Below are 57,671 nucleotides of genomic sequence, written 5' to 3'. Positions count from 1 at the left end.
AGTTTATTTTCTAAATAAGCCTTTTTTAATTGTTCTATTAAATCTTGGCACTTTATAAAATAAGTACTTACTCTTTTCTTTGCTGCAGCAATTCCAATGGAGGTCGCAAGGTGGGTTTTACCCACGCCGCTATTTCCTATCAAAATAATACTGCTATTATTTTCTAAAAATCGTAAACTTTCAAAATCTAAAAATTGTTGCTTATTTATTTTAGGTTGGAACTCAAAGTCAAAATCTTTTAACTCTTTCAGGTGCGGAAAGCCAGCTACTTTAACCATGGCATGAGCAGCATTAAAATTTTTAAAGGTTAATCCCACCATTGCTAAATGGTGATTTTCTTGATAATTTATTTTTTTATTAGAAATTGTATGTAAAGCTATTAATTTTGGGCCATAATAAACATATAAGTTATTATCAATAACTTTAACAACAATATTTTTACCAATAAAATCAATAGGGACTGAATATAAATTTCCCTTATAGCGAAATAGTGAATTGGAATTGACTTTCGCATTTATTGTTATGTTTTTGTAGTAAGAACATATTTTATCATTAGGTAGTGGTAAAAGATGTTCTTTCTCTTTTTTAAACACTAAAATAGGTGGTATTCCTGTAGCCTGACATATCCGTTCCTGAAAGAAAACTTTAAATCTTCTTTCCAATCAAACTGTGCTTGCTTTCCAAATGGAGTTTCTGATTTTACAGCATTTCTTTTTTCTTTGGCTTAAAGTATTCTGCAAAATTTTCATGTTTTAAAATATAATAATTGAAATCGCTCCTAGAGCAATTTAACCCCTTTTCTCTAACCAAATATCTATAAAGATGAGATTTATAATAAAATATTTGCTTAGTTTCTGCTGAAAGCAGTGTCGAAATGGTATCATAGAAATCATCTATTTTTGATTTCTTAGGTTTCCTATCTTTCTTAATATTTCCATCATAATAATTTTTTACTGTTCTTCTATCTACTCCTAACTCTCTTGCTATTGCACTAAAATTAGGTTTATCCAAATTATTAACCTCAATTAAAATTTTAAGTTTATATAAATCTTGAACTGATTTTAAAATTATTTCAGTACTAATGTTTGTTGTATAAATCATATTCATCACCATTAATACTGTGTTAAATTTTACCTAGTATTATACATAAAAATATTAGTCATTCTGTATATTATTATCTTAGCATTTATACTTCATAAAATTTTCCCTGTCTTCTTCGCTGATTTTGGATAAAGCATCCCAACCAAGTTCATTGAAACAGCCTCCAAACCCTAAAATCTCTTGTTTTGATGCATCATGAATGATAAGTTTATCTTCTGATGCCTGTCCAAATAATTCTGGCACCTTGCTCTTCCAGTAACTATTTTCTCTACTTTCTACTTGTGATAAAATTTTCATTAATATTACCTTCCTTTCATATAGAATTTTATCGCAACGTTTACAGCTTTTTAAGGTGCTTTCTTAACGAAAAAATAGGTCAATTTTAACTTTTCATTTCCCCTCTTAACTTTGTTATTTTAAATTCCATATCTTCTTATATGAATTTCATTGCTTTTTATGACTAGACTTAACATAAATATCTTTATTTTTTATCCCTATAATAATTAAAAATTTCTTCCATTAACAGCTTAGTTCCTATCCCTCTTACATTCAATAATATATATAAATAATTCACCATAACTTTATCTTAATTTTTTTATACTTAGTTATTAATTTTCAGCAATGCGAATACTCATTTTAATCATCCCATCCACTTATCATCTTCCTATAACTTTCTATTAAAACAGTATTATTATAATTAATAAAAAATAGCTTAAACATAGTGTTTAAGCTATTTTTATTAATTATAACTTTATTGTCATTAAATTATTTTTAATGTCCATTCCTCATATACCTTTCCACAAAAAAATTTAACTTTGAGAATAACTTTAACTGAAGGTTTCACACATAAAATTACAAATACTCTACTATAAACTTGTTACCCTTAGCAACTTTGATACAACTGATTTTTTCCATCAATTGCTCTCTTGTCAATTCTACTGTATCAAGCTTTGTAAGTTCCTTTTTCAGCTCCCTGATTGACTTTTCTAATTCTAACTTATCACTATCAATAGTGTTCTTACTTCTCTCCAGCTCTAGTATTTTATTATTGTTATTCTGAATACTAATTTCTAAGTTATAAATCTTTTTATCAATAACCTTTTTCATAATCTCAGAACATTCTAAGAAGTTATCAATTAGTTTACTTAACTGTTGTTCTTGCTCCCTATTTTGCACCCTAATAGCTTCAATTTCATTGTTGATAGTAATTGTTGACTTATTTTTTAAACTCTTCAAATCAGCTTGTAGTTTGTACAATTTAGCCTTATTGCTTAACCTTATGTTTCTATAATAGTTTTTGCATAAGTCATCAATAAAAGCATCCACTTTTCTTAATTGTACATTGTCATTATCACAAACACTCTTACCATTCTTCTTCTTAGTTGAACATATAAAATATGGATAACTATTTATTCCACTACCTATCTTTTTACTATGGCATATATAAAAATTCTTACCACAACAATTACAAATAAGTTTATCGCTGGTATCTCTTCTATCAATATGTTTACCACTATTCCCATGTAACAACCTTCTATTAACCTCTGCCATAGCTTGATTCCATATCTCTTCACTTATTATAGGTTCTATCCTATCATTCTTTTTAATAATCCAATTTTCTTTTTTGGTTCTACAATGTGAATGATTTTCTGAAAACAAATTTCTACTTTCCCATTGATTCCTTACATTGTAACCACAATACTTTTTATTATGAATCATATTCTTAATGGTACTTATGGCAAATGGTTTGCCCTTAGCAGTTAATATCCCTTCTTCTGTTAATGTTTGTGATATCCTATCATAGCCATATCCTTTAATACATAAGTCGAACATCTTTCTAACCACTTTAGCTTCATCTTCATTTATTACTAATGAATTAGTTTCTTTAATGTAACAATACCCAAACAAGCTATTATTCCTGATTTTATTTGCCTTTGCAGTAGCCATATTACCAAACTTGGTTCTTTCCGAAATATTCTTACTTTCTTCTTGTGATAATGTTAGAAGTAAATTCAATATTAAACTATCCTCAGGACTTGCAGTATCTTTATTTATATCTTGAAATAATACTGTAACCCCTTTCTGATTGAGTTCTTTCCAAATACTCAAAACATCTGTATTCCTAGCAAATCTTGTGACTGATTTAGTTACAATTTTATTAAATAATGGTTCCTTATTTTCATCAGCAACAAAAATAAATTTCTTTTTAGTAATGAAATGTTGCTTTAATCCAGCATCTTTCATCATTTGAATAAATCCTTCTCTTTTAGCTATTTTAGTACCACTTATTCCAAAGTCTTGATATATTATTATTTCATCATCAGGGTATAAAGACTTAATGTATTCTTTCTGATTGATTATAGAACTTTCTTGTTCCTCTGTTGATACTCTAACATATAGTGCTATTCTCATTTTATGCAACCTCCATATTTGTGGAAAGGTTGTTATTAATAGTATATAAAATATTGTTTAATAGTTCAACTTCCCAAGCATCCCTATTCCCATATAGTAAAGCCTCTATTATTTCTATCACTTCTCTAATACTTCTACCCATTAGAATTAAAATGCCATCATTATAAATTTTAATGTCACCTTTCTCTTCAATTCTTATCATTGCTTTTCTCCTCCTTATAGTTAATTCCCTCTATTATCCGTAAAGTATAAAAAGAAATGTAAAACAAACTAACTTGATTCCATAAATATCAATGAAATCCAAATTTCATTTTAATTAGGTGAGTATTAGGTAAATACTTGGTTTAAGGGCTCTCTGTTAATTTTAAAACTTCTAGAATCCTTAAAAACTACTTATGTATAGTTAAGAATTATTTTTGCTATAAAAAGCAAAAAATAGGGGATGTAATTACTGCATCCCCTATTGATTAATTCATTGGTATTTTTACATTTGCTCCAAATCCAAATAAATCATTTCTTCTCTTTTTATTTATGTATTCCTTATACCTATCTACCTCTAATTGATATAACTTACATAATTCCTTCCTTTTCTCTGAAATTTCAGCTTTTGCTATTGCTCTTTTCACTGACTCTTCATCTCCAGCAAAAGCTTTAGTTTGTGAGTATGCTGGTAACTTATTTCTAAGAATCGAGATTTCATTGAGAGAAGCAAAATCGGTTACTGTTCTTTCATAATCTATACCATCTACATCCCTTTTCTTAGGAAGTTTTATCTCCTTCAAAACAGTAAATCCAAATGATAATCTAGCTTCACTTAAATCTTTCAGTTTATCCATCACTTCCTCTATTAATGGTAAAGTATAAAGTATTTTCAGTCTATTTCCACTTTCCATATATTCAAATGATTCTACTGGCAATTGCTGATTATCATCATGATTTATAAGTAGCAACGGGAAATTTTTTCCTATTGATTCAATTTTTCTACTGAAGCAACCACTATTAATTTTCTCTCTAAATCTCTTTCCCTCTTTGTCCATCAATACCTCAGAAAATTCATTAATCGGCAAATAACCAGCAAGATATATTTTTTGGTCTTGCTGGTTAACTCTCAACTCTAATGTATCATTCATTCTTGTTTCCATTATGCTATATCCTCCATAACATCCTCAAGATAATCAATTTTAAAATCTAATCTACTTTTTATCTCTTTTATTTTTCTATCTGCTATCATATAAAGCATTGAGTTAAGATATTCTTCATTGACTACATTAAATGTTTCTTCTATGCTATGAAGTTCTTTTCTTAATTCTTCTGCTCTAGCTTCACATGATTTCCTTAAGTCCTTGTTTAACTTACCTACCGTAGAACCTTTTAAAACTTCTTTCGTAATTTCTGCTTCAAGTTCTAAAATTCTAGATTTTCTTTCTTCTACTGGAAAAACTTCTTCAAGCTCTCTTTGCTCTATCATTTTCAAATAATCATTTCTATAGCTCATATAACTGCAATTACCAATATTTCTAATGAATACTTCTGTTTCAGTCAACTCAGGATTTCCACTAAATATTCTACTACAATCAATCTCTTTAATATCAATATCGAACCCTTGTAATTCCTCTCTTAACTCTTTTAACTTTGTCAAATTCAATTCTAAACCGATTGGGTTAAGAACTACTTGTTGTCTAAGGTTTGGATTAACAAATATTCCTAGTGACAAATCGAAATTCTCAATTTGTTGAATCCTTTTTGCATTTATAATTTTGTTTGTTGTACTTTTAGTTTTAGCCATAATAATAATTCTCCTCTTTCTCTTCTAGTTTATTTCTTTTAAATCTTTTATTTTCTCTTTTTTTGCATACTCTAATAGTTCTTCATCTGTGTAATTCTTTAGCTTCATAAGCTCCAGTATCTCATTTTCTTTTTGTGAGTCCTTTAGAAACTGTAGATAATCTTGCATAATATATTCCTTTGTGGTCTTACCATACTTTTCTTTATGCCATTTATCATAATTCAATATAATCTGATATAGCTTACCACTGTAAATATACTCATGGGGTAGTTTAGGCTTCATTGCGTCAAATCTAGCTTTGATAAACCAATTCATAAATTCGTCATTCATAATATAATTTCTTTTCTTTTTGGTCTTAACTTTTCTTGCCATTATTCCTCCATATCTAATACTAAAATTGATTTTCTACTTTTTGGCGTAAGCCCATAAGATTCTAAAATAGTATTTACTTTAGCTACTGCATCCAATTTACTTTTTAATAACTTAGTAAATAATTGTAAATTATCATTTTCCCTACACTGCTTCATCTTTACATTTAGGTACTCAATATCTGTTAAAAGCTCCACTAAAATTTTTAAAGAGTATATATCTGTGTTCAAAAGATTAGGCACTTCATGAAGCAATTCTCTTGCTATACTCTTTTGTTTTCTACCTTCTACCTTATCGACTAAAGCATCAACCTTATCACTATCAAAACTTCCAAAATAATTCTGCAACTGTTCCTCTTTTGTTACGTTGTAAGTATTATTGAAAATCATACCTTCCATACTCTAGACCTCTTTTCTGTACTAGTTTCAAAAGCTGAAGAATTATTAAAATACAGTTTAAGACTTTCACGAATTATATCTGCTATTGGCACACACTTCATAAAAGAAGCATTATTTAATATCTCTTTTTCTTCTTCTGTAAACCTTATTGAAATTGTTGTACTCTTATTATTTCTCAAAATTTTTCTCCTTTCCTCAAAATCAATTTTAAATCTATGCTTGACAAAATTTTCATCGTCATGTTAAGATAATTCCACAAACAACAAAAAGCCTTAGAGCTATTGATTTAACTAGCTTTTAAGGCTTTTTTGTCGTATATTTTATTATTTTTATTTGTATTTCATGTGCTAATTTAAAAGTTTCATATTTTTTAAGATATTGTACGTAAGGGCAGGGCGTGGCTCTAGAGGGAGTGTTATAAAAAAAATCAGGTCATTCCTAATGTTGTTAACCATCACAACAAAACTTAACTTCTTACTTTTATTTTTTTCTTTCTTCACATCATCAAACATTATTTATAATCATATTTAATATTACCTAATCATACTCAATACTTAATGATACTTACTTTACTTACTTATCTACATACCCATCTACTGTATCTCTCAATCATACACTTATTCAACTCATATACTCATTTCATTTCAATATCTTATATATATATCAATCTAATACTTCGCAACTTATCAATATATTATTATAACTTACTGACAAATCATCATTTAATCACCGTATAATCTAATATCTGCTTATTGTATAAGTTATTGGTTACATGAGGTTATTCCTACTGGTGTTTAATGTAGCAAGGTAATAGCCCTAGTTATCATTACATTCTTTATCAATGTAATTTCCTTTGAACTATTACCAACTACTTATAATAAAACAAATAAAGGAATAATAAGTTTTGAATTCAACCAAGAGAAAACTCTACTTATTATATTTACAACCCCTTTGAGAGATTGCATTTATCTATATACATCTAAACGTATACATTTAAATACAATCTTTTTAAGCTAGAGCATCATCGTTCCTAATTTATGATACTCTAGCTTAAAGAACTAGTATAGTAGAGAGATACTCTTTGCTTCCTAGTAGGAGATGTTATTTTGTATGTTATTTATGGACTATTAGAATCATAGCCATCACTATTGAAGGAATGATAGCTACTTCAAAGCTATTTTAAATGTGAAATTTAGAATCACTATTGGTATCGCCTAGTGTTTTTTGGTATTCATTATGAAAATAGCCTTGAAGTAAATATCAATCTTTATCATAGTTTAGTATTAAATATCTTATGGCTTGGCTTTTGCTCATATGTAATTTTTTAGCTATCTGTTCCAGCTTCTTTTTTAAATCATTATCTAAATGTAATAATAGAGAATATTTTTCTTTCAAGTCTTAATTACTCCTTTCTTTTAAAATAGTTAAGCTCCAGCAGTATAAACCACTAGAGCCTTTATCTTTTGTTTTGGTCGTTCCTATTTATGAGGAGAGCTCTTACCTCCCTCAATTTTAATAGTATATATTTTGTATATATTTGTCCTATTTTCGAACACTCTTAAAACTTTTTATATTATTGTTCGTGAATTAAACTGAGCTATCTTTTTACAAATCTTCTTGAATCTCTTCCTTATTCCACTCTCTTGGATTCCAATCTTTTTGCTAATCTGCTTTAATGTATAACCCTGATTGGTCATATTAATTATTCTTACATCTTCATTAGTAAGTAAGCATTTCTTCTTCATCTTATCAATGCATATTCTAATATCTAATACAATTAATCCTAGTGTATCATCAGGTACAATATCACCTTTTAGGTTTAGAGTTTTCAATATTACTTCTATATGACTCTCATTACTGTAATCTATTATATCCCAGTCTATTACATCACCAAGATAATAACAACTATTTTTAGGCTCTGTAGCTCCTTTAAATATCTTTTTAGTCATTATCATATCATCATTGACATTACTCATAAGCCTTCTATATGTGTTAACATTTAAGTTACCATTTTTTTGAAGTTTCATTACACGAAGTCTTATATCTCTATATTGTTTAAGAACTTCTCCCATTGCTGAATCCTCCATAACATCATCATAAGTAACCTTCCAATTCATATTTATGTAATCATTCTTAGGCTTAAGAACTATATCAATTATATTACTTATTCCTTCTGAACTTGAGCTATCATCTGACTCTTGGTATATGCTTATGTTGGTAGTTTGTCTATTCTTTTTATCAAATTCAGCTTGTGACAATACTCTGTAAGCTTGTCTTTCTTGTCTACTTGTTTTTGCTAATAAGTAATTGGCTATATATTCCAGTTGAGCAGTATCAAAAGTTAGTCCAAACTCTTCCCATACTTCTGTTATTGCTTCTGCATGAAGTAGCCTTTCCTCTAATTCTTCTAGTGTTAAATCCAATTCTAAATTCTTCTTCATATCTTTTGTATCTCCCTTATTGTATATATTTGATGCAACTTAATACTGCATCCAGTGAACTTCCCTCCTATTTTTCATTTACAATAAGTATTTCATTAGAATCTAATAGACTCCCTCAGTAGAATTTCGTTAGAAATTCGCTGAGAGTTATCTATTATGATTTTTATCTGTTATTAATATTATCTATTATTATGTTATCTACTTTTTGATGAGTAGTACAATAAGGTATATCTACTTTTTGACGGATAACATATAAAGTGTATCTACTTTTTGATGGTCTATTGAAGTATATCTACTTTTTGATAGTTTACTTCTTTTTATTAAGTATCTCTTTATAAAAGGCACTTTCTTTATAGTACGGACATCTAATTTCTTGAGGTGTTCCACTGTGGTGTTTAATTTCAATTATTTCGATTAACCCAACTTTTTCAAGTAATCTATTTACTTTTTTTAAGTAATCCTTATTTTTACCATTAACGCTTAGTCCAACCGCTTCAAGTGTTTTAGCTTGTGGCATTTTATAAACACCAGTATTATTGTTTTTATAGCAATACTTATAATACTGGATATAGATTCTTATTAAATTCTTATGAAGCAACCTTAAAAGGTCATCTAAGAACTTCACATCAAACAATAGATTCCCACCTATATATTTTTGTGGAATTTTATAAACTCTTTCATCATTAAAAGTAGTATCAATTATAAATCCTAACTTGATAAGATTATTAAAAGCTTTCTTAAAGGTATTAACTGATACACCAGCTTTTTTTGATAACTCCGTAAAATTTATATTGTTTTTATAAATATAACGGTGTGTTTCTTTCATATCACCATTCCATTTACTTTCTAATAACAAACTAATCAATACCTCATAATTAAACTCTTTTCTATTAATAAGTGTTTCATTGCTAGTTGGCATATTAATACTCCAATCATCTTTCTTTTTAGTGGTTTCAGGAGCCCTATTTTCAATTTTACTTTCTAAAAATTGCTCATTAACTTCCTCAACTTCTCCAACTGAAGCTGGAGCTTCTTCTCTTACTGGATTACCATATATATCATATACAATAGGCTCTCCATTCTCATCAAACATATCTCTGATGCTTCCTTTTGGTTTGGTATCTCCAAACATTCCACCATTGAAATTAAAATCATTTGTAAAACTCATAATTTAGTTCCTCTCTTTCATATATTTGTACCTCTCTTTCACTATTCATTTTTCCTTTTTGTTTATACTGATAGTTCTTTCACCTCTCTCAGTTCACCTATTGAATAGGTTATATAAACACCCTACTCATTAAGATGCTTGTATAACCTAGCTGGAGCTTGTTTCACTCCAGCATTAGCTTATTCTTTAATCTTCCACCTCTTCAAAAGTTAACTCATATTCTTTCAATAGCTCCATTAACTTCAATCTCATTTAATTTCTCTTCAATTACTTGTCTAATCCACGTGCTTACTCTAACACGATTGTTCCAACAATAATCTTCTACTCTCTTATTCAGTTCCTCACTCATTCTAATATTTATTGCTTTAGTCTGTTTTGTCATAATATCATTCTCCTTTTTCTATTTTTAATTTTCCTAATGTGTTATTATCCGGCTAAAGCGTTTCAAAACGTAAAATTATATTTTTGTTTTACTAAAATATTATTTTTAAAACAAAAAAAGAGCTAGATTAACTCTAACTCTCTTCAATAAACATTATCTGTTATACTATTGTTCTTTTAACTTTTGAATATTTCTCTCTTAAATCATCAATGTTTAATTCTAAGTTTATTTTCTTTGCAAAATCTATTATTAGATTCCATAAGCCACACTTTAAATATGCTGGTATATTATTTATTGATTGATTTGTAAACCCATCTAAATACTCAGTAATAGACATATCTTTTATCATACTAGCTGGAAAATCCAACTTTTGATTTGTGTTATATACTAGTTCACTTCTTTTTAGTGTAGCAATGTTAAACCCTGCTATTATAGGCTCTGAAACCTTAATATCATTCATACCATTTGCAACAGTAATATCATATACTTCATTATCTAACTCTATCCAAGAATGGTCAAAACCAGTGCCTTTAAATCCTCCTACAACTCCAATACATAGTTTTGGATTTAACCCTATTTCATTCAATAAAATATATTGAATAGATGATAGTACGTGACAAGCACCTTGCCAATCATTCTTCTTCATAAATTGATATGTATCAAACATAATAGTTTTTAGCTCTTCTTTCTTATCAACAACTATATCAAGCTTATCAAAGTTCTCTTTCCAAACTAACTCAGGATTTTGTATTTTAATCATACAACACTTTTTATATTTCTTACCACTTCCACAAAAGCATATATCATTCCTACCAATATTCATTAATCTTATCCTCCATTTTGCTACACTAATATAAATTTGACTTATACTCTCTCCAAACAACTTCAACAAAATTAAATACTCGTGTTATATCTACATAGTAACTATCTTCATATAAGTTCTTTTTTTCAAACAACACTTCATACTTTTTTGTGTCTGTTCTTTTAAATAGGTTATGTGAAAATGAACGCCTTAACCTCTGATTAGTTGACATTTTGAACTCATCATCATTTAAAAGAAACTCTTTAAACTCTTCTCTTAAATCTTTCAGTTCATTTTCCTTTTTCGCCTTTTCTATAGCTTCCATTTCAGCTTGTTTTTCTTCTAACTCATAAATTTTTTCTTCATATTTTTCTTTTAATTCCTCTATCTTTTGATATGATTCTACAACTCCATGTTCTTCAATCCAATTTTCATCTTCTATAAATGTAATATTATACCCCTCAAAAATTGTAAAAACAATTAATATATTAGGTCTTGAGAAATCTATTTTTTCCACTTGCTTATTATGAACTTTAATATCATTTTGCATTAGAGAATATATCTCTTCTTCAAGCTCTTCTTCAAATTCATCACCAATGATAAAATCTACTTTATCATAGTAACCATATGTATAGAAAACATTTTTTATATTATTAACCTTACAAAATCTAATCAACTCACTTATATCACCTTTTTTTAAGGCAATCGATACTTTATCATAATCAGTTATTAATCCTTCTGTTTCAAAACAAAACAATTCTTCTTTTGAAAATAACTCTTCCAACTCTCTACTAAGAATCATACTATCCATCCCCCTTCTTCTATATTATACCATATTTATTAAACCAATAAAGAGCTGAAACCATAAGCTCAGCTCTTAAATGAAATCAATATTTTATTTTTAAATTTAAAAATAACCTTACCTTTTTATCTCTTTGAAAATAATTTTAGGATATAATCCATAGCAATTTTTATTTAAGTACTCTTGTCCTACTATTCTAACCATATTAGCTATTTTTTGTGCATAATCATATTTATCATAATAGAAAATAGTTGTTTGAGTACCTATAAAGTTTATCAAATCTTTTAATATGTCTTTATCAGTAATATCAAGCGAATGACCATATATATATACTTTGTTAATATATTCTAACTTATCACTTTTTTTAGTCATTTCAGCATCACCTTGCAAACTTTTTGCTCTTTCAAGCCAAGTTCTATGTAAACACTTAGTTTCCTTATATATTCTTTGAAAATATTTTTTAAATTTAATAAATTCTATTTTTTCATCTTTTTCTTCAGTATTTAGATATTCATTTATTCCTAATACCATATTATTTTCTATTATATCTCTATTTAAATTTACTTCTCCATGTATATAATCATACATACATTTTTTCTCAACATCATATATTTTCTCATAAGTTTTTGTATAGTTAAAGCTAATTACTTTATCTATTTCTTCAATTTCTAATATATCAATTAACCTTTTCTCAATATTTATTTTCCCTAAAAATTCTTCAAGATATATTTCTAGACATCTGATAAGATTATTTAATTCTTCATATAGTTCATCTATTATTTCCTTAGCAACTTCACCATAAAAATCTCCTATCTTAAATCTTTTATTATGGTCTGTTATTCCCTTATTCTTCATCTTATTTATAAATTTTGCAGCTACGTTATATTTAAAATTATCATCAATTTCATTATCACCTGGCTTTTTAAGCTTTTTATTATTCACTATAAGTAAATAATCTAGACTCTTAATAACTTCTGATATTTCAAATTCAAAATCAATCCAACCCTTGTTTTTAAAATCAATTTCATTATCAAAGTATTCAATCCAAATATTGTTGTTAATCAATTTATAAAACTCTTTTAATATATCTGTATGATTTGAAAAGTTAAATACAGCATCACTTAATAAATATTCCTTTATATTCTCATCTAATCTCTGAAAATAAGATATGCTTTCTATTCTATCTCTTGTAGAGTCTTTTAAAGCTTTGAATACTTTCACAAATTCTATGAAATCCCAATATTTTGTTGGTAATTCATGTGCTAAATCAAATCCATTTCCTATTACTAATATATTCACCACTTTCTCCCCTTTTACAAACTTCATTTTTATTCATAATTATACTTTTATTTATGTTAACACCTATTTAATCTAGTCTATAATTATGAATTTATGCTCTTGTGATTATTATTATAATATTCCATAATCAACTTCTGTAACTCCATAATTACTTCCCCAATTTTATAACATTCAATTTTTATAGAACATTGTTTTGAATTATTTGGTGTATTGTCAATAAAAGTAACATAATTTCTACCAGCATTACTATTAAAATCACATTTTGAGTGTGCTACAGCGTTTCTAATATGACGAAAATAATTAATATTTTCTTTTTCAGTTTCTCCATCATAATTTGAACTAGTTTCTTCCTCAATCAATGAATATACTAATGGATTAATTCTCTCAACATAACTTTCAAGCATTTCATATGATGCCCTTGATAAAATCTCTTTAGGTACAGTCAGTAATGCATAAAGCATCATTTGCATTGTTGCAGGATTTCCTATCCCTGATATTTTTAAAATTTCCTTATGTTGTTCATTTGCAAATGATAATTTATTAAAGTAATCACTTTTAAAAAAATTAGCATTACTTAGTTCTCCTAATAACGATGTTGTTGCTAAACATTGTAATAATAATGATTCTTCAGGTGTAATTGTCTCCAAAATAACATCTCCCATTTTTTATATTTATTAGTATAAAATTAACAATATAATCTTAACATAATTTACAATTAAAATCTAATACCTTAATCTACCTAAAACTATTACTATTCCTTATACAATAAAATTCATCTTTCATTTACACAAAAAAAGAACTGGATTAGTCCAGCTCATTTCTTACAATTAACTTCTCTTATTGTTCTTCACTTAGTTTTCTATTCAAAATTCATCTATTTATTAATAAGTTTCATACTTTTAATCATTGGATAAATACCAACCATGCTCTCTCTTTGGTAGTGGTAAACCACTGCTTGTAGTTTTATCATATATTATTTTGTCTATTAATGACAATAAGCTTTGTAGCTTAGAAGCTAATTTATAGTCTTTCCCAGCTTCACAAAAAGCAATTCTAACTTTTTCTCTAATCTTATTAAGTTGTTCTAAAGATAATGATTTAAGCCACTTAACATCATCCTTTGAATCACCTTTACCAAACAAAAACAATCCAGATCCAACAATCCCCACTCCAACAACCGTTCCAGTTATTGCTAATACTTTTTTAATTCTCATAATACCCTCCTTATACTGCCTGAATCTCTTTATTATATTTGACCTGATAGTTCCTCAATGTTTGTAATGCTAATCCAGTTATAGTTAAGATTTCTTTAATTTCAAATCCATTCTCATTAAGCTCTACAAATCTTTCATAATTGGACTTTACTGCTGTAGCATCTTCCACTGGTACTATCTTAGTTGTTTCTATTGTATCATTACCACTTAATAAAATCACCCCTATGAGGTCTCTATAAGTATTTTCTAATGGTGTTAATATTTTTATGTTATATTCTTTTAGAATTGCATCAGTAAAACTTTCAAGTAATAAGTTACTGCCCCCACCACAAAATACTACCATTGTATTACTTGGATTTGATAATCTAACCACACCATTATAAATATCATTCCATAATATACTTACATAGGTCTTGTTTATCCCTGATATGCTTCTACCTTCTTCTTTCCATCATTTAACCAACTACTTAAAATGGAGCTTGTAGGTGCTTTTGTATATTGTAGATACTGATATAATTCTTCTCCTTGATATTTCTTGTTAAGCTACAACTGGATATATACCAGATTCTAATTCTTTTAATGCTTCTCTTAACTCTATTTCATCAGCTATATCACTATATTGCTTTATATCCATTTCCCCATCTAGCTTCCTAACTGCATTTATCTTCTTTAACATTATTGGATTAAAATCCATTTTGTTATTGTAATACTCTTGTATAAGAATATTTCTAATTGTTTTAGCACTTAAGAGTTTTTCATTTTTATTATACTTAGCTTTTTTCTTAAATTCCTTAACTGCATTTCTAACTAAGTCAACATCAGCAAAAGTTAATATATCCTTATCAAATTTTGAATTATCAATGTTAGCACCTTGGGCACTTCTAACCAATCTTACATTTTCGTGATTGTCAATTTTAGTTTGTCTACTTTGCTTTACTGCTTTAACCTTCTCAGCTTCTCCAGTAACTTCAGTTATATCTATTTGATTATCTATAACTTTGTTTCCGTTACCATCTACACCAGTTTTTAACTCATTAGTTGAATACCAATAAATATTTTTCTTTCCTTGCTTCTCAGTATATTGAAATACTAATCCAGCTTGTCTTAATTCCTTTATCACCTTATCAAAAGTGTTAACACTTAACTGACTATCTTTAAGAATTGTTGTTTTAGAAAGTTTGAATCCATCAATGCTAGAGTAGTATTTTATTTGAATGTAAACTAATTTAGCATTATTGCTTAAGTTAGAAGTGAATAGTATAGAGTTTTCCGCTTTTGTGAATCCTTTGATAGCCATTGTGTTAACCCCCTCTCCTAGTAGCATTACCATACGTTACTTTGTTTATGATTTTATAATAACACAAAGTGACGTTACTGTAAAGCAAAAAAATAAAAGCTGATAAGATTTTTATTTCTTACCAACTTCTAGTTCTTGCATTATCTCATATAAATTCTTATTTTCCATTTCTCTTTTTAGTAGCTCTAATCCCATTTCAATAATTACACTTTGCTTTTGTTTGTTCCTATCACATACTTGAGCTAAAAATTCAAAGTGCTCATAGCTTAAAGATGTACTTAATCTTTTTCTGTTTGTTATTGCCATAACCAAGCCTCCTTAGTGAATCATCTTAATATCATTATACATCACTTAGTGTTATTTGTATAGATAAGCAAAGAAATAAGTATTATGTTTCATTGTCAAAAAGTGTGCCTTAAGCACTATTAAATAGTAATATTCTTATTATTAATAGTAATATTCTTATTATGCTCCCCAAAATTTGTGGAGCTGAAACCATGTTTCTATACTTGATTTCTTGTAAAGTGGCTTATTTTCTAAGTTTATTTAGATACCCCAAAATTGTGGAGCTGAAAAATATAAATATTTAAAACTTATATAAAAAAAGACTTAAACCAGTATTATTACTGATTTAAGTCTTTTTATTATCTTGTTGTGGAAACTCCAGCTAAAGTTGTCCAATCCTCACAGTTCCAAATATCTGTTACAACATCCTTATAGAACTCAGGCTCATGGCATACAAGTAATATACTTCCCTTATACTCTTTTAAAGCTCTCTTAAGCTCATCCTTAGCTTCAACATCTAAATGGTTAGTAGGCTCGTCTAGGATTAAGATATTTGTTTCTTCATTAATAAGCTTACATAATCTAACCTTAGCTTGCTCTCCCCCACTTAATACACATACCTTACTTTCAATATGCTTAGTTGTTAATCCACATTTAGCAAGAGCTGATCTTACTTCATATTGAGTCTTAGAAGGGAACTTTTCCCAAACCTCTTCAATACAAGTATTATAATTAGCTTCCTTAATTTCTTGCTCAAAATAACCAATTTGTTGATATTCTCCTAAACTAACTTCTCCACCTAATGAAGGAATTAATCCCATTAAACTCTTAAGAAGTGTAGTCTTACCAAGACCATTAGCTCCGACTAAAGCAATCTTTTGTCCTCTTTCCATATAAAGATTAAGTGGCTTAGTTAATGGCTCATTATACCCAATTACTAAATCCTTAGTTTCAAATATAACCTTACCTGAAGTTCTTCCCTTTAAGAAATTAAACTCTGGCTTTGGTTTTTCTGCAGCAAGTTCAATCATTTCCATCTTATCTAGCTTCTTTTGTCTAGCCTTTGCCATACCACTAGTTGCAACTCTTGCTTTATTTCTAGCAACGAAATCTTTAAGTTGAGCAACTTCTTGTTGTTGTCTTTCATATGCAGCTTCTAATTGAGCCTTATTAGCCTCATAGATTCTTTGGAACTCATAATAATCTCCAACATATCTAGTAAGCTTTTTATTTTCCACATGATAAATTAAGTTAATAACTGAATTTAAGAATGGAATATCATGTGAAATTAAAATAAATGCATTTTCATAAGCTTGTAAAAATCTCTTTAACCATTCAATGTGGGCTTCATCTAAATAGTTAGTAGGCTCGTCTAGTAAAAGAATATCAGGATTTTCAAGTAAAAGCTTACCTAATAATACCTTAGTTCTTTGACCACCACTTAGTTCAGTAACATCTCTATCTAAACCTACATCTAAAAGACCTAGCCCCTTAGCAACTTCTTCAGCCTTAGCATCTATAACATAAAATCCATTATTGTCTAACATATCTTGAATAACAGCTGTTCTTTCTAAAGCTTTATTCATTTCATCTTCATCCATTTCACCCATTCTTCCATAAAGCTCATTCATCTCAGCTTCCATATCAAATAGGTATTTAAATGCACTTCTAAGTACATCTATTATAGTTAATCCCTTTTCAAGTTCAGCATGTTGATCCATATAACCAACTCTAACTTTATTACTCCAAATAACCTTTCCTTCATCAGGCATTAACTTACTTGTTATTATATTCATAAATGTAGACTTACCTTCGCCATTAGCTCCAATTAACCCTACATGTTCTCCCTTAAGTAATCTAAATGATACATCTTCAAATATTGCCCTATCACCAAATCCATGGCTTATATTTTTAACTGTTAAAACGCTCATTATTATCCTCCGTTAGCAAAAAATAAGGAGTGATTAATACATCACACCTTATTTATTATACATTAATTTAAGTCAAAATAAATAGAAATTTGTTTCTATTTTTAGTAATCATATTCTTTTACATTTTCACAAATCGAAATCTTAAGTAAATCATTTTCTACTGTCTTTTTATATGAACATAAAAACTCATTTAACTCGTTATCTGTAAGATCAATTGATTCCTTACTTTTTAGAATAACATTATGGGCATCTAATAAAATTGTAAGATTATTCTTATCATTATTTATACTATATTCTGTTGCACCTTTAACTTTAAGTCTGCTTTTATATTTTTCTTGAAAACTTAGAGTTCTACGCGTTTTTTCATAATCCACTGGATTTGTTGATATATTTTCTAACCCTAATGACTTTAATTGCTCTTCAAAACCTGAAGCATCTATTCCATATCTCTCCATAAGCTTTGTTTGCATCTTTAAGAATTTATCTGGAGAAAGGTTATTTTTTTCCATATATTCACCTAACTCTTTAGAAAACTCAGCCATATTTATCTTGCCTTCAGCCATCTTATAATATAAAGAATAAATATATGATTCAAATTGATCTACATCTTTATCATTAACTCTATTTTTAAGCTCATTAAAATCAATTATTTTGTCCATATTCTCTCCTCCTAAACTCATCCTTTTATAAGTATTATATACTAAAACTTTTGATCTTTCTACTAAAGTATTATAATAGAACGGTTACGTTTTTTATCCTTTAATTTGCATCCAAATATCCTCATATAATCTTAAGCTATCTCCATCTAAGTACTTATACCCTTCACACTTATCTAATATTTCTTTAGGCATATATGCATTTTCATTATTTTTAACTTCATCAGGCTGTTCTTCAATAGCTTGCTTTTGTGGTGTAGTATAACCTATTTCATCTGCTGTTCTAAATGATATATCCTTATCACTCATAAAGTTTATAAACTTTTCAGCACCACTAACATTTTGAGCATCCTTAGGAATTGCCCAAGAATCTAACCAATAATCTGCTCCTTCTTCTGGAATTACGTATTTAAATGTACTATCTTCTGTCTCTAAGTTTAATCCTTCTCCAGACCAAATCATAGCAATTTTCTTTTCTCCAGATTTCATTAAATCTAGCACCTCATCCGCTCCATAAACTGGATTTATTTCTTCCTTTTGCTTAATTAGTAAATTCTTAGCTTCTTCTAATTCATTTGGATCAGTTGAATTTAATGAATATCCTAAAGTTTTTAAAGCTACTCCTATTGTATCTCTCATATTGTCAAACATGAAGACTTCATTTTTATATTTTGTATCAAATAAACTTTCCCAACTATCTATATCTTCATCAACAGTTTCTGTATTATATATTAATCCAATTGTTCCATTCATATAAGGTACTGTATAATCATTATTAGGATCATATGGTTTACCCATATCTCCTTCATTCATATTTACTATATTAGGAATATTATCCTTATTTATATTTTGAAGCATATCCTCTTTTATCATTTTTTCAGCCATATCATCTGAAACTAATATAACATCATACTTAACTTTACCACTTGCAACTTCCTGATACATATAATGCATGTCATCAAATGTCTTTTCATTTACCTTTATTCCAGTTTCCTTTTCGAATTCTTCATAAACACCTTCTGCAGCATTAGCCCCATAGTTTAATATATTTATCTCTTCCTTTTTTTCTGATGAGCTACATCCAACAAGCCCATTAATAATAAATAAGGTTGATATTATTAAAGTTAATAACCTTACTTTATTCTTCTTCATATGTTGAATCTCCTTCCATTTTATATTTTGAAATGTAGTAATATTTTTAATAATAATTCTATTCTACAAATATATAATTTACTATATTTTTAGAAAATAAAAAAGCCTTTTCGGCTTTTTTATTAATAATTATTATTTTTTAATATTATTTAGTAGCTATAGCTTCTATTTCTATAACTGCATCCTTTGGTAATTTTGCCACTTGAACACAACTTCTTGCTGGTGGATTTTCACTGAAGTATGTTCCGTAAATTTCATTAACAACAGCAAAATCATTTAAATCCTTTAAGAAAATACTTGTCTTAACTACATTTTCTAAAGATGTTCCTGCAGCTTCTAAAATTGCCTTAACATTTTCCATTGATTGTTTAGTAGCAAACTTTATATCTGTTTCCATGACTCCAGTAGCAGGATTTATTGGAATTTGTCCAGATGTATAAACAAAATCTCCAACTATAATCCCTTGTGAATATGGTCCTATTGCCCCTGGTGCATTTTTAGTGTTAATAACTTCTCTTTCCACTTTTTACCTCCTAAAAATAAATATAATATCCAATATTTTACCATTTAATAAATATTATACTATACTTTGGAACTTTTTTGTACCTTGTATATTTTTTTGTTATATTTTTCATTTTTCTTATTTAAGATTCTTCTTATTAGTGGTAAAATTAATAATTAAGAATGTAAGCTTAAATTTTCAGCTTACATATTAAAGATTTATTATTAACTATATCATAAGTATATTGGGGAATTAAACTAATTTTAAGTCTTAATTTCAAATATTATTTTTAAATTTAAAGGGGCGATTTAAATGACTAAAAAAGTAAACATCGATTGGAATAACTTGGGGTTTAGTTACATTAAAACCGATTTTCGTTATATCTCTACTTGGAAAAATGGAAATTGGGATGAAGGACACTTAACTGAAGACAATATGCTTAGCATAAGCGAAGCTTCTTGTGCTCTCCACTATGGTCAACAATGCTTTGAAGGCTTAAAAGCTTACAGAACTAAAAATGGAGATATTCAACTTTTTAGACCTAATAGAAATGCTTCAAGACTTAATGATAGTCTTAATAAGCTACTTATGCCTGAAATTCCTGAAGAAAAATTTATAGATGCTTGTATGCAAGTTGTTAAAGCAAATGAACATTATGTACCTCCTTATGGTACAGGTGGTACTTTATATTTAAGACCATTTGTTATTGGAGTTGGTGATAATATTGGTGTTAAGCCTGCACCAGAATATATATTCTGTGTATTCTGTTTACCTGTTGGAGCATACTTTAAGGGTGGAATGACACCTTGTAATTTCATGATTGCAGATTATGATAGAGCTGCTCCTCATGGAACTGGTGGTCAAAAAGTTGGTGGTAACTATGCAGCTTCAATGCAACCACATAAAATAGCTGCTGATAGGGGCTTTGCTGATTGTATATACTTAGATCCAGCTACTAGAACATGTATTGAAGAGGTAGGTGCTGCAAACTTCTTTGGAATTACAAAAAACAATGAATTCGTTACTCCTAAGTCACCATCAGTATTACCAAGTATAACTAAATATTCATTAATGGAAATTGCAGAAAAATATTTAAATATGCCAGTATATGAAAGAAAAGTTCCAATAGATTCTCTTGATGAATTTAAAGAAGCTGGTGCTTGTGGTACTGCTGCTGTTATTACTCCTATTGGTGGAATTGAGTATAAAGGAGAACTTCATGTATTCTATAGCGAAACAGAAGTTGGACCAATAACTAAGGAACTTTATAGAATTCTTTGTGGAATTCAATTTGGAGATATTGAAGGTCCAGAAGGATGGATTTATAAAGTTAAATAATTAGATTTTAAATATATATATTTTTTTCTAAATAAAATAAGGTAGATGCATAACTTCTACCTTATTTTAAAGACAAGATTTAAATTTATTTATTATTTTCAATTAATAATTCGATGTTACACTTACATCTTCCACCACGGCATCCACCAGCACCTGCACCAGTTTCTTCTTTAACCTCTTCAAATGAAGTAGCTCCATTTTTTACCGCTTCAATAATTTTTTCTTCTGAAACTCCTCTACATAGACATACGTTTGCCATATTTTCATCTCCTTTATATTTATCATTTAATTATTTAAATGTTTTTAGTAAGTTATTCTTCTATAGAAATAGCTTGTACAGGACATCCATCACAAGCTTCTCTTGCAGCATCCTCAAATTCTCCTGCAACTTCTTCAGTTGCAACTGCAACTCCTGTATCAAGTGAAAATACGTCTGGACATACTCCTTCACATAATCCACAGCTTATACATACATTTTCGTCAACAAATGCTTTCATATTATCTCATCCTCCGTTTAAATTATATTATTTTTCTCATAACTATTATCTTCTAATAATAATTGTTTGTCAATATCTATTTCTTACTATTTCACTCAACTTTAAAGCTTTATTAAACATATAAAAAGTTTGCTTCGCAGACTATTTCTACTACTTCTAAAAGTTATTCACAATTCTTTAACAAATATAATTTCCTAAAGAATAAAAAGGAACTACAACTAAGTAGCTCCTATGTATATTAAGCATTTTTCTTTTCTTTTGTTATGAAGTAATATGGTAACCCAACGAATAATACCCCACCTATAAAGTTTCCTAATGAAACCCAAAGTAAGTTATGAGCCATTCCCATAATACTAACATCAGCTCCATGAGGTAATAATAATCCCATAGTAAGGAATCCCATATTAGCAACACTATGTTCAAATCCAGCTGTTATAAAAGTAAATAGACACCACCAGATCATTAATATCTTAGCTGTTTCTTCTTTTAATTTATATGCACACCAAGTTGCTAAACAAACTAATACGTTACATAATAAACCCCTTAAGAATAATTCCATTGCTGGTGTATTCATCTTCGTAGCAACATTGTTTACTATAAACTCTCCAATATATTCACTTTTACCACTTGCAAGTCCAGCTTGTACATATAGAAGTGCCCCTACAACACCTCCTATTAAATTACCAATCCAAACTGCAACCCATATTTTAATTGCATCTAACCAAGTTACTTTCTTTTCTAAAGCTCCTATAGTCATTATCATTGCATTACTAGTGAATAAATCACCACCACACATAAATACTAACGTTAAAGCAACACCAAAGCATGCTCCCATTAATATTTTGTAAGTTTCAACCCCTGCATGATGCATTGTTCCACCGATTGTATAAATTAACATAATTCCTAAGCTTACAAAAAAGCTTCCAAGAAATGCAGATGTTAAATACTTAGCTATACTTCTATTAAATAAGCCAATTTTAACTTCTGCAGAGTGAGTTAAATTATCAATTTCTCTCTTGTACATATCTACACCTCTACCCAATTTAATCTTTGTATTTTTTCATCACAATTATATATAATACAACTTTTATATACATTTTTCAAACAAAAAATCCAATTATTTAAAATTACATTAAATTAAAAATAATAAAGATTAATAAAAGCTCTAGATAAATTAATACACTTTATCTAGAGCTCATTATTCTTATTTAACATTTTTAATAACATTATTTATTCTTTTAATATACATTTGTCTTATTTTTTCATACTGCAATAACGATTTTTTACAACTGCTTATTTCTATACCTTTTGATTTTATTTTTTCACTCCATGAATCACTACCATTTAATATATCATCAATTACATGCTTTCCTGGAATTATAAATAAAGACTTTAATATTAACTTTTTAGTTCCATCTTGTAGTATTTCTTCAATTGCTAAATCTAAAGTTTTTTCCCCTTCTAAAGTTGCTAAATAAACTTTTTTGCTAGACTGTTTTCTTACCGCTTCTGTAATAATATCATATATTTTATTTGTATTTTTTTTAGATCCATGCCCAACTAACAATATGTCATTTTCATCTGAATCATCACAAATTATATTGGCTATTTCATTACTTTCTTTTATTAGTATTTCTTCTTCATTAGAAAATAACGTATTACAAAGCACTATTCTTTTCATAGAATATTTATATTCACAAACTACTTCTTCAATATGTTTTATATCATTAGTTCTCATTATGTGTAATGGCTGTATTATAACTTCCTCATAACCTTGATTAGCTAAGTTAAATAATATCTTACTAAAATGAGGAATAACATAATTATGCCTCTCTTTTAAAAGCTTAATTATTTTATTTGATGTAAAAGCCTTAAATACTGTATATTCTCCAGCAAAATATTCATTTAAATCATCTTCTAATAATCCTATACTTTCTTTAATCCCCTCTAAATTTACACTCCCAAACGCCACTAAAACTATTGCTTTACTCATAATCCCTCCCTATTTTTAGTGATAAATTACTATTTTACCCTTCTCACTATACTACACTATGGTTGAAAGCTTTTAAATACTTCTAAGAATTTATCAATATGCTCCTCTGTATGAACAGCACTTAAAAACATTGATTCAAATTGAGATTGTGGTATGTTAAATCCACTATTTAGCATATGCAAGAAATATTTTTTAAACATTTCTAAATCGCAACTTTTTGCATCCTCATAGCTTCTTACTGGATTTCTATCAGTAAAGAATACTGTCATCATTCCACCAACTCTATTCACAGTTAAGTTTATTCCTTTTTCTCTAGCTATTTCTTCAATTCCATTTTGAAGTTTTTCACCAATTTTATTTATATGATCATATATTTCTTGATTTTCTTTGATTATATTAAGTGTTGATATTCCCGCAGCCATTACTACTGGATTTCCTGACATAGTTCCTGCTTGATATACTCCACCTAGTGGTGATAGTTTTTCCATTATCTCACGTCTTCCACCATATACTCCACATGGAAGTCCTCCACCAATTATCTTAGCATAAGTAATTAAATCTGGTTTTACATTAAATAAGCTTTGAGCTCCCTTATATGCAACTCTAAAACCGCTCATAACCTCATCAAATATTAATAATGAGCCATATTCATCACATAATACTCTTAGGGTTTCCATAAACTGATCTTCTGCTTTTACAACCCCCATATTACCAGCTACTGGTTCAATTATAACAGCCGCAATATCATTACCATAGGTTTCAAATAATCCTCTTACTTGCTCCATATCATTATAAACACCAACTAAAGTATTTCTTATACTATCATTTGGTATTCCTAAGCATCCAGCTATTCCTTCAGTTAATACTCCTGATCCTGCTTCAACTAAGAAACCATCAAAATGGCCATGATAACATCCAGCAAATTTTATTATTTTATTTTTTCCAGTATATCCTCTAGCAAGCTTTATTGCACTCATTGTAGCTTCTGTACCTGAGTTAACAAATCTAACCATTTCAACATTATCCATTTCCCCACATAAGAATCTACTCATTTGTAATTCTAACTCTGTTGGTGCTCCAAAAGCTATAGCACTTTCTGAAATCTCTTTAATAGCAGTTACAACTTCTTCATTGCAATGACCTAATAACATTGGTCCCCATGCTAAAACAAAATCTATATACTCATTTCCATCTTCGTCCTTTATTATTACACCTTTTCCTGACTTCATAACTGGAGGATCTATTCCCATATCTCTATATGCTCTTACAGGGGAATTAACTCCACCTGGCATGTATTTTTTCGATTCATCAAAAATTTGTTGATTAGACATATTACTCTTCCTCCTTAAGCCATTTTGCTGCTTCTAATGCATAATAAGTTATTATCATTTTAGCACCAGCTCTCTTCATTGATAGAAGCATTTCAAGGGCTACTAATTTTTCATTTATTAATCCTGCTTCTCCAGCATTTTTTACCATAGCATATTCTCCACTAACATTATATACACATATAGGTACATTTATTTTATCTCTAGCTTCTCTTACTATATCAAGATAAGACATTGCAGGTTTAACCATTATTATATCTGCACCCTCATTTAGGTCAGCTTCTATTTCAGCCATTGCTTCTCTAGAGTTTGCTGGATCCATTTGATAGCTTTTTCTATCCCCAAAGCTCGGTGCTGAACCTGCAGCTTCTCTAAATGGTCCATAAAATGCTGATGAATACTTAGCAGCATAACTCATTATAGGTAAGTTTTCATATCCATTTTCATCTAAAACTTTTCTTATATATTCTATTCTTCCATCCATCATATCTGAAGGAGCAACCATATCAGCTCCTGCCTTAGCATGTGATAAAGCTATTTCTCCTAAATATACTAAAGTCTTATCATTATTTACATCATGATCATTTAATATTCCACAATGTCCATGATCTGTATACTCACACATACAGACATCAGTTATTATATATAAATCGTTACTTAATTCCCTTAATCTTCTTATTGCTTTTTGAACTATCCCATTTTCATTATAAGCTTCGGTTCCTACACAATCTTTATGTTCAGGAATTCCAAATAATATTACTGATTTAATTTTGGCTTCATTTAATTCATCAACTAGTTCTCCTAATCTATCAACTGACCAATGATAATTCCCTTTTAAAGAACTAATCTCTCTTTTTATATCTTCACCTTCAACTACAAATACAGGATAAATGAAATCATCTACACTTAAAGAATTTTCTCTTACTAAACTTCTTATTACAGAATTTGCTCTTAATCTTCTACCCCTTCTAAACATTTTCAGCCTCCTTAAATTCAATTATTTCTTTAAGAAATCCATCTTCTGAATGTTTCTTACACATAAAACATTCCATTTCCTTTGCCCTTATCGCCTTTGCTGTTTGAGGTCCTATTGCAATAAGCTTCTTTTCACTTATAGCTTCTAAACCTAACATATCAATCATATTAGTTACAGTACTTGGACTTGTAAATAATACATAATCAACTTCATCAAATACTCTTTTATTTTTTAATGTTCCACATATAGTATCATAAGTATGTACTCTATCTACCTCTAAGCCTAATTTGCTTATTTCATCAACTAAATAGCTTCTGCTACTTGATGAACAAGGAATTAAAACTTTTTCTCCTTTAACTAAATGAGGAGCTAAAACTTTAAATAACCCTTCTCCAACAAATTCTCTTGCCATTACAAAGGGAACTATTCCTCTTTTAACTAATGCTTTTTTAGTAGCTTTTCCAATTACAGAAAATTTAGCTTTTAAATTTCTAATATCATAATTTTCTTCTATTAAATAATCAAAGAAATTATTTACTCCATTTACTGATGTTAAAAGAATATGATCATAATTAGAAAGTTTCTCTAGATAAGGTTTTAAATTTTCTTTAGTTGGTCTAATTTTTATTGAGTTTATTTCTGTTACTTCTGCCCCTAAATCCTTTAAAGAACTTTTAAGACTAGAACTTTGTTCCCTTGATCTAGTTATGCATATATTAGTTCCAAATAGTGGTTTCTTTTCATACCATGATAGCTTATCATTTAATTCTACAACTTCACCCACAACAATTATGCATGGCGATTTAAGTCCTGCTTCTCTTACCTTTTCTGAAATATTTCCTAAAGTTCCAATTACTTTTCTTTGTTTAGATGAAGTTCCCCTCATTACTACTGCTGCTGGTGTTGCTTTTTCTTTTCCATTAGTAATTAAATTAGTTACTATTCTCTCTATATTTTCAAGTCCCATCATGAAAGCAAGGGTTCCATTTTCTTTGGCTAAAGCTTCCCAATTTATTTTTTCACTTGCACTTGTCATTCCTGTTACAATATGAAAACTTTGTGCTATAGCCCTTTGAGTTATTGGAATACCAGCATAATTTAAAACAGATATTGGTGAAGTTACTCCTGGTATTACCTCAAAGTCTAAATTTTCTTCAACAAGTGATAATACTTCTTCTCCACCTCTTCCAAAAACATAAGGGTCTCCCCCTTTTACTCTCCCAACTATATGTCCTTCTTTAACTAACTTAACTAACATATTATTTATTTCTTCTTGTGTTTTATAGTGAGCTCCAGGCTCTTTTCCACAATAATACACTAAGCAATCTTCATTTAAATAATTTAAAATATTGTTAGAAACTAATCTATCATAAAGTACTGCTGTACACTTTTCTAATACTTTAACAGCCTTAACTGTTAATAACTCTTCATCACCTGGTCCAGTTCCTATTATATAAGCCTTTCCATTCATAATTAACGCCTACCTTCTTCATAATCGTTATATAATTTTTATTTAAGCTTTTAAAATTTTTTGAGCTAGTTTTTTACCTAATTCAACGTATTCTTCTTTATTTCCTAAAATATCTTTTTTTACTATTATACCATTAACTTCATAAGTTCCTACTATATATATATCATTTCCTTGAAGTCTTGCATAAGCTCCAATTAAACTGTGGCAACCACCATTTAATTCTCTCATAAAACTTCTTTCAGCTTCTACAGCAATTCTTACATCTTTATTATCTAAATTTTTAAAATAACTATTGTATTTACTCTCTTTTAAACATTCTATTCCCAATGCTCCTTGAGATACAGCTGGTACAAATATATCTGGATTTAAGTAATCACTAATTACATCTTCCATACCCAATCTTTTTAATCCTGCAGCAGCTAATATAATTCCATCCATACCCTCATTCTTCATTTTTTCAAGTCTTGTAACAACATTCCCCCTAATAGGAACAATGTTTATATCTTCTCTTAAAGATTTTAACTGAGCTGCTCTTCTTATACTACTAGTTCCTATTATTGCTCCCTTTCTTAATTCACTTAATGTTTCGCCATTTTGACAGACAAGCACATCCCTTACATCTTCTCTCTCTGGCATTGCTATTAATTCAAATTCTTCTCCCATTTCATATGGAACATCTTTCATTGAATGTACTGCAGCATGTGCCCTACCATCTAATAAAGCTATTTCTATATCCTTTGTAAATAAACCCTTACCACCTATTTTATCTAGTGTCACATCTAACCTCTTATCTCCTTCAGTTACCACTAATAGCTTTTTACTATTCATATTAACCTTATCTTTTAATAGCTTCATAACAGTTTCAGTTTGAGTTTGAGCTAATAAACTTTTTCTAGTTGCTAAAACTAATTCCATATATTATTCTTCCTTTCTTAAGGATTTTATCTTCCTAACTAAATCTTCATCATAAAATAATTTAAATACTTCAAAAATTTTATTTTTATCATAAAAAAATTTACAATCACTAGAATTTATAAATTTTAATAAATCATCTTTAATTTCCTTATCTAAAAACAAACAATTTCTTATTTTTCCTGTTAGTCTTATATATTCATCAAATTCTTGCAAAGACTCAGTAATAGATTCTACAACCATTACAGCTCCTCTTGGATTTCCTACTTTAGTATTAACTGCTACAGTAATAAATTTACTTTCTCTTGTAACAGGTATTACCCCCATTCCATCCTTAAATTTTGATGAATTGATATAAATTTTACATAATCTTTCACAATCATCTTTTATTTCATTAATTACATTCTCATCATCAATTGCAATTATTATTAAATGCTTATCTAATATAAACCCCTTATTATAATTTCCCTTTATTAGCTTTACTTTATCCTCATTAAATTTATAGAAATCATCTAAAAAATCTAATGCTAAAACTTCTATTTTGCTACCTTTTGTATAAAAGTTTCTTACTTTTATTAATGCACCTCTTCCTGCTCCTATTACTCCAACTTTAAGCTTTTCTCCAAAAAGCGTTATAGGTGCATAACTTAATTCTCCATGAAGATTTGCCTTAGAATGTTCAGACATTCCTTTTCACATCCTTTTAACTTTTCTTCCTTTAATAATTTTATAGCTCTATTTATATAATAGTCTGATGTACTTTTTATTAAAGTTGTAGCTAAATCAACATCCCTTTTATCTTTACATTTATGTTCAAAAGATTTAACTCTACTTTCTACAACACTATTGCCTTTAGCTTTCATTTCATGTATATAATATGTAACTTCTCTAATATTTAACCAATTTTTGTATTCATTTAAGTATTTATCAACTAAAAACTTATACTCATCCATTTTTTCATTTCTTAACTTCTTATTGTTATCATCTAACTTACTTATAGTATCTATATCTAATAAAGTTACTCTTTTATTTTCAGATAAACTTTCGTCAATATCTCTAGGTAATGCCAAATCAATTAATATAATTTCTTTCCCTTGATTGTTTATATAGTCACCTTTTATAACAATATGTGGAGCTGCTGTACAACTTATAACTGCATCTACATCATTAATAACTTCTTTATATTCATTAAAATCTAAGACTTCAACTCTTTCATCCTTTAAATCTGATACCTTTGACTTATTTCTTACGACGATAAATACTTTGTTAAATTTATTACCTAATGCATATTTAACTACTAAATTACCTATAGTTCCATATCCTAATACCATAACACTCCTTGCACCAAACTCTTCAACTTTATTTACTGCAATTGATGATGCTGATACTGGTATTTCATATAATTTACTTTCTGTTCTAAACTTTTTACCACAACTTATTGCTTCTTCAAATAACCTTAAAAGTTTTGTATGTATAGCCTTATGCTCTAAACTTAATTCATATGCTAATTTAACTTGACCTAATATTTGATCTTCTCCTAATATCTTAGAATGAAAACCACAAACTACTTCTAATAAATGCTTAGCTACATCTTCCCCTTCAAGATAAAAAGTATATTCTAAAAATGAAATATCCCAATCTAATATTTCGAATATCTTTCTTATTTCATATTCACTTCCTAAGCAATCAGAAAGATAAATCTCTGTTCTATTACACGTACTTATTATTACTACTTCTTCGTATACTTTATTTAATTCTTTTATTGCCTTAGATTGCCTACTTAATGTAATAGATAGTCTTTCTCTTATTTTTATATCAACATTTTTTCTTATTCCTATAAGACCTAACACTTAATCACCACATTTCTAAGATATGATTTTTATAATATACTAATTATCTTAACAAAAAAAATTAAGAAAGCATTCCTCCTTAACTTTTTTATTATAATACTAAATACAGTTTTAATCATTATTTTTACATTATTAAAATTTTTAATGATTAATATAATATTTTTTAATTTATATATAATTTTATCAATTTAATTAGTATCTTTTTATTTTTTTACACATTTTATTTCATTCTTTTAACATTTGTAAATATAACTATGTATATATATTTAATTATACTATTTATTATTGTATAATTTATGTTAAAATATAATTTCCCCTTTATATAAATGATTATATATTTTTTTATAGACTTCTAAATATTATTTTAATATATATTTATCATTGGAGGTATTTATATGAACATAGAATCTTTGAGACTATTTCATGATGTAGCAACCTTAAAAAGTATATCTAAAGTCGCTGCTGCTTCTCATATATCTCAATCTGCATTAAGCCAACAATTATCTAAAATGGAAGAAAAATTAGGTGTTACTGCCCTAATTAGAAGCAATAAAGGCGTTGAATTAACAGAAGAAGGAAAAATAATAAATGATTATGCAAATGAAATACTCTCTACTTACAATAGACTTATACAGGATTTAAATAAAATTAACTCTGATAAAAATAGCTTAATTATTGAAACAAGTTGTTTATCAGGTTACTATATTTTATCTAAAATTTTATCTAAATCATCTGGAAAAAATAATAACTTTTTTTATGATATTAATTATCAAACTCAAAAAAAAATACATAGTAATTTAATTAATAATGTTTGTGATATTTCAATTACATCAACAAAATTAACGGATTCTGATTGTAATTCAAATTTATTAATTACTGACAAATTAGTTTGTGTTTGCAATGCCTCCTACAAATCAAACAATTTTAATAAATTGCCTTTTTTATTACTGAAGGATGACCTTAATATAGAAAATAAAATTAATGATTTTATTGATTTAAATAATGTAATACTAAAAACAGATTCACTTCATACTATTTTAAGCTGTTTGCTAATAGGTCCATCTATATCTATTTTACCTAAGATATGTGTTGCAAATGAATTAAAACAAGGTGTTTTAAAAGAAATATATATACCCGAATTAGAAAATATTAATTATAACTTATATTTAACATATAAAAATAATATTAATAAAGTTATAAAAGGTAAATTATTAGCATTAATTCGTGATTTTAAAACTCCTTTTTTAAGTGATAATTAACTTATCATAATCTATGATTAATATAAAAGCTATACTATTTTTTATTATAGTATAGCTTTTATATTTTAACTATTTATTATTTATATTTTCTGCTTAAAACAAAAGGTGAATTCATTAATTTGAATTCACCTTCATAAAAGTCCTTCAATGTTAAAATAATAAAATTTAATTATTTAACTTGATCTAAAGCTTCTTGAACTGCATCAACAAATCCCTTAACTTTTATTGAAACACCTGATATTGCATCTGTGTGTCCTTCATCGTCAGTTATATTGATTTTGCTTAAATCGAAATTATTTTCAACGATTGCTTCTTCTAATAAATCGATTTGTTCATGCCATTTTTTACCGTCATTTTTCATGTCATATTCACCTGAAACTGAAGCTTCTGACTTCATTGATCCATCAGCATTTTTAGTATCTATATTTACAGATACTGGAGTTCCATTTTCTAAAGTTAATTCTACAATTGTAGTATCTTCTTCACCTGGTATTTCAACTGTTTTTACAGTAGTATTTTCTTGAGATGACCCTTCTGTAGATTGCTCTTCTGCCTTGTTTCCTCCACATCCTACAAATAAAGTACTAACTACCATAGTAGCCGCTGCTAATGCAACTAGTTTTTTATTTATCATTCGTTTATCCCCCTATTAATAAATAATTCGTATTTATTCTACAATATTCTCTTTATAAAAGCAATACTTTATTTTAAAAACCTTTACTTATTATTTTTTCAAAAATTACTCATTTTAATTATTATTTTATTATTTTATATACCTATTTTTTTATTTTTAATTATATTTTATATTTTATTTTTAATATTTTTTGGAATAATATTAATTTAAAATCAAAATTTTTTTTGCATTTTATCACTATTATATAACTTTTTACCTAATTAATTCCAGGCTTTTTTTATAAATTTTGTTAAGTTTATAACTTAACAAAACTATTTTTTATCCTATTTGTAGTACTTATTGTTAATTAATATAATAACTCGTCTTTATCTAAACTGAGGTAACTTTTTTAAATGCCTAACTACAATATCTCCTGTTAAACCTACAAATATCCCCGTTACTATTCCTGCCATAGATAATACTGGCAAATATAACGTAACTCCTATATTTTTTACTATAAAAGATGCAACTACAAGTTGACCAATATTATGAAATACACCACCTGCAGCACTTACTCCAATAATTGAAACTTTTTCTTTAAATAATTCCTTAAGTGCAATCATTATTAAAAAACTAAAAATAGATCCAACCAAACTAAACATAAAGGAAGATAAATTTCCACCAAAAACTGTTGATAAAACATTTCTTAAAATTATTACTAAAAATGTTTCCTTATAGCTATCTAATGTATATAATCCTATTACAATAATTATATTAGCTAGTCCTAATTTCGCCCCTGGTGTTATAAATGGAACAGGTATCATTCTTTCAAACAAGGACAGAACTAAAGCCTGTGCAACTAATAAAGATATATATACCATTTTGCTTGTCTTCTTCATCTTAATCACTCCTAATGAGATAATATAACATCGTCGTCATCTACAAAACTACCTTTTATCTCTACCATAACCTTGTTAGGTAAACAAACTAACGATTGTCCTACCCTACTTATTTTGCCTTGATAAATACATAAAGAATCTGGGCAATCAGCATCTATCATTTTTATAGTATCATCCTTTATCATTATTTTATTTTCATGTCCATCTATATTTATATCAATAATCTCTTCTCCTTTATGAGCTGATAGAGGAATTTTAGAATAAACCTTACCACCTACAGTTATTTCTGCATAAGTCATATCATACTTATACCCCATGACCATACCAAAAACTATTTCAGGAATAAATGATATTATTATTAATACTATTATGATTACTATGTCTAACTTTTTAAACAAGAACTCACCTCCAAATTCTTAATTATAAAATTAAATATTTTTAATAAATAATCAATGATTATTATATACTTTCGAATGATTTTTTTCTACATATTTCAGTTTTTTTCTTTTAGTTATAACATTTTTATCTTTTTCCCCTTTATTTTTTATTTTTATTATAATACTATATTTAAAGACCTTATTTTCATTAATAAATTATTTATGGAGGTATATATGTTAAAACTTAAAAATTTATTTTTTCCACTCCTACTAATTATTATTACTACGTTAATAGGATGCAATAAAAATACAACATCAACTTCTGAACCAATTTCAAGAACAGAGCTTTTTATGGGAACAGTAATTAAAATAACCCTATATGATAGTGACGATTCAACTATATTAGATAAAGCATTTGATAAGGTATCTGAAATTGAATCACTAGTTAGTATTAATGAAACCGGAACTGAACTTGATAAAGTAAATGATTCCGCTGGAATTTCTCCTGTTGAAGTTACATCTACTACATATGAAATAGTAGAAAAAGGACTTGAGTATTCAAAACTTTCTGATGGAGATTTTGATATAACTATAGGCCCACTAGTTAAACTTTGGAATATAGGATTAGATGATGCAAAAGTTCCTACTCAGGAAGAAATCAATTCAGTATTACCTTTAATAGATTATAATCTTTTAGAACTTAACAAAGAAGCTCATACTATATTTCTAAAAAACAAAGGTATGATGATAGATTTAGGTTCTATAGCAAAGGGGTATGCTGCTGATGAAATCTCTCGTATATTAACAGAAAATAATGTAAACAGCGCTATAATCGATTTAGGTGGGAATATTTATGCTCATGGCCTAAAACCATCAGGACAGGATTGGAAAATAGGTATTCAAAATCCTTTTAATACTAGAGGTGATATTATAGGTGTTTTAAAAGTAAAAAATAAAACTGTAGTTACATCTGGTATATATGAAAGATATATTGAAAAAGACGGAGTAAAATATCATCATTTGCTTAATCCAAGCACTGGATATCCTTTTGAAAACAATATAGCAGGAGTAACTATAGTAACTGATAAGTCTACTGATGCTGATGCACTTTCTACTACTGTATTTGCAAAAGGCTTAGAAGAAGGATTAAATTTTGTTGAGAGCTTATCTAATGTTGATGCTATATTCATAACTAAAGATAAAAAAGTTTATATTACTGATGGTATAAGAGATTCTTTTACACTAGAAAATGAAGATTTTACTTTAGAAAATTAATACAGAACAAAAATAAAGAGCAAATAGGTAGTTTTACTATTTGCTCTTTATTTAATTTCTCTTCCATTTACAAACAACAGATTCAATATAATCTAAAATTATAAATAACATTAGCCCTAAAATACTTAAAATAACTATTCCAGAATACATATCTATGTAATTGATTCTTGACCATGCATCTTGAATAAAATATCCAATTCCCCTGTTAGTTCCGTAGGCTTCTGCAAAAAATAATACTGAAAGTGCAGTTCCTATAGATAATCTTATATTTGTTAAAACTTCTGATAATATAGCTGGTAAAGTTACATGATAAAACATCTGCAATCTTGATGCACCTAAGCTTATTAATGGATTATAATTCTCCTTTTCAACATTTATAACTGCATCTCTAACTGAGACTATAACTTGGAATACAGTTATTAAAACAACAATTGTTATTTTAGAACCATCTCCAAGTCCATACAAGGTCATTACTACCGGCAATAATGCCGTCTTAGGAATTGGATATGCAAAATATACTAATGGATTTAATATCTTGTTAATTTTTTTTGTATATCCCATTATTATTCCAATTATACTTCCTATAAAAAAAGACAATAATAATCCAATAAATATTCTATGTAAACTCGCCAAAATATGAACATAAAAATCATTCTTAAAAAGCTCAGGTAAATGTAAATATATCTTATCTGGTGTAGGTAGAACTCTAGAATCCATTATAATAGCACAAACATACCATAATATATTTAATATTATAAATCCTTTTATAAAACTCCATATTTTCTTTAAGGCAGTCATTTATCCCACCCCTTTTTAATTAAATTCTTTATATGAAGATATAGTTGTAAATAATCTTTTTCTTCTCTATACTTCTTATTATTAAACATAGGATTATCTATTACTTCTATTATTTCACCTGGCGTGTTACTCATTATAATTATTTTCTTTCCCATATATATTGCTTCATCAATGCTATGTGTAACAAAAAAAGTATTTATTTTATTTTCACTCCAAATATTTAGAAATAATTCTTGAGCTTCCTCTTTAATAATTGCATCTAAAGCAGAAAAAGCTTCATCTAATAGCAAAATATCTGGCTTCATCAAAAAACTTCTTACAATTGCTACACGTTGCTTCTGTCCACCACTTAGCTCACTAGGATATCTTTTTTTCAAATGATCTATATTTAATTTTTTCATAAGAATATCCATTTTTTTTAAAATATAATCATTTATTTTTTCTTTTTTTATTTTAAAAGATAAAAGACAATTTTCCTCTACTGTTTTCCATGGTAAAAGTCCAAAATTTTGTGGAATATATCCTATCTTATGAATATGAGGGCTTAAGCCCTTTGAATTTAAAAGAACTTCACCCTCATACTCAGTTATTATTCCTGCTAGCACATTTAATAGAGTAGACTTTCCGCAGCCTGATGGCCCTATTATTGCACATATATCGCTATTATCTATATTTAGATTTATTTTGTCTAACGCTTTTATATTTTCTCTTTTAGCCTTATAGAAAACAGATAAACTTTTTACCTGTATCATATATATCTCCTTAAACTACTTTACACCTACGTTACTCATCACATCTTTAGCTTTTATATCTTTAGTTAATAGACCTTTTTCTTTAGACCAATCTAATACATTTTGAACATTTTCTTCTGCTGGTAGATAGTTTGTTTTAAACTCTGGTAATACAATATTACCTCTCATATCTTCTGAATATCCTACAGTTGATATTATTATATCTTCATACTCAGCTATATCATTAGAATTTATGAACTCTATAGCTTTATTATAAGCATTGTAGAATCCTTTAATAGCCTTAGCATCTTTATCAATCACTTCTTGTAAGAATGCTGTTACAGAAATCATTATATCTTTATTATATATTTTAGTAACTTCTATACCACCATCTGCAACTGCTGTATCATTAAAAGGTGCTGGTAATATAGCAGCATCTATTTGATTGTTTTTTAAAGCTTCCAGTCTAGCTGGCATTGCCGGTATTGCAACTTTTTCTATATCAGATACTTCTAGCCCGTTTGATAATGCTATATCATCTGCTAAATATTCTATCATTGTGTTTTCTGATATACCTACTTTTTTACCTTTTAAATCGCTTAAATTAGTTATTCCAGAATCCTTTCCTGCAACTAATGTCCATGAACCATTTGTAGTTCCAGTAATTTTCATATCTATATCTGAATTTTGATAAATAGAAATAGCAGTTTCATCACATAATACTCCATCTAATTGCCCAGCTTGAAGTGCAGCATCTCTATCTTTAGCTGCCTTAAATATTTGAAGGTCTAAATCTATTCCCTCTTCTTCAAAATATCCATTTTGTTCAGCTATTACTAACGGAACTGCATCAATTGATCCCATTACTCCTACTCTTAATGTAGTTTTTTCTGTTTGTGCCTCTTCTTTTTTACTTCCACACGCAACCATAGATGCTGTCATAACAGCTGTCATAGCTAGTGCAATTATTTTCTTAAGTTTCATATTCTGTATCCTCCCATTTGTTAAATAAATTATTATCTATATTAAGATAATTTAGTATTTTACCTACCATGAAATTAACTAAATCATCAATTGTTTGCGGATTATTGTAAAATCCTGGCATAGCAGGTATAATAGTTGCACCTATTCTTGATAATTTATACATATTTTCTAAATGTATTGCATTAAATGGAGTTTCTCTTGGAACTATTATTAATTTTCTTCCTTCCTTTAAAGCTACATCTGCAGCCCTACATAATAAATTCTTAGATAATCCATGACTTACTTCCGCTAATGTTCCCATAGAACATGGAACTATAATAACAGCATCAAATCCATGCGACCCACTAGCTACCCCAGAAAATAAATTATTATTATCTTCAAGCTTTACATTACTATATGTATCTTTAAGCTCTTCAATCCAAGTTTTTAAATCTAAAGAAAGTTCATATTTAAAAACTTGCTTGCCTTTATCTGTAGAAATTACATTAGTTTGAATTCCTTTACTTACTAAAACTTCTATAAGTCTTTTAGCATAAATACTTCCACTTGCTCCTGTAATTCCAACTACTATTTTTTTCATAATATTACTCTCCTAAATTAAACAATCAATTAATCCACTTAGTAAGAATACTATACTTATTACTTGATTTATACTATAAGATGCTATCTTAACATTTTTTAGATTATCTTCTGTAACCATTTTATGTTGTATTATAAATAATACTGTATTTATAATTAATCCTATATAATATATAATTCCTAATTCAGGTGATAATACTCCTACAATAAATAAAAATATTACTGCTAATACATGAAATGCTGATGATATATTTAATGCATTTTTAACCCCAAACTTAGCTGGAATTGAATGTATTCCATTCTTAGTATCAAAATCATAATCTTGAGCTCCATAAATTATATCAAAACCCGCTACCCATAATGTATTAGCCGCTCCCATAACTAACGGAATTAATGATATTTTTCCTGTAACCGCAAGCCAAGCTCCCACTGGTGCTGCTGCTGAAGTTACACCTAATACTAAATGACACATCCAAGTAAATCTTTTTGTATACGAATATATAATCATTAAGAATAATGCTATTGGTGATAATATTAAGCAAATAGTATTTAGCTTCCATGCAGCAAATACCATAATTCCAAAGCATACAATAACAAAGACTAATACTTCCTTCTTATTCATTAACCCTTGTGGCAATTGTCTAGTTGCTGTTCTAGGATTTTTTGCATCAATCTCAGCATCAATTACTCTATTTAAAGCATTAGCCCCTGTTCTTGCTCCCATAAAGGCAACTAATATCCAAAATATAACCATTGGCTTTAATTTGCCTTCTCCAGCTAATAACATTGATATTAAAGCAAATGATAATGAAAATATAGTATGAGAAAACATTACTAATACTCCATAATCATTTATCTTTTTAAATATTTTTCTCAAATCCGTATTCACTCCATCTCTTAGTTACCTTTTTCTTTATCTCTTCAGACATAACTATATCATCAGGCCACTCCCTAGTATGTCCTTCTTCTTTTAACTTCTTTGTTGCATCAATTCCTAAACGATGACCAAAGCAATTTTCATTATCAAAATTAGCCTCTTCAATTAATAAATCTCTTTTAGCATCTATGTTATTAAATACCTTCCAAGCTACTGTTGAAATATCATTTGCATTAACTTCTTTATCCACAACAATTAAGAACTTATTATACTTCATATCTTCATGGTTCCATAATTCTTTAATTAACTTTTTAGCATCATTTGGCTCACTTTTATTTATTGATACAATTAATGCTCCTTGCATAGCTCCCTTTATAGGATAATTAAAACTAGCTATTTTTTCATTACTCTCTAAATATTGCTCTAACTTTAATGAAACTTTAACTTGGCAATTCCATTTAATATTATTACCTTCAGCTTTAAATTTATTAGTAGCATCTATTCCTAATCTATATCCATAATGATCATTTGCTGATGCATGATCTAAAGCATCTAGTGGTCCTTCTGAAAATACTAAATCCCTCTTCATATCTATTGATTCAAAGACCTGTTTTGTAACAGCCTTTATATCATGAGGATTAATTGTCTCATCTACTACTATTATCATTTTTGCATACATCATTTGACCCATTCCCCATAGCGAGTTCATAACCTTTTTCCCATGACCTGGGAATCTCTTTTTAATAGAAACTATTACACAGTTATGAAATACTCCTTCAAATGGCAATGAGTAATCAACTATTTCTGGATAAATCATTTTTAACAATGGTAAAAATGCACGCTCTGTAGCCTTACTCATATAACAATCTTCCATAGGAGGTCTACCTACTATAGTTGTTGGATAAACTGCATTCTTTTTGTGAGTTATACATGTTACATGAAATACAGGGTACATATCAGCTAAAGAGTAATACCCTGTATGGTCTCCAAATGGTCCTTCTAATCGTAAAGGCTCATTTACATCAACATACCCCTCAAGTACAAACTCTGCATCAGCTGGAACATATATATCATTAGTTATTGATTTAACCATTTTTACTGGCCATTTTCTTAAATATCCTGCAAACATCATCTCATCAATCATTTTAGGTAGTGGTGCAATAGCTGAAAATGTAATTGCAGGGTCACATCCTATAGCCACTGAAACTGGCATCTTACCGCCTAATTTACGATATTTATCATATATCTCTCTTCCATCTTTATGCCAATGCCAATGCATTCCTGTAGTATTCTTATCATATATTTGCATACGATACATACCAGTGTTTTGTACACCTGTGTCTGGATCTTTAGTCATTACTAATGGTAATGTAATAAATTTCCCTCCATCATCTGGCCAACATTTTAAAACTGGTATAGTAGATAAATCAGGATTATACTCTATTACTTCCTGGCAAGCACCTTTTATAGGAAGTTTCCAAGGTAATACAGCTAATAATCTTGTCAATCTTGGTATAGACTTAATTAAGTTAGGTATCTTCATATAATTTTGCATATTGATTAAATTAGCTATATCTTCTTCAACTTCTTCTAATTTATCTACGCCAAGAGATAAACTCATACGCTGATAACTGCCCATGGCATTAATTAATACAGGATATTTAGAGCCTTTAACATTTTCAAATAACAATGCTGGTCCAACTTCTTTTGAAACTCTATCAGTTATTTCTGTAATCTCTAAATCTGAATCAACTTCAGCTGTTATACGCTTTAATTGTCCTTTATTTTCTAATACCTTCATAAAGGCTTGTATATCTTTAAAAGCCATATTCTCCTCCTTAGTTAAATCATAATATATTAATCTGATAACTTATTTTATCTTTAAATATTTAGTTTACATATGTATTTTTATTGCCTTTAATATTATAATTATTAAAAAACATAATATTAAAGGAGATTTATATGTTACATATATCAGAAAAATTTAAAAATCATGAGATTAATTGTACCGCTATTAATATAGGTAATGACTGGAACATAATTATATATGGTGGTGATATTCCACATATAGGTGCAGTTGCAGTTGGTATTCCTGTAACTTTAGCTCACGATATAAACAAATTAACCTCATCTTCATCATTAATAACAGTTCCTGGACATAAAGAAGATGAAATAGTAAATAAATCTGCAAAATTATTAGCAAAGCAACTTAATACAACTGTAGTCGTATCTTGTGGTATACATATAAAAAATATTACTTTTGATGAAATCAATATATTAAATAATATTATAGATAACTTAATTACTAAATTATATATTAATATAAAAAACTATAAAATTTAAGAAAATACAGCTGCTACAACTAGTAACAGCTTATTTCTTTTATTTAAGTTCACTTAATACTTCATCTAATGCCTTTATCATATCTTTAATATTTTGCTCATTTATTACTAAAGGTGGTTGGAATGCTAATACATTTCTACCCATTCCATTTTTCCCTATTATAAATCCCTTATCTTTCATATTTTCCAATATAACATCAGTTTCTTCAGAAGCTGGCTCTCCATTTTCTTTAATTAACTCAGCTCCTAACATTAATCCAATTCCTCTTACATCCTTTATTAAAGAATATTTAGATTTTAACTTTTCTAATTCACCCTTTAAAATATCACCTAACTTTTTAGAGCTTTCACATAAATTATATTTTTCAATATAATCTAAAACTGCCATTGCTGTTGCTGATGAAACTGGATTTCCACCTAATGTAGATGCTGATGGTTTAGTAAACTTTTCTGATATTTTATCATTAGTACAAAATGCTGATATAGGCATTCCATTTCCTAATGCCTTTGCTACAGTCATAATATCAGGTACAACATCATAATTTTCTATAGCAAACATTTTACCTGTTCTTGCAAATCCTGTTTGTACTTCATCAATTATTAATAATATGTTATTCTTTTCTAAAAGATTTTTTAACTCTTTGAAGTACCATAATGGGGGAGTTATTATTCCACCATTACCTTGTATTGGTTCAGCTATTAATGCTGCAATATTATCAGAACCTCTATCATTAATAATTTTTTCAATATCCTTTAATGATTCTCTTGCTGCTGTTTCAAGATCTCCATTACAATCCCAAGTATTTTTCGCAAAATGTATCGCCTGAGATAAATATGGATCAGCTCTCCACATAGGAATACCTGTTGCACTCATTGTTAAATATGTTCTACCATGTAATCCATTATTAAGAGCAATAAACTCATTTTTTCCTGTATATAATCTAGCTAATAACATTGCTCCTTCATTTGCTTCTGATCCAGTACAACAGAAAAATACTCTTTTTAAATCTCCTGGTAAAATCTTAGACATTCTTTCTGCTAAATTTACCATTTGTTCAGTTAAATATATAATAGTAGTATGTTGAAGAGTTTGCATTTGCTTAATTGTTACATCTAATATTTCTTTATTACAATGTCCACAATTCATTACAGATACTCCTGCGAAGAAATCTATATATTCTTTTCCATCACTATCATATAAATATTGCATATCTCCTTTAACTATTTGTGGAGGGTTTTTGTAAAAATGGTTTCCCCAAGATGAAGGAAATAAATATTCTCTCTTTTTCTCTATTATCTTATTTGCACCTATCATATTTATGTTACTCCTTAGTTAAATTGCATTGCTCCTAAAGTAAACCCTAAGCAGTCATATTTTAAGCTATCAAATATATCATCACATTTATCTAAGTCTTTAATTGCTTCTTTATATGCTATTATTACTTTTCTTAATATTTCATTTTCATAATGACATCCTTCTATTCTAAAAATTGATGCACCTAAGTTGCTTAATTCTTTTAAAATAGGCATATAGCATAACTCTTTTGATAATAACATATGATTGTTACCTTTATTATCTCTATATACAGGATGTTCATTTCCTTTATCATCTATAAGTAATAAAACATTTTTATCATTATATTTTCTATTAGCTTCTTTAACTGACTCTTTAACTTTTGTATTTTCATATAAATCATGGCTCATATACATAACTACCGGTGACCCATGTACGATTATTTCTAATGGTAATAGTGATTTTAATAACGCTTCCTTAGTATTGCTAACTGGTGATTCACATGATAATGCACCTACATTTAATCCTTGACTCTTATAAAAATCTGCTGAAATTGCATTATATATGTTTAATGAATAATCACCTATTAATTCTAAGCCTAAATCTTTAAACTTATTTATTGCTCCTAAGTTTGTAACTAATAATCCATCTATACCTAAATCATTATTTCTTAATAAATGATTATACTTAGAAAAATCATCTTCATACATCATTCTTGGAAGACCTAAATATATTTTAGATTTTTTCTTTTTACTTGTAATGCTAATTATCTCTTCTTTACTAAAAGGAAGACTTGGTTCAAATACTTCTCCTGAAAGATATATTCTTTCTACTCCCTCTTCAATTGCTATTAGCGCTGCTTCATAATTATTTACTTTAACTGCTATTTCTGGCTTATTATCTATTTTACTTTCAACTTTTAATAATTCCTTAATTTCAGTTACTCTATCATTATTTATATCAAATTCATCTACTGGTTTACTAAATACTTTTCCTGTACTATAAAATTTTCCTGTACCTTCATATCTCTCATTTATATTTGATAAACCTGGATTTCCAAAAGCATATGCTGTTGAAAAATCTCTCTTTCTATTTTCAAATAGTTCTTTTGCATGTTTTCTTCTATTATATAAAATTGGATCATCTATATATCTATCAATTGCATCGCTGTAATAGTTAATTAAATCTACTAAATACTCTGCATCTCTCATTCTACCTTCAATTTTAAATGAAACTACACCTGCTTCAATTAATTCTGGAATATTTTCATACATATACATATCTTTAACAGCTAGTGGGAAAGTAGTATTGTATTCTTTGCCTTCTTTGTTAATTTTATATCCCCATCTACAAGGTTTCATACATAAACCTCTGCTTCCACTTTTCCCAAACAACATTCCACTATACATGCATTGGGCTCCATGAGCTACGCACATATCTCCATGAACAAAATATTCAAATTCCATATTTGTTCTTACAGAAAATTGTTTTATTGTTTTTAAATCTATATCTCTAGAAGCAACTACTCTTGTTACCCCTAACTTTTCTAATACTTTAATAGTTTCAAAATTATGTACATTCATCATTACTGATGAGTGAATATTAAGATTTAGACCTAAATCTCTAATTACTTTAATAACGCTCATATCTTGTATTATTAAGGCATCTGGACCTATTTTCTCTAAATACTTAAAATATTCTTCAGCTTGCTCTAAATCATCTGAACTTAATAAATTATTAACTGTTATGTATATTTTTTTACCTAGTGAATGTGCTATCTCTACTGCTTCTTCTAACTCTTCATTTGTAAAGTTAAAATCTTTTCTATGCATACGCATATTAAATATTTTTCCACCTAAGTAAACTGCATCAGCACCACTATATATTACTTTCTTAAATATATCAAAATTACCTACTGGAGCTAATAACTCAACTTCTTGGCCATTAAAATATCTACTCATATTACCCTCCTTTATATATTTATTTAAATATATAATATCTATAAACTAATAAATTCTATCTAATAAACTTTTTGTTATATCTAATAAAACTTCTCTATACTCATTTTTAGGTAAATTCTTTATTTGATTATATGCCTTGTTAGTGTATTTTTTAGCTATTTCTCTTGCTTTATTTACACCATCATATTTATTTACTAACTTTATTATTTCTACTACATCATTTTCTGTGTAGTCACTTTTTCCTAATATATTAACTAATTCACTTGGTTTATTTTCAAGTGCTAAAATTAAAGGCAAAGTATATATTCCTTGTTTTAAATCATTAGCAGAATTTTTACCTATACTTTCATCACTACCAGTATAATCTAATATATCATCTATTATTTGAAAGGCCATGCCAATATTATGACCTATCTCCCAAAATGCTCTAGATAACTTTCTAGAACATCCACTTTCAGCTGCTCCCAAATATAAGCTTAATGAAAATAATTCAGCTGTTTTTCCAGATGCTCTTTTTAAATATTTTTTTACTGATACATTTTTATCAAACCTAGAATTTAACTGATCTATTTCACTCATGCATATTCTTGACATTGTCATAGTATCTATTTGTACACTATCTAATGACCCTACACCTGCTAACACCTTAAAACATATGCAGAAAAGATAATCTCCTATATAAACAGCATAGTTTTTCCCATATTTAGATTGTACTGTTTCCTTACCTCTTCTTAAGGTTGCTTCATCTATTATATCATCATGAACTAATGTTGCCATATGAAACATTTCAACTACCGATGCTAAAGCTCTTGATTTTTTTTCTTCATACTCACCAAACTTTGATGATAATATCACAAATGCAGGTCTAAGCATCTTTCCACCAGAATTAAGTAATTCTATTATAGATTCTTCTACAATTTTATCTCTACACTTAGCATTTTTTTCTATTAATTCTTTAACCTTTTTAAGTTCATTGTTAACTTCTGGGTATTTATTCCACAATTTATGCATTTTATCACCCTCATAATCATCTTTTAAATAATTATCCTTACTTTTATCCTTTGATTGATTTTATATTCATATATTTTTTTACTATAAAAAAATATATAATAGTTTGGGCCAGACTTTATAAAAGTCTGGCTCAATATTAAGTATAACTATTAAATATATTATTTTGCTACTTTTTCTGTACCATGTTCTATATATATAGGTGTTCTCTTACCTATCCAGAATTCCTTAGCTATCTTATGTATCCAAGGCATTACATAATAGTCTAACCCGAATGTTCTACCTGCACCTGACATTAACGCTATTGAACCGAAGAAATACCATAATATATCCCATCCAGCCATTGCAGATAATACAAAGTTACAAACCATAAATGCAGATGCTGCACTTGCTAAGAATGTAAATAAACCAGCAATTAAAGCTAGTCCCATTCCTATTTCCATAATTACAACCATTGTTTGGAATAATGTTGCCATTTCTGGAGTTGGAATCATTACTTGCATTATAGCTTCATAAAACTTAGGCATCTTTTGTAAAATTGGTGTTGCAAGTTCCGCAGTACTTTCTGCAGCTTCTGATGCTCCTGCTGTTGCATCTTGTAACCAAGAGAAAGGCATATTTATGTTTCCAGCCTTTAACCAGCTATCTGAACCAATTGCTATTTTTACTTTATCAAAATCAAAGTTTGAAATAGCTTTAATATTAGCATCCCATAAAGATTCACCAAAGAACTTCTTAAGACCTTCAATTAGCCATAAGCATCCCATGAATACTCTTAAAGGTACTAACCAAAGTCTATTTCCCTTAGATGATAAATGCCCTCTCATTATAGACCTTCTGTCTTTCATTCCAAAGAATTCATGTTGTAAATAACAATATACTGCATTTACATCATTAACTCCAAATAAATAGTACATATTTACTAAATGTTTCATAACCATTGCTATAAATCCTGAAAGCTTAACTCCCATTAAGTTAGCAACACCATATCTACCACCAATTGATACCATAAATCCATGATAATTTGATTTAAATTCAGTTTTCTTATCTGAATTATCAATTGAAGCTATTATATTTTTGACAGCTGTAATTGCAGTTTGTTCAGCAGCTTCAACTATTTGTGGATTAGGTTTACCAGCTTCTTCTTCATAGTAAGCTATATCTCCTACAACATATACATCTTTCTTACCTATAGCTTCCATATATTTATTAGCTTCTAATCTTCCAGCTCTAACAGTTTTTAATCCGTATTCTTTAGCTTCTTGATTAGCTTGAACACCACAAGTCCATATTAAAGTTTGAGTTGGTATTGTTTGTCCATTTTTTAACGTAATACCGTTTGAAGATACTTCAACTATTGGTGAATCCTTAAGCACTTCAACACCATGCTTAACCATATATTTTTCAGCTTTATCAGCTTGTTTTCTGTCAAGCATATTTAATATTGTAGACATAGCTTCAACAACTAAAAGTCTTACTTCACTTTCATCAACCCTATAATCATGAGCTAATTTAGTTTTCCACTCTAATAATTCACCAGCCATTTCTATACCAGTAAATCCTGATCCTGCTACTACAAAAGTAAGCATTTCTTTTCTCTTAGCATCATTCTTTTCATAAGATGCAGCTTTAAATCTTGATTTAATATGCTCTCTTATTTTTAAAGCATCTTCTAAAGACCATAAAGTAAATCCATTTTCTTTAACTCCTGGAACTCCAAAGAATGCCGGCTCACTACCAGTCCCTACTATTAAATAATCGTAATCAAATTTACCGTCTTTAGTTGTTACTACCTTCTTATCTGTATCAACATTTTCTATGTAGTCTACAACAACATTAACTTTAGTTCTGTGGAATATTTTGCTTAATTCAATCTTAACAGATTCCTCTGGAACTCTTCCACCTGCAACTTCATGTAACTCTGTCATTAGTGTATGGAATGGGTTCTTATCTATTAATGTTATTTCTACATCATTATTTTTTTTGTACTTTTTTGCTAATTTTTTAGCTGCATGTACACCTGCATATCCAGCCCCTAAAATAACTATCTTTTTAGACATTTGTTTTCCTTCCTTCCTAGTTTTATCAAATAAGTTTTAATCATTATAATTCCTATAACATTTTATATTGATTTATTTATAATGTCTATAGTGAAAATTTTAACTATTAATTTTCAGAATAATATAACTTTTAAAAACTAAAATATATCTTAAAGCTCCAATTCTACTTATAATAGACATTTTTTTAACACTATTTTACTTTACTTTGCTATTAATAATTCTTATGTTACATTAAATATAACATTAACCATTATGTCAAATTTATTTCAAATAATTATTTAAATTAAAAGATTAAGGAAATATTTCACCTTAATCTTTTTTGAACATATATGTTTTAAATTTATTATTAATAATTTTTATTTTTTCTTCTTTAATTAATTTAAAGTTTTTTTATAATATTTCAACTGTCTTCCCTTTCTCTAATGATTTTTTTACATCTATAACTCTTTGATTAGCTGAACCCCTATACTTAAGCATTATATCTCTTTTATCTATTTCAAATTTACCATCTATTAGAACTTCTACTTCCTTTAATAACTCTAATCTTTTAGGATTAGATATTATTTCTTCAAATTTATATCCTGACCATAGCCATATAGGTTTATTAGTTTCTGCCTTTATTCTTCTTAAAAGATTTAATAATGTATCATCCATTATTTGCTGCATAGGTTCTCCACCTAATATATTTACACCTTTTATTTGTCTACTTTTAGTTAACTCAATAAATTCATCTTCTGTTTCTTTGGTAAATTCATTTCCGTAATTAAAATCTTGTTGCTCTTTATTAAAACATCCTTCACAGTTATGTGTACATCCACTTACAAAAAGGGTTGTACGCACTCCAGGACCATTTGTTACATCTAACTTTCTAATCTTCGCATATTTCATTATAGCTACCTCCCATTTCATTAATAAGATTTACTAATCTATATAATAAATACTTAATCCGTTTATCTCCTTAAACTTTTTGTACTTCGAATTAAGCACTTCCCCTGTTCTTAACAATTTTTTTATAGTATAAATTCCTACATTATATCTTCAGATCTAACACGTCCTGTTAAAGCCTTACTTATTTTATTTCTAGTTTCAGTACTTACTCTTCTTCCCTTTTGTGATAATGCTATTTTCCTCTTCCACTCTTGATATGACTGTTCTGACATATACTCTTTAATATTCTTTCCATACATAGGATTGTTTTCACCAATATAGCGTCCTTTTTTGCTTAAACTCATTCTTAATTTAGCTTCTTCAGTATGATAATGACCTTTATTTTTTCCTAAACAACTTTTTCTCATCTTTTCCGAATATATCTTTTTTTCTTCTGGAGACATACAGGATACTATATCACCCCCATCTCCACCCCAAGTTTTATTAGTAATATTATATCCGTATTCGGTTACATATAAATTAATATACCAACATTCATATTGATATGCACACTCTTCCTCTAAATTGTCTTCTAATATACTAACCGCTATATCAACCTGATTATTATTACAGAAAGTTATAATATCCTTAAAATGTTTATTTCTTCTATCAATACTATAACATCTATTTCCTTTTCCTTTTCCCACATAAAATGGTTCATTATAGTCTAATCTTATCCATTCATATACATAATAATTCTCCATTATAATCACCGCATTAAGTATTGACGAATATACTAATTATTATGCAAAAAATGAGAGGATTCCCTCTCATTTTTTATAAATGAAGAACCCTATCTCCAATTTCAGCAGTTCTTCCTTTATTCCAATATGAACTTCCTATATCCATAATACCGTTGGTTTCCCAATACTTTAACACCTAATTAAAGGTCGGAGTAGACTATCCCTTTACATAACTAATATATGCATTACCATTATAGTCGTTGAGCCTTATCCATATCTATCGACTTAGGAGCTTGGTTGCGGATTGTCCAATCAAAATACCTTTTTACCATACCTAAGCAATTACTCTTAGCCACTATTTAATTTCTTAAATAGATTGGTAGTATTAAGCTCTAAGGATTTTCCCGCAGTTTCGATAATTTTACGTGAGCCTATATAGTTAACCCACAAGTTCTTCTCATAACTTGTAATTCACTTTCATCATCATTTCCACATGATGGACAATGCCAAGTTAAGCTTTCCTTATCTAATTGCATTTCACCATTAAATCCACACTTGAAACAAACATCAGATTTAGTATTGATTTCTGCATATTGAATATTATGATAAATAAAGTTAATTATATCTTCAACAGCTTCAAGATTTTTATTCATATCAGGTACTTCTATATAAGAAATACATCCTCCACTACTTATTGAGTGGAATTGTGATTCAAATTTTAATTTACTAAATGCATCTATCTCTTCACAAACATGAACATGATATGAATTAGTATAATATAATCTATCAGTTACATTTGGTATTTCTCCAAACCTTGCTTTATCTATTCTACAGAATCTGTATATTAAGCTTTCTGCTGGAGTTCCATAAAGTCCAAATCCAAGACCTGTTTCTTTTTTCCATTCCTTACATTTATCATCCATATGTTTCATAACTTCTAAAGCAAATTTTTCTCCCTCTTCCGAAGTATGACTCACACCTAACATTGCTTGAACCATTTCTGCTATACCTACATAACCAAGTGAAAGTGTAGAATATCCATTTTTTAATAATTTATCTATCTTTTCACCTTTCTTAAGTCTTGCTATAGCCCCATGTTGCCAATGTATTGGACTTGAATCTGAAGTTACTCCAAGTAACATTTTATGTCTAGTTAATAATGCATCTTTACAAAGCTCTAATCTTTGATCTAACATCTCCCAGAACATTTCCATATCTTTATCAGATATTATTGCTATTTGTGGTAAATTTAAACTAACAACTCCTTGATTAAATCTTCCATACCATTTATAATTTCCATTCTCATCCTTCCAGTTAGACAAGTGTGAACGACACCCCATTGGTGGGAATGTTTCACCTTCATAGTTTTCTCTCATTATCTTTGCACTTTGATAATCAGGTACTAATCTCTTAGCTGTACATTTAGCTGCAAGCTTAGTTATATAATCATATTTGCCACCTTCAAGACAGTTATGCTCATCAAGAACATAAATTAACTTAGGGAATGCTTCTCCAATCTCTTGACCTTTGTAGTTTTTCATTCCTTCAAGTCTTTGTTTTATCATTTCCTCACAGATCATTGCCATTTCTTCTTCATATGGATGACCTTCTTCTATTTCTAGGTAAATAGTGGAAAAAGGTGCTTGTCCGTTAGTAGTTTGTAACGTAGATAATTGATATCTTATAGTTTGAACTCCATCTTTAAGTTCTTTTATCTTAATATCTTTAGCTAATCTAGTAGCAAGTTCTTCATCATTAAGCATTTCCATATAGTGTTTGTATGCTTTATCTTCTGTTAGTTTAAGATATTTAGCTAAATGCTTAATAGTAATACTTTGACCACCATATTGATTAGATGAAACTTGAGCAATTATTTGTGTCGCTACTGTACATGCTGTTCCAAAACTCTTAGGTTCTTCAACTAATTTTTCATTAATTACAGTCCCATTAGTAAACATATCTTCTAAATTTATTAAACAGCAGTTAAACATTGGAGATATAGTATAATCCATATCATGCCAGTGAATTGCCCCTTCATCATGAGCTTGAACTATGTGCGCAGGAATAAGTTTTCTTCTTGCAATATCCTTAGATACTTCCCCTGCAATTAAATCTCTTTGTGTTGCAGATACTACAGGGTTCTTATTTGAATTTTCCTTCATTACATCTTCGTTCTTTTTGCTTAATAACTCTAATATGCTATCATCAGTAGTATTAGTATTTCTCTTAAACTCTTGTACAGCTCTGTAACCTTCATATGCCCTTGCAGTTTCAGCTTGTCCGTAGTGAACTAACCTATCATATACGTAGCTTTCTATTTTATAAATAGTTGCTATTTCATCCTGTTTACTAAAATACTTTTCAGCATCGTTTGCTATTAACCTTGCAATGTCAGCTAAAAGTATTCCACTACCATTTTTCATAGACTTAGTTATGGCTTCTCTTATTTTACTCTTATCGAACTCTACTGTACTTCCATCCCTTTTAATTACTTTCAATTAATACCACTCCCTAAACTTCAGTATATTTTAAATACTCACTACTAATAAAATAAGTTATTAATTTAAAGGCTAATTATACAATAATCGATATTTATTTTCATAATACTAACAGTTGATTATATTAAATAAACTTTCAAATTATATATTTTTTAACCCTTTTCTTTAAAATAGTACTTATTTTAATTTATATTATATAATCTAATTTCTGAAAATTAATATAAAAAATAGTGCTTGTATTAATACTAACAACCTTAAATACACAACATATTGTACTACCTTTTCACTTCAAACACAATATATAGTTATGCGTATTTTAAATAGATTTACTGTATTTTTCTTACAAACACTTAAATTTTCTTTATATTTTACTCAATTTCCTATATTATCCTTTTTTATTTTTTCATTCATTTCTCATTATAACTTTTTTTCATTATACTACATTAAATTTTTAAAAACACGTCTTGAAATTTAACATAATATATGCTAAAAATAATTACTTCTTTCTATTAACATAATTATTTTATATATTCTTATAAATGCTCTAAATCATATGGAGTATTTTGATATACACAATAATTAAGCCAATTACTAAAAACTACATTTGCACCCCCCCTCCATGTAACCATTGGCTCTAATCTAGGGTCATTACCTGGAAAATAATTTTTAGGAACTTCTATATCTAAGCCTTTATTAACATCTCTAAAATACTCATCACTTAAAGTATTTCTCTCATACTCTAAATGACCTGTAATAAATACTTGTCTTCTACTCTTATTTGCTACAATAAATATACCTGCCTCGTCTGATTCAGATAATATTTCTAGTTCAGATACTTTTTCTATATCTTCTCTTTTCACTTCTGTATGTCTAGAATGAGGTGCATAAAAAATATCATCTAATCCTCTTGTAAGATCTGCATTTCTATCATTTATAAAATGCTTAAATACTCCAAACATCTTCTTTTCTAATTGATATTTCTGAATACCATAATGATAATTTAATCCTGCTTGAGCTCCCCAACAAATATGAAGCGTTGAATATACATTATTTTTGCTCCACTCCATTATTTCCTTTAACTCATTCCAATACTTAACATCTTCAAATTCCAATTGTTCCACTGGTGCCCCTGTTATTACTAATCCATCAAATTTCTCATTATTTATATCCTTAAAACAACTATAGAACTTTTCCATATGTTCAAGTGATGTATGTTTAGGTCTATAACTATCTGTCTGTAAAAGCTTAATTTCTACTTGAAGTGGTGTATTAGATAAATATCTAAGTAATTGATTTTCTGTTTGAATCTTTTTAGGCATTAAATTTAAAATTGCAATTTTTAACGGTCTAATGTCCTGTTTCCCAGCTCTTTCATTATTCATTACAAATATATTTTCATCAGATAAAACCTTAAATGCAGGTAAATCTTTTGGAATTTTTATTGGCATAGCCTCTCCCTCCTTACATTAATATTAAATCATATTTTTTCCAAATTTAGAATATTTGCTAACAACATTAATCTTTGTAGATTCTTAATTTCCACAATTTCTCTTTGACAGTAAAAATAAATAATCATATAATGATAAAAATAACCTTCGTATAAGCCTAAAAATACGGTTTAGGCGTCTCTACTATATCACCGTAAATGATATAACTATGAAGTAAAATCCACGAAGGTTAATGTATTATTTTTTATAAAGGTGGATTAAGCAAATGAATAAAAAGATTTTTATCGATAATATTAAAGCAGCTAATAAAGAAATCCCTTGTGACTTAGTTGTAAAAAACATTTCTGTCGTTGATGTATTTCAATGCTCTTCATTTATTTGCGATGTTGCTATAAAAAATGGATTCATCGTTGGTCTTGGAGATTATTCAGGTGATATAGAAATTGATGGTACTGGAAGATTTATATGTCCAGGCTTAATTGATTCTCATGCTCATATAGAATCTTCTATGCTTACTCCAAGTGAATATTATAAAACAGCTCTATTGCACGGAGTAACTTCATTAATTGCGGATCCTCATGAAATAGCAAATGTATTAGGACAAGCTGGAATAAAATTTATGATAGATTCTTCACAAAATATACCTTTTGATTTTTATTTTATGCTACCATCCTGTGTACCATCTACACCATTTGAAAATTCAGGTGCAGTATTAAATAGTTCAGATTTAAAAGACTTCTACTCTAACTCTAAAGTTTTAGGACTAGCTGAAGTTATGGATTATCCTTCAGTTGCAAATTGCAATGATGATATGATAAATAAACTTTATGATGCAATTTCTAATAACTCAATTATAGATGGTCATGGTGCTGGGTTAAACTCTCACTCTATTAATGTTTATTCTACGGCTAATATAAAAACTGATCATGAATGTGCTACTTATAACCAATTAATTGATAGAGTTAGACGTGGAATATACGTCTTAATGAGGGAAGGTACTGTTGCTAAAAATTTAAATGATCTAATTAAAGGTGCTTCTATATTTAATAGTAGACGTATTTGCTTATGTACGGATGATAAACATATTGATGATTTAGCTCAGAACGGTAGTATAAATACTTCTATTAAAATGTGTATTGAAGCTGGACTTGCTCCTGAAATTGCAATTCAAATGGCTACATTAAATGCAGCTGAATGCTATAAGTTAAAAAACAAAGGTGCTATAGCCCCTTCATATGTTGCTGATTTTCTTATTCTTGATAGCCTTGAAGCATTTAAAATTAATTCTGTTTACAAAAATGGTAAATTAGTAGTATCTAATAATATATTTATACATGATGAAAAATATTCTAATGTATGTCAACCCTTATCAAACTCTATTAAACTTCCTAATCTTACGAAGTATAGTCTTAAAATAGATGTAAAAAATAAGTCGATACTAAATGTTATAGAACTAATGCCAAATAAATTAGAAAGTAATCATTTAAAACTTGATATATCTAAATTAAATCTTGATGATGAATTTATTAGTTTGACAACAAATGATAACTTATTAAAAATTGCAGTTATAGAACGTCATAAAAACACAGGAAATGTTGGTGTTGGTGTTTTAAAAGGATTGAATCTTAAATCTGGAGCTATTGCTACAACTATAGCACATGATTCTCATAATTTAATTGTTTGCGGTACTAATGATGATGATATGATATTTGCCATTGAAGAATTAAAAAAGATAAATGGTGGAATAATTATTGTAAAAGATAGTAGAGTCTTAGCTTCTGTATCCTTAGAAATAGGTGGAATAATAACCGCTAGAAATTCTCATGATGTTATTTCTGATTTAAATAAATTACATAATGCTTTAAAAATTATAGCTCCTGATATTACTTTTAATCCATTTTTAACTTTATCATTTTTATCGTTACCTGTAATACCAGATATAAAAATTACAGATAAAGGATTATTTGATGTTAAGAACTTTAATTTCATAGATGTATGTGAATAATTATATGTTACAATGGACATATCTAAAAAGTTTTGAAATAAGTCTTGTTTATTTAATTAAAAGTTAATAATTATAAAATAAAGTCTGCCATAGGCAGACTTTATTTTATAAGAATAATTTTATTCTATTATTTAAGTACAAACTTTTCTATAGCCTTTGCAACTCCATCCTCTTCATTTGAATCAGTAATATAATTTGCAACTTCTTTTACTTCTTCAAATGCATTTCCCATTGCAACACCCATACCAGCATATACTATCATATCAAGGTCATTTCCAGCATCACCCAAAGTCATTATTTCTTCTTGTTTAATACCTAAATGTTGTGCTAATAATTCAACACCAGCTCCTTTATTTACAGCTTTATTTAAAAACTCTAAAAAATATGGTGTACTTCTAACAACAGTATATTTATCATAAACCTCTTGTGGTAATCTATCTACAGCCTTTTGTAATATCTCTGGCTCATCAATCATCATAACCTTAATTATAGAATGATCATCTTCAATCTCTGAATAATCATTTATATTTATTTCTATTCCATTTATGTTTGCTTCAACTTCTGTATATTTGCTATTTTTAGGAGTTATTAATCCATGTATATCTGAAAATGCATGAATATTTACACCTAATTCTTTACTTAAATTATGTAAATAATGTAAATCAGCACCTGTTAATGCTATTTTAGAAATCACTTCTCTACTTTTAGTTTTCAAAACTAGTCCACCATTATAAGTTAAAACACAGTCATTTTCATCATACATATCTAATTCTTCTAGATATCTTGTCACTCCATCTATTGGTCTACCTGTTGCAATTACAACTTGAACACCCTTTTCTTTTGCTGCCTTTATAGCATTCTTCGTTCTTTCTGAAACTGTTTTATCTTCTTTAAGAAGTGTTCCATCCATATCAATTGCTATTAATTTATACATAAACTCCTCCACTATTTCTTATAATAAAATTCTGTTTCATTATAACATATAATTGACTAATAGCATCATAATATTATTTATAAATTTTAAAGCTAGCACTGATTTTATTTTTTATAAATACTGCATTTTCAATATAACTCATTATGTCTAAAATTAATCCTATCATTTTTTATATCCAATATAAGAACTAATTATATCATCAAATCCATCTCTATCTAATATACTTATAACTACACCTGTAATTTCATAACTTGATGTATTATACTCTTCTCCTCTAAATTCTTTAATACAATTTACCACATCTTCAGTTATTATCTTTGCATCAGATTCATTTAATAAAGCTTTCTGATCCCTAGTTGCATTTAATATACTTACTTCAATCTTGCTTTGGTCTAACTCTTCTAATCTTCCATCCTTTTTTACTACTTTCATTATATTACACCTCCTTATAATATTATTATCAAAAAAATAGGTTGTAACTCATGATAACAATAAAAAATTACTGTTATTAAGCTACAACCTATTTTTATCTATCACTCTTACTTTTATAATCTAAATAAGACATTGCTATATCATTAAATCCATCTTTATTGAGAGTTTCTATGATTACTGCAAAAATTTCATAAGTTGATGTAATCCCCTCATCTCCTCTTATATCTTGTAATACTTTTAGCACTCCAGAACTTAATACCTTTAAATCAGCTTCATTTATAATTGTATTACTATCAATAGATGCACCTAATATGCTACTTCTTATTTTAATAACATCTAAACTTTGTATTCTACCATCCTTTTTTATTACCTGCATAAATACACCCCCGTATAAGGAAATTATACACCATTAAAGAATATTTTTAAACGGTTTCATCATTTTTTCATAATAAATTCTATTACTTTATTATATGTTTGTTGAGTCTCACCTTTACTAAATGATATATATTTTTTTATTGTGAATGTAACCAGCAATTTTATATTAAATAGATAATATCAAATTTAACATTTATTTTTTATAATCGTAAAATATACTATAAAACTTTTTTGGAGTTAAATATATTATGAATTTTATATCTAAATTTAGAAACCTATATCATTCATCTCGTCAAAACTTAACACTTATATCTGACACGTTAAAAACATCAAAATCTTATAATGACTATGCTTTAGAAAAAATAAATAAAGGTGATTTTTCTAGTAAAACTAAATATTTTATATGGGTAGATACAAAAAACTTTAAAACTAATATATTTAAAGGGACTACACATTACTGGATTTTAGAAAATAGCTTTCTTTGCACTACAGGTAGACCTAGCTCCCCTACTATAAAAGGCACTTTTTATGCAGGACCTAAGGGTTATTCCTTTGGCGAAGCTCGAGGATTTAGATGCTTATATTACACCCAAATAAAAGGTAATTATTTATTTCATTCAATTCCTTATAATCTAGATGGCTCTATAAGAGATTCTCGTTTAGGTATGCAATTAACCGATGGTTGTGTAAGACTTGCTACTAAACATGCAAAATGGATCTATTATAACGTTCCATCCGGAACTACCATATATATAACTTGAATAATATTGTTCGTCACGTGGAGACGAAAAAATGAAATATTTATTTTCCGGGAACTGTGAAATTTTCGCCTAGAATTTATATAATTGATTCCGTAAAGTTGGCTAAAGTTTTTAAACTCGCTATTCGCTCAAACAGTAAAAACTTCTTAACGCCAACTTTACTCCATCAATTATTAAATTCTACGGCTT

61 protein-coding genes, 1 pseudogene and 1 riboswitch (1 of these 63 running past the window's edge) are annotated in these 57,671 nt (G+C 28.2%); of the genes and pseudogenes, 6 read left to right on the top strand and 56 right to left on the bottom strand.

The window, feature by feature from the left end; translation table 11 throughout:
• From istB to Q0Y03_RS06235, 26 genes are all read right to left on the bottom strand, one after another.
• Nucleotides 1–662, bottom strand: the 5' portion of a protein-coding gene (gene istB / locus Q0Y03_RS06355; protein WP_297713009.1) for an IS21-like element helper ATPase IstB. 304 nt of this gene lie to the left of the window's left edge; only the first 662 of its 966 coding nucleotides appear in the window; the start codon lies at nt 660–662; the stop codon falls past the left edge of the window.
• A 37-nt stretch (nt 663–699) separates the two neighbouring features.
• Nucleotides 700–1,101, bottom strand: coding sequence for a hypothetical protein (locus Q0Y03_RS06350; protein ID WP_297713008.1), 402 nt, complete (start codon nt 1,099–1,101; stop codon nt 700–702).
• A gap of 78 nt (nt 1,102–1,179) precedes the next feature.
• Nucleotides 1,180–1,398, bottom strand: coding sequence for a hypothetical protein (locus Q0Y03_RS06345; protein ID WP_297713007.1), 219 nt, complete (start codon nt 1,396–1,398; stop codon nt 1,180–1,182).
• A gap of 555 nt (nt 1,399–1,953) precedes the next feature.
• Nucleotides 1,954–3,513 (bottom strand): recombinase family protein, encoded by a 1,560-nt coding sequence (locus Q0Y03_RS06340; protein WP_297713006.1) that lies wholly within the window; start codon nt 3,511–3,513, stop codon nt 1,954–1,956.
• Between the two features lies 1 nt (nt 3,514).
• Nucleotides 3,515–3,715 (bottom strand): hypothetical protein, encoded by a 201-nt coding sequence (locus Q0Y03_RS06335; RefSeq protein ID WP_297713005.1) that lies wholly within the window; start codon nt 3,713–3,715, stop codon nt 3,515–3,517.
• Nucleotides 3,716–3,980: 265 nt separating this feature from the next.
• Nucleotides 3,981–4,655, bottom strand: coding sequence for an HK97 family phage prohead protease (locus Q0Y03_RS06330; protein ID WP_297713004.1), 675 nt, complete (start codon nt 4,653–4,655; stop codon nt 3,981–3,983).
• Nucleotides 4,655–5,299: a hypothetical protein gene (locus Q0Y03_RS06325; protein WP_297713002.1), complete on the bottom strand. Its 645-nt coding sequence runs from the start codon at nt 5,297–5,299 to the stop codon at nt 4,655–4,657. Before Q0Y03_RS06325 ends, Q0Y03_RS06330 begins: the two co-directional genes overlap by 1 nt.
• Nucleotides 5,300–5,323: 24 nt before the next feature.
• On the bottom strand, nt 5,324–5,671 hold the full coding sequence (locus Q0Y03_RS06320) for a hypothetical protein (protein WP_297713001.1): 348 nt from the start codon (nt 5,669–5,671) through the stop codon (nt 5,324–5,326).
• Nucleotides 5,671–6,066 (bottom strand): hypothetical protein, encoded by a 396-nt coding sequence (locus Q0Y03_RS06315; RefSeq protein WP_297713000.1) that lies wholly within the window; start codon nt 6,064–6,066, stop codon nt 5,671–5,673. The genes Q0Y03_RS06320 and Q0Y03_RS06315 overlap by 1 nt, the downstream gene beginning before the upstream one ends.
• Complete coding sequence (locus Q0Y03_RS06310) at nt 6,054–6,245, bottom strand: hypothetical protein (protein ID WP_297712999.1); 192 nt, start codon at nt 6,243–6,245, stop codon at nt 6,054–6,056. Before Q0Y03_RS06310 ends, Q0Y03_RS06315 begins: the two co-directional genes overlap by 13 nt.
• 1,081 nt (nt 6,246–7,326) lie before the next feature.
• Nucleotides 7,327–7,461, bottom strand: coding sequence for a ribbon-helix-helix domain-containing protein (locus Q0Y03_RS15550; RefSeq protein ID WP_363318726.1), 135 nt, complete (start codon nt 7,459–7,461; stop codon nt 7,327–7,329).
• 173 nt (nt 7,462–7,634) lie between these two features.
• Nucleotides 7,635–8,507 (bottom strand): hypothetical protein, encoded by an 873-nt coding sequence (locus tag Q0Y03_RS06305; protein ID WP_297712998.1) that lies wholly within the window; start codon nt 8,505–8,507, stop codon nt 7,635–7,637.
• Nucleotides 8,508–8,814: 307 nt separating this feature from the next.
• Nucleotides 8,815–9,675, bottom strand: a complete 861-nt coding sequence (locus tag Q0Y03_RS06300) for a hypothetical protein (RefSeq protein WP_297712997.1) — start codon at nt 9,673–9,675, stop codon at nt 8,815–8,817.
• 214 nt (nt 9,676–9,889) lie between these two features.
• On the bottom strand, nt 9,890–10,057 hold the full coding sequence (locus Q0Y03_RS06295) for a hypothetical protein (protein ID WP_297712996.1): 168 nt from the start codon (nt 10,055–10,057) through the stop codon (nt 9,890–9,892).
• Nucleotides 10,058–10,217: 160 nt separating this feature from the next.
• The gene (locus Q0Y03_RS06290) at nt 10,218–10,880 is read right to left on the bottom strand and encodes an SEC-C metal-binding domain-containing protein (RefSeq protein ID WP_297712995.1); all 663 of its coding nucleotides are present in this window, start codon (nt 10,878–10,880) and stop codon (nt 10,218–10,220) included.
• A 25-nt stretch (nt 10,881–10,905) separates the two neighbouring features.
• Complete coding sequence (locus Q0Y03_RS06285; protein WP_297712994.1) at nt 10,906–11,661, bottom strand: hypothetical protein; 756 nt, start codon at nt 11,659–11,661, stop codon at nt 10,906–10,908.
• A gap of 117 nt (nt 11,662–11,778) precedes the next feature.
• Nucleotides 11,779–12,960 (bottom strand): bacteriophage abortive infection AbiH family protein, encoded by a 1,182-nt coding sequence (locus tag Q0Y03_RS06280; protein ID WP_297712993.1) that lies wholly within the window; start codon nt 12,958–12,960, stop codon nt 11,779–11,781.
• 83 nt (nt 12,961–13,043) lie between these two features.
• Nucleotides 13,044–13,607, bottom strand: a complete 564-nt coding sequence (locus tag Q0Y03_RS06275) for a HEPN family nuclease (RefSeq protein WP_297712992.1) — start codon at nt 13,605–13,607, stop codon at nt 13,044–13,046.
• Between the two features lie 252 nt (nt 13,608–13,859).
• Complete coding sequence (locus tag Q0Y03_RS06270) at nt 13,860–14,174, bottom strand: hypothetical protein (RefSeq protein ID WP_297712991.1); 315 nt, start codon at nt 14,172–14,174, stop codon at nt 13,860–13,862.
• Between the two features lie 10 nt (nt 14,175–14,184).
• Entirely contained in the window at nt 14,185–14,547 is a 363-nt protein-coding gene (locus Q0Y03_RS06265; protein ID WP_195429261.1) for a hypothetical protein, read from the bottom strand.
• Between the two features lie 165 nt (nt 14,548–14,712).
• Entirely contained in the window at nt 14,713–15,471 is a 759-nt protein-coding gene (locus Q0Y03_RS06260) for a helix-turn-helix domain-containing protein (RefSeq protein ID WP_297712990.1), read from the bottom strand.
• Nucleotides 15,472–15,582: 111 nt separating this feature from the next.
• Nucleotides 15,583–15,777, bottom strand: coding sequence for a hypothetical protein (locus Q0Y03_RS06255; RefSeq protein WP_195429257.1), 195 nt, complete (start codon nt 15,775–15,777; stop codon nt 15,583–15,585).
• 338 nt (nt 15,778–16,115) lie between these two features.
• Nucleotides 16,116–17,687, bottom strand: a complete 1,572-nt coding sequence (locus Q0Y03_RS06250; RefSeq protein WP_297712989.1) for an ABC-F family ATP-binding cassette domain-containing protein — start codon at nt 17,685–17,687, stop codon at nt 16,116–16,118.
• A 101-nt stretch (nt 17,688–17,788) separates the two neighbouring features.
• On the bottom strand, nt 17,789–18,346 hold the full coding sequence (locus Q0Y03_RS06245; RefSeq protein ID WP_297712988.1) for a DUF3867 domain-containing protein: 558 nt from the start codon (nt 18,344–18,346) through the stop codon (nt 17,789–17,791).
• Nucleotides 18,347–18,439: 93 nt separating this feature from the next.
• A complete protein-coding gene (locus tag Q0Y03_RS06240; RefSeq protein WP_297712987.1) occupies nt 18,440–19,495 on the bottom strand; it encodes a spermidine/putrescine ABC transporter substrate-binding protein in 1,056 nt (351 codons plus the stop codon).
• A gap of 145 nt (nt 19,496–19,640) precedes the next feature.
• On the bottom strand, nt 19,641–20,018 hold the full coding sequence (locus Q0Y03_RS06235; RefSeq protein ID WP_297712986.1) for a RidA family protein: 378 nt from the start codon (nt 20,016–20,018) through the stop codon (nt 19,641–19,643).
• A 291-nt stretch (nt 20,019–20,309) separates the two neighbouring features.
• On the opposite strand from Q0Y03_RS06235, the gene Q0Y03_RS06230 reads away from it, so the two are divergent.
• A complete protein-coding gene (locus tag Q0Y03_RS06230) occupies nt 20,310–21,335 on the top strand; it encodes a branched-chain amino acid aminotransferase (protein ID WP_297712985.1) in 1,026 nt (341 codons plus the stop codon).
• An 85-nt stretch (nt 21,336–21,420) separates the two neighbouring features.
• Here the strand turns inward: Q0Y03_RS06230 and Q0Y03_RS06225 are convergent, their stop codons facing one another.
• The 10 genes from Q0Y03_RS06225 to hemA all read right to left on the bottom strand — a co-directional run bounded on the left by Q0Y03_RS06225 (nt 21,421) and on the right by hemA (nt 30,362).
• Complete coding sequence (locus Q0Y03_RS06225) at nt 21,421–21,594, bottom strand: (2Fe-2S)-binding protein (protein ID WP_297712984.1); 174 nt, start codon at nt 21,592–21,594, stop codon at nt 21,421–21,423.
• A gap of 52 nt (nt 21,595–21,646) precedes the next feature.
• A complete protein-coding gene (locus Q0Y03_RS06220; protein WP_291677741.1) occupies nt 21,647–21,832 on the bottom strand; it encodes a ferredoxin in 186 nt (61 codons plus the stop codon).
• Between the two features lie 238 nt (nt 21,833–22,070).
• Nucleotides 22,071–22,856 carry a formate/nitrite transporter family protein gene (locus tag Q0Y03_RS06215; RefSeq protein ID WP_297712983.1) on the bottom strand — a complete coding sequence of 262 codons (786 nt, stop codon included), beginning with the start codon at nt 22,854–22,856 and terminating at the stop codon, nt 22,071–22,073.
• A gap of 180 nt (nt 22,857–23,036) precedes the next feature.
• Nucleotides 23,037–23,825 (bottom strand): sirohydrochlorin cobaltochelatase, encoded by a 789-nt coding sequence (locus Q0Y03_RS06210; RefSeq protein ID WP_297712982.1) that lies wholly within the window; start codon nt 23,823–23,825, stop codon nt 23,037–23,039.
• 56 nt (nt 23,826–23,881) lie between these two features.
• A complete protein-coding gene (gene hemL, locus Q0Y03_RS06205) occupies nt 23,882–25,156 on the bottom strand; it encodes a glutamate-1-semialdehyde 2,1-aminomutase (RefSeq protein ID WP_297712981.1) in 1,275 nt (424 codons plus the stop codon).
• Nucleotide 25,157: 1 nt separating this feature from the next.
• Nucleotides 25,158–26,129 (bottom strand): porphobilinogen synthase, encoded by a 972-nt coding sequence (gene hemB / locus Q0Y03_RS06200; RefSeq protein ID WP_297712980.1) that lies wholly within the window; start codon nt 26,127–26,129, stop codon nt 25,158–25,160.
• Complete coding sequence (gene cobA / locus Q0Y03_RS06195; RefSeq protein ID WP_297712979.1) at nt 26,122–27,600, bottom strand: uroporphyrinogen-III C-methyltransferase; 1,479 nt, start codon at nt 27,598–27,600, stop codon at nt 26,122–26,124. The genes hemB and cobA overlap by 8 nt, the downstream gene beginning before the upstream one ends.
• A 42-nt stretch (nt 27,601–27,642) precedes the next feature.
• Nucleotides 27,643–28,515, bottom strand: a complete 873-nt coding sequence (gene hemC / locus Q0Y03_RS06190; protein WP_297712978.1) for a hydroxymethylbilane synthase — start codon at nt 28,513–28,515, stop codon at nt 27,643–27,645.
• A 3-nt stretch (nt 28,516–28,518) separates the two neighbouring features.
• On the bottom strand, nt 28,519–29,199 hold the full coding sequence (locus tag Q0Y03_RS06185; RefSeq protein ID WP_297712977.1) for an NAD(P)-dependent oxidoreductase: 681 nt from the start codon (nt 29,197–29,199) through the stop codon (nt 28,519–28,521).
• Entirely contained in the window at nt 29,160–30,362 is a 1,203-nt protein-coding gene (gene hemA / locus Q0Y03_RS06180) for a glutamyl-tRNA reductase (protein WP_297712976.1), read from the bottom strand. Before hemA ends, Q0Y03_RS06185 begins: the two co-directional genes overlap by 40 nt.
• Before the next feature lie 395 nt (nt 30,363–30,757).
• Between hemA and Q0Y03_RS06175 the strand changes: the two genes are divergently transcribed.
• Nucleotides 30,758–31,621, top strand: coding sequence for a LysR family transcriptional regulator (locus Q0Y03_RS06175; RefSeq protein WP_297712974.1), 864 nt, complete (start codon nt 30,758–30,760; stop codon nt 31,619–31,621).
• A gap of 169 nt (nt 31,622–31,790) precedes the next feature.
• Here Q0Y03_RS06175 and Q0Y03_RS06170 read toward each other — a convergent pair whose 3' ends face one another.
• The 3 genes from Q0Y03_RS06170 to Q0Y03_RS06160 all read right to left on the bottom strand — a co-directional run bounded on the left by Q0Y03_RS06170 (nt 31,791) and on the right by Q0Y03_RS06160 (nt 33,531).
• Nucleotides 31,791–32,255, bottom strand: coding sequence for an FMN-binding protein (locus tag Q0Y03_RS06170; protein WP_297712973.1), 465 nt, complete (start codon nt 32,253–32,255; stop codon nt 31,791–31,793).
• A gap of 365 nt (nt 32,256–32,620) precedes the next feature.
• A complete protein-coding gene (locus Q0Y03_RS06165) occupies nt 32,621–33,133 on the bottom strand; it encodes a Gx transporter family protein (protein WP_297712972.1) in 513 nt (170 codons plus the stop codon).
• 11 nt (nt 33,134–33,144) lie between these two features.
• The gene (locus Q0Y03_RS06160) at nt 33,145–33,531 is read right to left on the bottom strand and encodes a NusG domain II-containing protein (RefSeq protein ID WP_297712971.1); all 387 of its coding nucleotides are present in this window, start codon (nt 33,529–33,531) and stop codon (nt 33,145–33,147) included.
• A 213-nt stretch (nt 33,532–33,744) separates the two neighbouring features.
• Between Q0Y03_RS06160 and Q0Y03_RS06155 the strand changes: the two genes are divergently transcribed.
• Nucleotides 33,745–34,785, top strand: coding sequence for an FAD:protein FMN transferase (locus tag Q0Y03_RS06155; protein ID WP_297712970.1), 1,041 nt, complete (start codon nt 33,745–33,747; stop codon nt 34,783–34,785).
• Between the two features lie 51 nt (nt 34,786–34,836).
• Here Q0Y03_RS06155 and Q0Y03_RS06150 read toward each other — a convergent pair whose 3' ends face one another.
• From Q0Y03_RS06150 to Q0Y03_RS06125, 6 genes are read right to left on the bottom strand one after another with little or no spacing between them, the layout of a single operon-like run.
• Complete coding sequence (locus Q0Y03_RS06150) at nt 34,837–35,583, bottom strand: ABC transporter permease (protein ID WP_297712969.1); 747 nt, start codon at nt 35,581–35,583, stop codon at nt 34,837–34,839.
• The gene (locus Q0Y03_RS06145) at nt 35,580–36,335 is read right to left on the bottom strand and encodes an ABC transporter ATP-binding protein (RefSeq protein WP_297712968.1); all 756 of its coding nucleotides are present in this window, start codon (nt 36,333–36,335) and stop codon (nt 35,580–35,582) included. The genes Q0Y03_RS06150 and Q0Y03_RS06145 overlap by 4 nt, the downstream gene beginning before the upstream one ends.
• Nucleotides 36,336–36,350: 15 nt before the next feature.
• Entirely contained in the window at nt 36,351–37,298 is a 948-nt protein-coding gene (locus tag Q0Y03_RS06140) for a MetQ/NlpA family ABC transporter substrate-binding protein (protein ID WP_297712967.1), read from the bottom strand.
• A complete protein-coding gene (locus Q0Y03_RS06135) occupies nt 37,288–37,878 on the bottom strand; it encodes a flavin prenyltransferase UbiX (RefSeq protein WP_297712966.1) in 591 nt (196 codons plus the stop codon). Before Q0Y03_RS06135 ends, Q0Y03_RS06140 begins: the two co-directional genes overlap by 11 nt.
• A 12-nt stretch (nt 37,879–37,890) precedes the next feature.
• On the bottom strand, nt 37,891–38,754 hold the full coding sequence (locus tag Q0Y03_RS06130) for a UbiA-like polyprenyltransferase (protein WP_297712965.1): 864 nt from the start codon (nt 38,752–38,754) through the stop codon (nt 37,891–37,893).
• A complete protein-coding gene (locus Q0Y03_RS06125) occupies nt 38,738–40,582 on the bottom strand; it encodes a menaquinone biosynthesis decarboxylase (protein WP_297712964.1) in 1,845 nt (614 codons plus the stop codon). Before Q0Y03_RS06125 ends, Q0Y03_RS06130 begins: the two co-directional genes overlap by 17 nt.
• A gap of 134 nt (nt 40,583–40,716) precedes the next feature.
• Here Q0Y03_RS06125 and Q0Y03_RS06120 point away from each other — a divergent pair, with 134 nt between their 5' ends.
• Entirely contained in the window at nt 40,717–41,097 is a 381-nt protein-coding gene (locus tag Q0Y03_RS06120) for a hypothetical protein (protein ID WP_297712963.1), read from the top strand.
• Nucleotides 41,098–41,136: 39 nt separating this feature from the next.
• Here Q0Y03_RS06120 and Q0Y03_RS06115 read toward each other — a convergent pair whose 3' ends face one another.
• The 8 genes and pseudogenes from Q0Y03_RS06115 to metA form a co-directional block, all read right to left on the bottom strand.
• Complete coding sequence (locus Q0Y03_RS06115; protein ID WP_297712962.1) at nt 41,137–42,411, bottom strand: aspartate aminotransferase family protein; 1,275 nt, start codon at nt 42,409–42,411, stop codon at nt 41,137–41,139.
• Between the two features lie 14 nt (nt 42,412–42,425).
• On the bottom strand, nt 42,426–44,351 hold the full coding sequence (locus Q0Y03_RS06110; RefSeq protein WP_297712961.1) for a U32 family peptidase: 1,926 nt from the start codon (nt 44,349–44,351) through the stop codon (nt 42,426–42,428).
• Between the two features lie 45 nt (nt 44,352–44,396).
• Nucleotides 44,397–45,362, bottom strand: a complete 966-nt coding sequence (locus tag Q0Y03_RS06105; protein ID WP_294140461.1) for a polyprenyl synthetase family protein — start codon at nt 45,360–45,362, stop codon at nt 44,397–44,399.
• Between the two features lie 158 nt (nt 45,363–45,520).
• On the bottom strand, nt 45,521–47,419 hold the full coding sequence (locus tag Q0Y03_RS06100) for an FAD-dependent oxidoreductase (RefSeq protein WP_297712959.1): 1,899 nt from the start codon (nt 47,417–47,419) through the stop codon (nt 45,521–45,523).
• Between the two features lie 390 nt (nt 47,420–47,809).
• Complete coding sequence (nrdG, locus tag Q0Y03_RS06095; RefSeq protein ID WP_297712958.1) at nt 47,810–48,307, bottom strand: anaerobic ribonucleoside-triphosphate reductase activating protein; 498 nt, start codon at nt 48,305–48,307, stop codon at nt 47,810–47,812.
• A 137-nt stretch (nt 48,308–48,444) separates the two neighbouring features.
• A complete protein-coding gene (locus Q0Y03_RS06090; RefSeq protein ID WP_297712957.1) occupies nt 48,445–49,050 on the bottom strand; it encodes an NUMOD3 domain-containing DNA-binding protein in 606 nt (201 codons plus the stop codon).
• A 327-nt stretch (nt 49,051–49,377) separates the two neighbouring features.
• Nucleotides 49,378–51,527: pseudogene (nrdD, locus tag Q0Y03_RS06085) on the bottom strand (anaerobic ribonucleoside-triphosphate reductase).
• Nucleotides 51,528–52,060: 533 nt separating this feature from the next.
• On the bottom strand, nt 52,061–52,975 hold the full coding sequence (gene metA, locus Q0Y03_RS06080; RefSeq protein ID WP_297712955.1) for a homoserine O-succinyltransferase: 915 nt from the start codon (nt 52,973–52,975) through the stop codon (nt 52,061–52,063).
• Nucleotides 52,976–53,102: 127 nt separating this feature from the next.
• A riboswitch (purine riboswitch) is annotated at nt 53,103–53,204 on the top strand.
• A 36-nt stretch (nt 53,205–53,240) separates the two neighbouring features.
• Here metA and ade point away from each other — a divergent pair.
• Nucleotides 53,241–54,980: an adenine deaminase gene (gene ade, locus Q0Y03_RS06075; protein WP_297712954.1), complete on the top strand. Its 1,740-nt coding sequence runs from the start codon at nt 53,241–53,243 to the stop codon at nt 54,978–54,980.
• 127 nt (nt 54,981–55,107) lie between these two features.
• Here the strand turns inward: ade and yidA are convergent, their stop codons facing one another.
• The 3 genes from yidA to Q0Y03_RS06060 all read right to left on the bottom strand — a co-directional run bounded on the left by yidA (nt 55,108) and on the right by Q0Y03_RS06060 (nt 56,722).
• Nucleotides 55,108–55,914, bottom strand: coding sequence for a sugar-phosphatase (gene yidA / locus Q0Y03_RS06070; RefSeq protein WP_297712953.1), 807 nt, complete (start codon nt 55,912–55,914; stop codon nt 55,108–55,110).
• 162 nt (nt 55,915–56,076) lie between these two features.
• The gene (locus Q0Y03_RS06065) at nt 56,077–56,346 is read right to left on the bottom strand and encodes an ATP cone domain-containing protein (RefSeq protein WP_297712952.1); all 270 of its coding nucleotides are present in this window, start codon (nt 56,344–56,346) and stop codon (nt 56,077–56,079) included.
• A gap of 94 nt (nt 56,347–56,440) precedes the next feature.
• Nucleotides 56,441–56,722 carry an ATP cone domain-containing protein gene (locus tag Q0Y03_RS06060; RefSeq protein WP_297712951.1) on the bottom strand — a complete coding sequence of 94 codons (282 nt, stop codon included), beginning with the start codon at nt 56,720–56,722 and terminating at the stop codon, nt 56,441–56,443.
• A gap of 247 nt (nt 56,723–56,969) precedes the next feature.
• Between Q0Y03_RS06060 and Q0Y03_RS06055 the strand changes: the two genes are divergently transcribed.
• Nucleotides 56,970–57,482: a L,D-transpeptidase gene (locus Q0Y03_RS06055; protein ID WP_297712949.1), complete on the top strand. Its 513-nt coding sequence runs from the start codon at nt 56,970–56,972 to the stop codon at nt 57,480–57,482.
• Nucleotides 57,483–57,671 lie beyond the last annotated feature (189 nt).

It is taken from the genome of Clostridium sp., from assembly GCF_026168755.1.
In the GTDB taxonomy this organism is placed as follows: domain Bacteria; phylum Bacillota; class Clostridia; order Clostridiales; family Clostridiaceae; genus Clostridium.
This window is presented reverse-complemented; position numbering and strand designations above follow the sequence as displayed.

Coding starts and splice junctions, on each gene's coding strand:
- Q0Y03_RS06350 (WP_297713008.1), bottom strand. CDS start 1,101: ATGATTTATACAACAAACATTAGTACTGAAATAATTTTAAAATCAGTT.
- Q0Y03_RS06345 (WP_297713007.1), bottom strand. CDS start 1,398: ATGAAAATTTTATCACAAGTAGAAAGTAGAGAAAATAGTTACTGGAAG.
- Q0Y03_RS06340 (WP_297713006.1), bottom strand. CDS start 3,513: ATGAGAATAGCACTATATGTTAGAGTATCAACAGAGGAACAAGAAAGT.
- Q0Y03_RS06335 (WP_297713005.1), bottom strand. CDS start 3,715: ATGATAAGAATTGAAGAGAAAGGTGACATTAAAATTTATAATGATGGC.
- Q0Y03_RS06330 (WP_297713004.1), bottom strand. CDS start 4,655: ATGGAAACAAGAATGAATGATACATTAGAGTTGAGAGTTAACCAGCAA.
- Q0Y03_RS06325 (WP_297713002.1), bottom strand. CDS start 5,299: ATGGCTAAAACTAAAAGTACAACAAACAAAATTATAAATGCAAAAAGG.
- Q0Y03_RS06320 (WP_297713001.1), bottom strand. CDS start 5,671: ATGGCAAGAAAAGTTAAGACCAAAAAGAAAAGAAATTATATTATGAAT.
- Q0Y03_RS06315 (WP_297713000.1), bottom strand. CDS start 6,066: ATGGAAGGTATGATTTTCAATAATACTTACAACGTAACAAAAGAGGAA.
- Q0Y03_RS06305 (WP_297712998.1), bottom strand. CDS start 8,507: ATGAAGAAGAATTTAGAATTGGATTTAACACTAGAAGAATTAGAGGAA.
- Q0Y03_RS06300 (WP_297712997.1), bottom strand. CDS start 9,675: ATGAGTTTTACAAATGATTTTAATTTCAATGGTGGAATGTTTGGAGAT.
- Q0Y03_RS06295 (WP_297712996.1), bottom strand. CDS start 10,057: ATGACAAAACAGACTAAAGCAATAAATATTAGAATGAGTGAGGAACTG.
- Q0Y03_RS06290 (WP_297712995.1), bottom strand. CDS start 10,880: ATGAATATTGGTAGGAATGATATATGCTTTTGTGGAAGTGGTAAGAAA.
- Q0Y03_RS06285 (WP_297712994.1), bottom strand. CDS start 11,661: ATGATTCTTAGTAGAGAGTTGGAAGAGTTATTTTCAAAAGAAGAATTG.
- Q0Y03_RS06270 (WP_297712991.1), bottom strand. CDS start 14,174: ATGAGAATTAAAAAAGTATTAGCAATAACTGGAACGGTTGTTGGAGTG.
- Q0Y03_RS06260 (WP_297712990.1), bottom strand. CDS start 15,471: ATGGCTATCAAAGGATTCACAAAAGCGGAAAACTCTATACTATTCACT.
- Q0Y03_RS06255 (WP_195429257.1), bottom strand. CDS start 15,777: ATGGCAATAACAAACAGAAAAAGATTAAGTACATCTTTAAGCTATGAG.
- Q0Y03_RS06250 (WP_297712989.1), bottom strand. CDS start 17,687: ATGAGCGTTTTAACAGTTAAAAATATAAGCCATGGATTTGGTGATAGG.
- Q0Y03_RS06245 (WP_297712988.1), bottom strand. CDS start 18,346: ATGGACAAAATAATTGATTTTAATGAGCTTAAAAATAGAGTTAATGAT.
- Q0Y03_RS06240 (WP_297712987.1), bottom strand. CDS start 19,495: ATGAAGAAGAATAAAGTAAGGTTATTAACTTTAATAATATCAACCTTA.
- Q0Y03_RS06230 (WP_297712985.1), top strand. CDS start 20,310: ATGACTAAAAAAGTAAACATCGATTGGAATAACTTGGGGTTTAGTTAC.
- Q0Y03_RS06225 (WP_297712984.1), bottom strand. CDS start 21,594: ATGGCAAACGTATGTCTATGTAGAGGAGTTTCAGAAGAAAAAATTATT.
- Q0Y03_RS06220 (WP_291677741.1), bottom strand. CDS start 21,832: ATGAAAGCATTTGTTGACGAAAATGTATGTATAAGCTGTGGATTATGT.
- Q0Y03_RS06215 (WP_297712983.1), bottom strand. CDS start 22,856: ATGTACAAGAGAGAAATTGATAATTTAACTCACTCTGCAGAAGTTAAA.
- Q0Y03_RS06210 (WP_297712982.1), bottom strand. CDS start 23,825: ATGAGTAAAGCAATAGTTTTAGTGGCGTTTGGGAGTGTAAATTTAGAG.
- hemL (WP_297712981.1), bottom strand. CDS start 25,156: ATGTCTAATCAACAAATTTTTGATGAATCGAAAAAATACATGCCAGGT.
- hemB (WP_297712980.1), bottom strand. CDS start 26,129: ATGTTTAGAAGGGGTAGAAGATTAAGAGCAAATTCTGTAATAAGAAGT.
- cobA (WP_297712979.1), bottom strand. CDS start 27,600: ATGAATGGAAAGGCTTATATAATAGGAACTGGACCAGGTGATGAAGAG.
- hemC (WP_297712978.1), bottom strand. CDS start 28,515: ATGGAATTAGTTTTAGCAACTAGAAAAAGTTTATTAGCTCAAACTCAA.
- Q0Y03_RS06185 (WP_297712977.1), bottom strand. CDS start 29,199: ATGTCTGAACATTCTAAGGCAAATCTTCATGGAGAATTAAGTTATGCA.
- Q0Y03_RS06175 (WP_297712974.1), top strand. CDS start 30,758: ATGAACATAGAATCTTTGAGACTATTTCATGATGTAGCAACCTTAAAA.
- Q0Y03_RS06170 (WP_297712973.1), bottom strand. CDS start 32,255: ATGATAAATAAAAAACTAGTTGCATTAGCAGCGGCTACTATGGTAGTT.
- Q0Y03_RS06165 (WP_297712972.1), bottom strand. CDS start 33,133: ATGAAGAAGACAAGCAAAATGGTATATATATCTTTATTAGTTGCACAG.
- Q0Y03_RS06155 (WP_297712970.1), top strand. CDS start 33,745: ATGTTAAAACTTAAAAATTTATTTTTTCCACTCCTACTAATTATTATT.
- Q0Y03_RS06150 (WP_297712969.1), bottom strand. CDS start 35,583: ATGACTGCCTTAAAGAAAATATGGAGTTTTATAAAAGGATTTATAATA.
- Q0Y03_RS06145 (WP_297712968.1), bottom strand. CDS start 36,335: ATGATACAGGTAAAAAGTTTATCTGTTTTCTATAAGGCTAAAAGAGAA.
- Q0Y03_RS06140 (WP_297712967.1), bottom strand. CDS start 37,298: ATGAAACTTAAGAAAATAATTGCACTAGCTATGACAGCTGTTATGACA.
- Q0Y03_RS06135 (WP_297712966.1), bottom strand. CDS start 37,878: ATGAAAAAAATAGTAGTTGGAATTACAGGAGCAAGTGGAAGTATTTAT.
- Q0Y03_RS06125 (WP_297712964.1), bottom strand. CDS start 40,582: ATGGCTTTTAAAGATATACAAGCCTTTATGAAGGTATTAGAAAATAAA.
- Q0Y03_RS06120 (WP_297712963.1), top strand. CDS start 40,717: ATGTTACATATATCAGAAAAATTTAAAAATCATGAGATTAATTGTACC.
- Q0Y03_RS06115 (WP_297712962.1), bottom strand. CDS start 42,411: ATGATAGGTGCAAATAAGATAATAGAGAAAAAGAGAGAATATTTATTT.
- Q0Y03_RS06110 (WP_297712961.1), bottom strand. CDS start 44,351: ATGAGTAGATATTTTAATGGCCAAGAAGTTGAGTTATTAGCTCCAGTA.
- Q0Y03_RS06105 (WP_294140461.1), bottom strand. CDS start 45,362: ATGCATAAATTGTGGAATAAATACCCAGAAGTTAACAATGAACTTAAA.
- Q0Y03_RS06100 (WP_297712959.1), bottom strand. CDS start 47,419: ATGTCTAAAAAGATAGTTATTTTAGGGGCTGGATATGCAGGTGTACAT.
- nrdG (WP_297712958.1), bottom strand. CDS start 48,307: ATGAAATATGCGAAGATTAGAAAGTTAGATGTAACAAATGGTCCTGGA.
- Q0Y03_RS06090 (WP_297712957.1), bottom strand. CDS start 49,050: ATGGAGAATTATTATGTATATGAATGGATAAGATTAGACTATAATGAA.
- metA (WP_297712955.1), bottom strand. CDS start 52,975: ATGCCAATAAAAATTCCAAAAGATTTACCTGCATTTAAGGTTTTATCT.
- ade (WP_297712954.1), top strand. CDS start 53,241: ATGAATAAAAAGATTTTTATCGATAATATTAAAGCAGCTAATAAAGAA.
- yidA (WP_297712953.1), bottom strand. CDS start 55,914: ATGTATAAATTAATAGCAATTGATATGGATGGAACACTTCTTAAAGAA.
- Q0Y03_RS06065 (WP_297712952.1), bottom strand. CDS start 56,346: ATGAAAGTAGTAAAAAAGGATGGAAGATTAGAAGAGTTAGACCAAAGC.
- Q0Y03_RS06060 (WP_297712951.1), bottom strand. CDS start 56,722: ATGCAGGTAATAAAAAAGGATGGTAGAATACAAAGTTTAGATGTTATT.
- Q0Y03_RS06055 (WP_297712949.1), top strand. CDS start 56,970: ATGAATTTTATATCTAAATTTAGAAACCTATATCATTCATCTCGTCAA.